Origin of the sequence: Agrobacterium genomosp. 13 str. CFBP 6927 (genome assembly GCA_900012615.1) — a bacterium.
Taxonomy (GTDB): Bacteria; Pseudomonadota; Alphaproteobacteria; order Rhizobiales; family Rhizobiaceae; genus Agrobacterium.
In genome coordinates this window covers 1633398-1691068 of record LT009756.1, presented here as the reverse complement: position 1 = coordinate 1691068, position 57671 = coordinate 1633398, and the positions used below count along the sequence as shown (strand labels likewise).

Annotated in this window: 52 protein-coding genes, 1 tRNA gene and 1 pseudogene (1 of these 54 only partly in view); 33 read left to right on the top strand and 21 right to left on the bottom strand. The window is 59.3% G+C overall.

The window, feature by feature from the left end; translation table 11 throughout:
* Positions 1-277: 277 nt before the first annotated feature.
* Positions 278-895 carry a PilZ domain-containing protein gene (locus tag AGR13A_RS08415; RefSeq protein ID WP_035223003.1) on the bottom strand — a complete coding sequence of 206 codons (618 nt, stop codon included), beginning with the start codon at positions 893-895 and terminating at the stop codon, positions 278-280.
* A 183-nt stretch (positions 896-1078) separates the two neighbouring features.
* Positions 1079-1636, bottom strand: a complete 558-nt coding sequence (locus AGR13A_RS08410; protein ID WP_080834703.1) for a PAS domain-containing protein — start codon at positions 1634-1636, stop codon at positions 1079-1081.
* A gap of 355 nt (positions 1637-1991) precedes the next feature.
* Here AGR13A_RS08410 and AGR13A_RS08405 point away from each other — a divergent pair, with 355 nt between their 5' ends.
* Both AGR13A_RS08405 and AGR13A_RS08400 read left to right on the top strand, forming a co-directional pair.
* Entirely contained in the window at positions 1992-2729 is a 738-nt protein-coding gene (locus AGR13A_RS08405) for a rhomboid family intramembrane serine protease (RefSeq protein ID WP_003495565.1), read from the top strand.
* Between the two features lie 156 nt (positions 2730-2885).
* Entirely contained in the window at positions 2886-3320 is a 435-nt protein-coding gene (locus AGR13A_RS08400; RefSeq protein ID WP_035223011.1) for a CBS domain-containing protein, read from the top strand.
* Between the two features lie 171 nt (positions 3321-3491).
* Here the strand turns inward: AGR13A_RS08400 and AGR13A_RS08395 are convergent, their stop codons facing one another.
* The 3 genes from AGR13A_RS08395 to folE all read right to left on the bottom strand — a co-directional run bounded on the left by AGR13A_RS08395 (position 3492) and on the right by folE (position 5630).
* A complete protein-coding gene (locus tag AGR13A_RS08395) occupies positions 3492-4430 on the bottom strand; it encodes a patatin-like phospholipase family protein (protein ID WP_080834701.1) in 939 nt (312 codons plus the stop codon).
* A 94-nt stretch (positions 4431-4524) separates the two neighbouring features.
* On the bottom strand, positions 4525-4977 hold the full coding sequence (hisI, locus tag AGR13A_RS08390; protein WP_080834699.1) for a phosphoribosyl-AMP cyclohydrolase: 453 nt from the start codon (positions 4975-4977) through the stop codon (positions 4525-4527).
* Between the two features lie 26 nt (positions 4978-5003).
* Positions 5004-5630, bottom strand: a complete 627-nt coding sequence (gene folE / locus AGR13A_RS08385; protein ID WP_003495569.1) for a GTP cyclohydrolase I FolE — start codon at positions 5628-5630, stop codon at positions 5004-5006.
* 286 nt (positions 5631-5916) lie between these two features.
* On the opposite strand from folE, the gene AGR13A_RS08380 reads away from it, so the two are divergent.
* The 4 genes from AGR13A_RS08380 to thrS all read left to right on the top strand — a co-directional run bounded on the left by AGR13A_RS08380 (position 5917) and on the right by thrS (position 9374).
* Positions 5917-6363: an iron-sulfur cluster assembly scaffold protein gene (locus AGR13A_RS08380; protein WP_080836694.1), complete on the top strand. Its 447-nt coding sequence runs from the start codon at positions 5917-5919 to the stop codon at positions 6361-6363.
* A 3-nt stretch (positions 6364-6366) separates the two neighbouring features.
* Complete coding sequence (gene yidD / locus AGR13A_RS08375; RefSeq protein ID WP_080834697.1) at positions 6367-6726, top strand: membrane protein insertion efficiency factor YidD; 360 nt, start codon at positions 6367-6369, stop codon at positions 6724-6726.
* Positions 6723-7244 carry a DUF1697 domain-containing protein gene (locus AGR13A_RS08370; RefSeq protein WP_080834695.1) on the top strand — a complete coding sequence of 174 codons (522 nt, stop codon included), beginning with the start codon at positions 6723-6725 and terminating at the stop codon, positions 7242-7244. Before yidD ends, AGR13A_RS08370 begins: the two co-directional genes overlap by 4 nt.
* 126 nt (positions 7245-7370) lie before the next feature.
* Positions 7371-9374: a threonine--tRNA ligase gene (gene thrS, locus AGR13A_RS08365; protein ID WP_035223022.1), complete on the top strand. Its 2004-nt coding sequence runs from the start codon at positions 7371-7373 to the stop codon at positions 9372-9374.
* A gap of 241 nt (positions 9375-9615) precedes the next feature.
* On the opposite strand, the gene AGR13A_RS08360 is transcribed toward thrS, so the two are convergent.
* The gene (locus tag AGR13A_RS08360) at positions 9616-10608 is read right to left on the bottom strand and encodes a hypothetical protein (RefSeq protein ID WP_035223025.1); all 993 of its coding nucleotides are present in this window, start codon (positions 10606-10608) and stop codon (positions 9616-9618) included.
* 110 nt (positions 10609-10718) lie between these two features.
* On the opposite strand from AGR13A_RS08360, the gene AGR13A_RS08355 reads away from it, so the two are divergent.
* From AGR13A_RS08355 to AGR13A_RS08345, 3 genes are all read left to right on the top strand, one after another.
* Positions 10719-11300: a nitroreductase family protein gene (locus AGR13A_RS08355; protein WP_080834691.1), complete on the top strand. Its 582-nt coding sequence runs from the start codon at positions 10719-10721 to the stop codon at positions 11298-11300.
* A complete protein-coding gene (locus AGR13A_RS08350) occupies positions 11300-11917 on the top strand; it encodes a flavin reductase family protein (RefSeq protein WP_080834689.1) in 618 nt (205 codons plus the stop codon). The genes AGR13A_RS08355 and AGR13A_RS08350 overlap by 1 nt, the downstream gene beginning before the upstream one ends.
* 106 nt (positions 11918-12023) lie before the next feature.
* Complete coding sequence (locus AGR13A_RS08345; RefSeq protein ID WP_080834687.1) at positions 12024-13178, top strand: DUF2336 domain-containing protein; 1155 nt, start codon at positions 12024-12026, stop codon at positions 13176-13178.
* 214 nt (positions 13179-13392) lie between these two features.
* On the opposite strand, the gene AGR13A_RS08335 is transcribed toward AGR13A_RS08345, so the two are convergent.
* A complete protein-coding gene (locus AGR13A_RS08335; RefSeq protein ID WP_035223036.1) occupies positions 13393-13827 on the bottom strand; it encodes a hypothetical protein in 435 nt (144 codons plus the stop codon).
* A gap of 106 nt (positions 13828-13933) precedes the next feature.
* Between AGR13A_RS08335 and AGR13A_RS08330 the strand changes: the two genes are divergently transcribed.
* Positions 13934-14389, top strand: coding sequence for a GNAT family N-acetyltransferase (locus tag AGR13A_RS08330; protein WP_080834683.1), 456 nt, complete (start codon positions 13934-13936; stop codon positions 14387-14389).
* 201 nt (positions 14390-14590) lie between these two features.
* Here AGR13A_RS08330 and AGR13A_RS08325 read toward each other — a convergent pair whose 3' ends face one another.
* Positions 14591-15829, bottom strand: coding sequence for an AI-2E family transporter (locus AGR13A_RS08325; protein WP_080834681.1), 1239 nt, complete (start codon positions 15827-15829; stop codon positions 14591-14593).
* A gap of 229 nt (positions 15830-16058) precedes the next feature.
* On the opposite strand from AGR13A_RS08325, the gene AGR13A_RS08320 reads away from it, so the two are divergent.
* A complete protein-coding gene (locus AGR13A_RS08320) occupies positions 16059-17786 on the top strand; it encodes an ABC transporter ATP-binding protein (protein WP_035223041.1) in 1728 nt (575 codons plus the stop codon).
* A gap of 45 nt (positions 17787-17831) precedes the next feature.
* On the opposite strand, the gene AGR13A_RS08315 is transcribed toward AGR13A_RS08320, so the two are convergent.
* Entirely contained in the window at positions 17832-18059 is a 228-nt protein-coding gene (locus tag AGR13A_RS08315; RefSeq protein WP_080836690.1) for a hypothetical protein, read from the bottom strand.
* Between the two features lie 142 nt (positions 18060-18201).
* The gene (locus AGR13A_RS08310; protein WP_080834680.1) at positions 18202-18567 is read right to left on the bottom strand and encodes a VOC family protein; all 366 of its coding nucleotides are present in this window, start codon (positions 18565-18567) and stop codon (positions 18202-18204) included.
* 314 nt (positions 18568-18881) lie between these two features.
* Between AGR13A_RS08310 and AGR13A_RS08305 the strand changes: the two genes are divergently transcribed.
* On the top strand, positions 18882-20207 hold the full coding sequence (locus AGR13A_RS08305) for an Nramp family divalent metal transporter (RefSeq protein WP_080834675.1): 1326 nt from the start codon (positions 18882-18884) through the stop codon (positions 20205-20207).
* A 7-nt stretch (positions 20208-20214) separates the two neighbouring features.
* On the opposite strand, the pseudogene AGR13A_RS25125 reads toward AGR13A_RS08305, so the two are convergent.
* The 6 genes and pseudogenes from AGR13A_RS25125 to AGR13A_RS08270 all read right to left on the bottom strand — a co-directional run.
* A pseudogene (locus tag AGR13A_RS25125) lies at positions 20215-20313 on the bottom strand (helix-turn-helix domain-containing protein); the annotation flags it as partial.
* 43 nt (positions 20314-20356) lie between these two features.
* Entirely contained in the window at positions 20357-21157 is an 801-nt protein-coding gene (locus AGR13A_RS08295) for a RelA/SpoT domain-containing protein (RefSeq protein WP_308400231.1), read from the bottom strand.
* Positions 21158-21431: 274 nt separating this feature from the next.
* Positions 21432-25250 carry a vitamin B12-dependent ribonucleotide reductase gene (locus tag AGR13A_RS08290; RefSeq protein ID WP_080834669.1) on the bottom strand — a complete coding sequence of 1273 codons (3819 nt, stop codon included), beginning with the start codon at positions 25248-25250 and terminating at the stop codon, positions 21432-21434.
* Positions 25251-26089: 839 nt separating this feature from the next.
* Complete coding sequence (gene gpt / locus AGR13A_RS08280; RefSeq protein WP_045017440.1) at positions 26090-26587, bottom strand: xanthine phosphoribosyltransferase; 498 nt, start codon at positions 26585-26587, stop codon at positions 26090-26092.
* A gap of 298 nt (positions 26588-26885) precedes the next feature.
* On the bottom strand, positions 26886-27731 hold the full coding sequence (locus AGR13A_RS08275; RefSeq protein WP_035223055.1) for a universal stress protein: 846 nt from the start codon (positions 27729-27731) through the stop codon (positions 26886-26888).
* A gap of 207 nt (positions 27732-27938) precedes the next feature.
* A complete protein-coding gene (locus AGR13A_RS08270) occupies positions 27939-28730 on the bottom strand; it encodes a competence/damage-inducible protein A (RefSeq protein ID WP_080836688.1) in 792 nt (263 codons plus the stop codon).
* A gap of 278 nt (positions 28731-29008) precedes the next feature.
* On the opposite strand from AGR13A_RS08270, the gene wrbA reads away from it, so the two are divergent.
* Positions 29009-29608, top strand: a complete 600-nt coding sequence (gene wrbA / locus AGR13A_RS08265) for an NAD(P)H:quinone oxidoreductase type IV (RefSeq protein WP_035223058.1) — start codon at positions 29009-29011, stop codon at positions 29606-29608.
* 513 nt (positions 29609-30121) lie between these two features.
* Here wrbA and AGR13A_RS08260 read toward each other — a convergent pair.
* Both AGR13A_RS08260 and AGR13A_RS08255 read right to left on the bottom strand, forming a co-directional pair.
* Positions 30122-30367, bottom strand: coding sequence for a DUF982 domain-containing protein (locus AGR13A_RS08260; protein ID WP_035223060.1), 246 nt, complete (start codon positions 30365-30367; stop codon positions 30122-30124).
* Between the two features lie 94 nt (positions 30368-30461).
* On the bottom strand, positions 30462-30767 hold the full coding sequence (locus AGR13A_RS08255) for a hypothetical protein (RefSeq protein ID WP_035223063.1): 306 nt from the start codon (positions 30765-30767) through the stop codon (positions 30462-30464).
* A 738-nt stretch (positions 30768-31505) separates the two neighbouring features.
* Between AGR13A_RS08255 and AGR13A_RS08250 the strand changes: the two genes are divergently transcribed.
* Positions 31506-31658 (top strand): DUF3309 family protein, encoded by a 153-nt coding sequence (locus AGR13A_RS08250; RefSeq protein WP_080723131.1) that lies wholly within the window; start codon positions 31506-31508, stop codon positions 31656-31658.
* A 240-nt stretch (positions 31659-31898) separates the two neighbouring features.
* Positions 31899-31972: transfer RNA gene (locus AGR13A_RS08245), tRNA-Cys, on the top strand.
* 1404 nt (positions 31973-33376) lie between these two features.
* On the opposite strand, the gene AGR13A_RS24900 is transcribed toward AGR13A_RS08245, so the two are convergent.
* A complete protein-coding gene (locus AGR13A_RS24900; protein ID WP_167377356.1) occupies positions 33377-33847 on the bottom strand; it encodes a hypothetical protein in 471 nt (156 codons plus the stop codon).
* Between the two features lie 310 nt (positions 33848-34157).
* Between AGR13A_RS24900 and AGR13A_RS08225 the strand changes: the two genes are divergently transcribed.
* The 6 genes from AGR13A_RS08225 (at position 34158) to exoR (ending at position 42529) form a co-directional block, all read left to right on the top strand.
* Positions 34158-34829 carry a protein-L-isoaspartate O-methyltransferase family protein gene (locus AGR13A_RS08225; protein WP_080834663.1) on the top strand — a complete coding sequence of 224 codons (672 nt, stop codon included), beginning with the start codon at positions 34158-34160 and terminating at the stop codon, positions 34827-34829.
* A 414-nt stretch (positions 34830-35243) separates the two neighbouring features.
* A complete protein-coding gene (popZ, locus tag AGR13A_RS08220) occupies positions 35244-36203 on the top strand; it encodes a cell division protein PopZ (RefSeq protein ID WP_080834662.1) in 960 nt (319 codons plus the stop codon).
* Between the two features lie 216 nt (positions 36204-36419).
* On the top strand, positions 36420-39263 hold the full coding sequence (locus AGR13A_RS08215; protein ID WP_080834661.1) for a valine--tRNA ligase: 2844 nt from the start codon (positions 36420-36422) through the stop codon (positions 39261-39263).
* Between the two features lie 618 nt (positions 39264-39881).
* Positions 39882-41171 (top strand): outer membrane protein transport protein, encoded by a 1290-nt coding sequence (locus AGR13A_RS08210; RefSeq protein ID WP_035223077.1) that lies wholly within the window; start codon positions 39882-39884, stop codon positions 41169-41171.
* 268 nt (positions 41172-41439) lie between these two features.
* Positions 41440-41733, top strand: a complete 294-nt coding sequence (locus tag AGR13A_RS08205) for a hypothetical protein (RefSeq protein ID WP_237681216.1) — start codon at positions 41440-41442, stop codon at positions 41731-41733.
* Between the two features lies 1 nt (position 41734).
* Positions 41735-42529 (top strand): exopolysaccharide production regulator ExoR, encoded by a 795-nt coding sequence (exoR, locus tag AGR13A_RS08200; RefSeq protein WP_035223082.1) that lies wholly within the window; start codon positions 41735-41737, stop codon positions 42527-42529.
* 48 nt (positions 42530-42577) lie between these two features.
* Here exoR and xth read toward each other — a convergent pair whose 3' ends face one another.
* Together xth and erpA are read right to left on the bottom strand one after the other, a co-directional pair.
* Positions 42578-43375, bottom strand: coding sequence for an exodeoxyribonuclease III (xth, locus tag AGR13A_RS08195; protein ID WP_080834659.1), 798 nt, complete (start codon positions 43373-43375; stop codon positions 42578-42580).
* A 97-nt stretch (positions 43376-43472) separates the two neighbouring features.
* On the bottom strand, positions 43473-43805 hold the full coding sequence (gene erpA / locus AGR13A_RS08190; RefSeq protein ID WP_080834658.1) for an iron-sulfur cluster insertion protein ErpA: 333 nt from the start codon (positions 43803-43805) through the stop codon (positions 43473-43475).
* A gap of 214 nt (positions 43806-44019) precedes the next feature.
* Here erpA and AGR13A_RS08185 point away from each other — a divergent pair, with 214 nt between their 5' ends.
* The 12 genes from AGR13A_RS08185 to AGR13A_RS08130 form a co-directional block, all read left to right on the top strand.
* Positions 44020-45237 (top strand): deoxyguanosinetriphosphate triphosphohydrolase, encoded by a 1218-nt coding sequence (locus AGR13A_RS08185; RefSeq protein WP_080836686.1) that lies wholly within the window; start codon positions 44020-44022, stop codon positions 45235-45237.
* A 76-nt stretch (positions 45238-45313) separates the two neighbouring features.
* Positions 45314-47071 (top strand): arginine--tRNA ligase, encoded by a 1758-nt coding sequence (gene argS / locus AGR13A_RS08180; protein WP_080836684.1) that lies wholly within the window; start codon positions 45314-45316, stop codon positions 47069-47071.
* Between the two features lie 66 nt (positions 47072-47137).
* Positions 47138-50203, top strand: a complete 3066-nt coding sequence (locus tag AGR13A_RS08175) for an SPOR domain-containing protein (protein WP_080834657.1) — start codon at positions 47138-47140, stop codon at positions 50201-50203.
* A gap of 239 nt (positions 50204-50442) precedes the next feature.
* On the top strand, positions 50443-51459 hold the full coding sequence (gene nagZ / locus AGR13A_RS08170; RefSeq protein WP_080834656.1) for a beta-N-acetylhexosaminidase: 1017 nt from the start codon (positions 50443-50445) through the stop codon (positions 51457-51459).
* 58 nt (positions 51460-51517) lie between these two features.
* Positions 51518-52366 (top strand): segregation and condensation protein A, encoded by an 849-nt coding sequence (locus tag AGR13A_RS08165; protein ID WP_080834655.1) that lies wholly within the window; start codon positions 51518-51520, stop codon positions 52364-52366.
* Entirely contained in the window at positions 52356-53090 is a 735-nt protein-coding gene (scpB, locus tag AGR13A_RS08160; protein WP_139786034.1) for an SMC-Scp complex subunit ScpB, read from the top strand. The genes AGR13A_RS08165 and scpB overlap by 11 nt, the downstream gene beginning before the upstream one ends.
* Positions 53091-53219: 129 nt before the next feature.
* Positions 53220-53426, top strand: coding sequence for a twin-arginine translocase TatA/TatE family subunit (locus AGR13A_RS08155; protein ID WP_080834653.1), 207 nt, complete (start codon positions 53220-53222; stop codon positions 53424-53426).
* A gap of 53 nt (positions 53427-53479) precedes the next feature.
* Entirely contained in the window at positions 53480-54199 is a 720-nt protein-coding gene (gene tatB / locus AGR13A_RS08150; RefSeq protein ID WP_080834651.1) for a Sec-independent protein translocase protein TatB, read from the top strand.
* The gene (gene tatC, locus AGR13A_RS08145; protein ID WP_080834649.1) at positions 54196-54999 is read left to right on the top strand and encodes a twin-arginine translocase subunit TatC; all 804 of its coding nucleotides are present in this window, start codon (positions 54196-54198) and stop codon (positions 54997-54999) included. The genes tatB and tatC overlap by 4 nt, the downstream gene beginning before the upstream one ends.
* Before the next feature lie 104 nt (positions 55000-55103).
* The gene (serS, locus tag AGR13A_RS08140) at positions 55104-56387 is read left to right on the top strand and encodes a serine--tRNA ligase (RefSeq protein WP_035223103.1); all 1284 of its coding nucleotides are present in this window, start codon (positions 55104-55106) and stop codon (positions 56385-56387) included.
* 206 nt (positions 56388-56593) lie between these two features.
* On the top strand, positions 56594-57364 hold the full coding sequence (gene surE, locus AGR13A_RS08135; protein WP_080834647.1) for a 5'/3'-nucleotidase SurE: 771 nt from the start codon (positions 56594-56596) through the stop codon (positions 57362-57364).
* Positions 57361-57671 carry the beginning of a protein-L-isoaspartate(D-aspartate) O-methyltransferase gene (locus tag AGR13A_RS08130; RefSeq protein ID WP_035223105.1) on the top strand. The gene runs 343 nt beyond the window's last position, so 311 of the gene's 654 nt are visible here — the first part of the coding sequence; it begins with the start codon at positions 57361-57363; its stop codon lies beyond the right edge, outside the window. Before surE ends, AGR13A_RS08130 begins: the two co-directional genes overlap by 4 nt.

Below are 57671 nucleotides of genomic sequence, written 5' to 3'. Positions count from 1 at the left end.
TCTCCGCCGCCGCCATTCCGGTTTTGCGGGAATCGCGTCGATGCGCGTCCGCGCGGTGGCATGTTTGTTCTGAACTAGGGACTTGAGCTTACTGGATCCGGCTCGAGGCCGTCATAACGGCAAGCAGTATTCTTGACCGGTTCTGGCGCGCACCAAAATGCTGCGCCCGCATCAAGCCTGCTTCACGTTCCATGGATTGAATTTGTCGGAGCATTTCTCACCCCCAGCTTTACGCATTCTGTGCGTAAAACTACTCCAAGACTTCCACTGGAAATGTCTAGAGAAACTCGATCAGGGCGTCGGGAGACTGGACGCGGTCGAACTCGACCGCCACGCCTTCCATGAAGTGACGTACGATCTTGCCGCTCATGGCCTTGCCGAGCTGGACGCGGCTGCCGAGCGGCGGCCGGTTTTCGATTTCGATTGCAGCGCCGGACAGGGAAAGGTCGATGAGCCGGCAGGTGACAAGCACGCCGTCTTCCAGAACCAGCTGGGCCTTGGCATTGCGCGGCGTCAGGCGGTCGTGGCGGCGGTCTTCCGGCAGGCCAAGCAATTGGCGCTTGGCGATCCATGCCAGCTGGGCGGCAAGCTTTTCACGCTTGCGCTCTGGCGCATTGATGGCGATGACAAAGCCGGAGGCGGTGAGCGATGTCACCGTTCCTTCGATGCGGCCGATGTGCTGGAGATAGGCGATGACGCGGTCGCCGTTGCGGGCGATGCCGGAGCAGCTGAACTGTGCTTTCTCGGCGGTCATCTCGGTCGCTGTGCAATCATATTCCTGATGGTCGGGCAACATGAGACGGCCGCTGAACGACACGCGAACGGCGTCGTCGAGGGGCGCCTCTTCAACGGGACGCAGAATTTGGGCGGTGTTGGCCGAGCGAGATGAAAACATGGACAGCGCAATTGTGACGGATAATGATCACAAATCTCTACCTTGCCCGGGTTAACAGACTGTATTGTTTGATCTCTACAATTTTTCCAAATGGCAATAATCGTTACACATATGACGTTTTTTACGCGAAATTCCGGGATGGCTGCGTGCCATCTGCCCGCACCGGGGCAGGTGGATCAGTCTTCAACAGTTTCCCGTGCGCGGTGTGACGGCCGCTCCCGCATTCGCCGCATAATTTGCTGAGGCGATGTCCAGGTGCAGCAGGCGGCTGCCCTTCATAACAAGGCAATTGACGGGCGCGTCGAATTCGTGACGCGGCCGTTCCGGAAGCAGCGCTCCGAGCAACCGCGGGGCCGTGCCTTCGTCGGTGCGCAGCGGCAACAGCAGCATCTCGAATGCCAGCGGTGCCGCGCCATGATTATCCTCAACCTCCACGTCGAACACGACGGGTAACCGATGCTGCAGGATGCCACGCGCGACGCGGCAGGGGAAAACGGCTTTTTCCGCCGACCACAGTTCCGAAAACGGACGATCCCGCAATTCCCGGCCGAACAGATCGCAAAGACGTGTACCGGCCAGGCGGAAGAATGGCGAGTGTTCTCCCTTGTCCGTCAGGATGAAGAGATCGCCCAGATGATGTTTGAGCCTTGCGGGATCTATGTCTTCGCGACGGGGCGCGGGCTTGTTGCCGCGTAACTCGTCCCAATAATTGTATATGTCCAGTCCGCCCATGCTTTTCATAGCATCGTTCTCCATGTTCGTTTTTGGGACATCATGTCCTTTCGAACGTCTGTATGGAGAGGTGTAGCGAATTTCGTGCCAGTCGATTTTGTTAAGGTTAACAAATGGTTGAGATTGCGCGATAACAAGAGCCGTGGCATCGGTGCAGCCATGTCGGGGTAACGTCCGTCAGCACAATTGATGGCTCCGCCCGAGACTTTCAGGGCGCTGTCTCAAGCCGGACTGTTCTTGATCCCGGCGCTTGGACCGATAGGGTTTTCGCGTCAGGTGCATCAAAGGCGGGACGGCTTTTTTTTCGTCCGGGCTTCCTATATTGCTCGGAGACGTAAATTTCTAAAAAGACAGGGATGGTATCATGTCCTATGGCGACGGCGAGCAGCCGCCGGTTTCGGAAACGCCGGAACCGAAAGACGACACGAACAATCCCGTCTTCAACCTGCCGCCGTTTCTGGTCGGTCTATTGGCTGCATTGCTCCTGGCCTATGTGCTTCCGGCCTATTTTCTGTCGGAGGATGGCACCGCCTGGTATATTTTCACCTTCGGCTTCATTCCGCTGCGTTATGCCATGTCTTTTTCCCAGCAGGGAATGGAATGGCTCTGGACGCCGGTCACCTATTCTTTTCTGCATGGCGGCATCGAACATATTCTCTTTAACGGATTGTGGCTGATGGCCTTCGGCGCGCCGGTTCTGCGCCGGATCGGCACACTCCGATTCGTGTTGTTGTGGTGCATTTCCGCCGCCGTTTCGGCCTTTGGCCATGCGGCGCTGAACTGGGGCGACGTCACGGTCCTGATCGGCGCGTCAGGTGTGGTCTCGGCGCTGATGGGGGCCGCCTGCCGTTTCGCTTTCCCCGCTCGCGGCGGCTACAGCGCTTCTTTCGGGCATCTGATGCCCCGGCAGAGCATTCTGGCGGCGCTTTCGAACAGAACCGTGCTCGTCTTCACCCTGATGTGGCTTTTCGGCAATGTGCTGATTGCGGTCGGGGTTCCGCTGTTCGGCGATGTCGGCGGTGCAATCGCCTGGGATGCGCATATTTTCGGCTTCCTGCTTGGGTTTCTTTTCTTCGGCCTGTTCGATCGTCCGCTGCGCTAAAGCGATCACGCTCCTTGACGGCCGTGGCGCAAATTTGCTTGCGCGCGTCCCATCCGGGATTGCATTCACGCGGGCCTCAGCGCACCATGTTCCATGATTTGCAACCGTCGGGGGAGACTGCGGCGCGTTGCGGATTGCTGAAAAGAGGAGGAAGGCATGGCAACATTCGTAAAAGATCTTCTCGACCGCAAGGGCCGGGATGTCGTGACTGTCGGTCCGGGCGTGACCATCGGCGAAGCGGCGGGAACGCTGCATGCGCACAAGATCGGCGCTCTCGTCGTGACCGATGCCGACGGTGTCGTTCTCGGCATTTTCACGGAACGCGATCTGGTGAAAGCCGTGGCAGGCCAGGGCGCCGCTTCCCTCCAGCAACTGGTCTCGGCGGCCATGACCAGGAACGTCATCCGCTGTCATCACAACTCCACCACCGACGAGTTGATGGAGATCATGACAGGCGGACGCTTCCGCCATATTCCGGTCGAGGAAAATGGCCGTCTTGCCGGCATCATCTCCATCGGTGACGTGGTGAAGGCGCGGATCGGCGAGATCGAGTTGGAGGCCGAACATATCAAGGCCTATATCGCCGGCTGAGGTTTCGCGCCTTGGCTAGCGGTAGTTCCAGCGGGGCATTCCGTAAGGTTTTGACCGAGTGCCCCGACACGCTCCTTCCTGTGACGAGCACAGGCAGGAGGGCGCGGGAGCGCGCGTTTTCTCTCTAGCTCGAAATGCTCGGCGCTAAAATCTAACCCTACGCGTCCTGCATCAGCGGCGGAACGCCTGTTGCATGCGCTCCAGTTCAGGAATGCGGGCGCGCGTTTCCTCATATCCCCTGTCGATGGCTTCGCTGGCGCGGTGGAATTCCGACAGGCCGATATCGTTGATGCGGGGGTGCAGCATGAGGTCGGGCGGATCGCCCGCCAGACGCGAGCGCGAAATCCGGTCCTGAATGATGTTGAAAGCCTGTACCATCACACCCGGCAGGCCGGGGCGCGGGGGGCTTTCCACGGGGGCAGCGCCGCCGCCGGCTGATGAAGCCGCATGTTTGACCACGGCGGAGCGGCCGAACAGATCATAATTGAGGTTGACGGCGACGACGAGCGCCTGCTCATAGGCCCGGCAGACCGAAACCGGTACGGGATTGACCAGTGCGCCATCGATCAGCGTACGGCCATTGCATTGCACTGGCTCAAAAATTCCCGGCAGTGCATAGGATGAGCGCAGCGCCGTGACGAGATCGCCCTGATGGATCCAGACCTCGTGGCCCGTGCGCAATTCCGTCGCGACGGCGATGAAGGGATGATCGAGGTTTTCGACACGCAGGCCTTCCAGATGCTCCTGCATGCGCTTGGTCAGCCGCATGCCGCCGAAGAGGCCGCCGCCGCCGATTGTGAGGTCGAGAAGGCCGGCAATGCGGCGCATCGTCAGCGAGCGGGCGAATTCCTCCAGCTCATCGAGCTTGCCGGCGAGATAACAACCGCCCACCAGCGCTCCGATCGAGGTTCCGGCAATCATGCCGATCTTCACCCCGGCCTCGTCCAGTGCCCGCAAGACGCCGATATGGGCCCAGCCGCGTGCTGCGCCGCCGCCGAGCGCCAGCGCGATGCGGCGTGTGTCGACAATCTCGGTGACGGGCGGCTCGTTGCCGATGTTTTCGGGATTTCCAACCGCAAGAGGATTGTGACGATTACCCCATCCCAACATGACCGCACTCCCTGCCAGTTCGACGGACTCCGCCCTTATCCCCGGAGCCCGCTATATTGGTAGCAAATTGGTGCGGCCGATGGAAGATCGAGCTTCACTTGTCCGAATAGACGCTGGCCGGGTCGAAATGGCGGGTATCGTCGGTGATTCTGGTGACGGCATTGCCGTCGGCCAACTCGACCGTGCGGTAGAAGCACGAGCGGCGACCGGTATGGCAGGTGGCATCATGACCGGCGACGCAGACCTTCAGCCAGACGGCGTCCTGATCGCAATCGGTGCGGAACTCCTTCACCGTCTGCAGATTGCCTGATGTTTCGCCCTTCTTCCAGATCCTGTCGCGCGAGCGGCTGTAATAGTGGGCAATGCCGGTCTCCAGCGTCAGAGCCAAGGCTTCCGCATTCATATGGGCGACCATCAGCAATTCGCCGTCATGCGCATCCGTGACCACGGCGGTGACGAGGCCGTTGGCATCGAATCGCGGTGAAAAAAGGCCTGCGTTTTCGAGCACTTCCTTGTCCGCAGGCGCGGACGGAAACGATATGGACATTGCTACCCCGGAGGAAAAGCGGAACCTTAGCGGTTCCGCACCATGGTCATGAAGCGCACCTGCTCGGCCGGATCGTTCTTGAACGTGCCGGTGAAGCTGGTGGTGAGGGTCGTGGACCCCTGCTTGTTTACGCCGCGCATGGACATGCACATATGTTCGGCGTCGATCATGACGGCCACGCCGCGCGGTTTCAGCGTTTCCTCGATGGATCTCGCAATCTGCGCGGTCATGTTTTCCTGCGTCTGCAGGCGGCGGCCGAAGATTTCGACGACGCGGGCGATCTTCGACAGGCCGAGCACGCGTCCGGCCGGAAGATAGGCGACATGCGCCTTGCCGACGATCGGCACCATATGGTGTTCGCAATGGGAGAAGAAGGGGATGTCGCGCACCAGCACCACATCATCATAACCGCCGACTTCCTCGAAGGTCGTGCCGAGCACGTCCTGAACGTTCAGCTCATAACCGGCGAAGAGTTCGCGGTAGGCCTTGGCGACGCGCTTGGGCGTATCCAGGAGACCTTCGCGGGCGGGGTTTTCTCCTGCCCAGCGCAGAAGAACGCGTACTGCTTCTTCCGCTTCCGCCTGGCTTGGGCGAGCCTCGGCCACATCGGGTTTTGCGCCAGCGCCGGGGAAATTCTTCACGATCGCATCCATTCCGTCTCTCCCGATGCGGGTCAAGGCCGCACCTGAACTTCGTTTTTTTAAAAGCGGACTTCTGTCCGCTGTTGCTGCTATCTGGTTGTTTTACAGCATTTTGGCAAGACCGATGCTGATATTTCGGTATCAGAGCCGTTAATTTCATCGCAGCTTGATGTCCAGAAAGCTCGTTAGCATATAATGAGAATGAAGGGCAGGAAAGCTTCACCGCGAGAAACGCTGTGTTTGAAAAATTTGACCTGTCCTGTTTTTGGGCATTCTTGAGCGCGCCGGACACCTGACGATGGACGATATCTACAATAATCGCATTCTGGAATTTGCCGGGAATATTCCGCTGATCGGTGTTCTTGAGGATGCCGATGCCAGCGCCGAGAAACACTCGCGGCTGTGCGGCTCGAAACTCAAGGTCTATCTGAAGCTCGAAGGCGGCATCGTCACGGCATTTTCGCATGAGGTTCGCGCCTGCGCATTGGGGCAGGCCTCCGCCTCCATCATGGCGCATCATATCGTCGGTGCTTCCAGTGCAGAGCTTCGGCAGGCGCGCGAAGACATGCTTGCCATGCTGAAACAGGACGGCGAGGGGCCGACGGGGCGTTTTGTGGATATGCGCGTGCTTTCACCGGTACGGGACTTCAAGGCCCGCCACGCCTCGACCATGCTGACTTTCGAAGCGGTGATCGATGCGCTCGACCAGATCGAGAGCCGGCCGGTTCTGAACGCTGCGGGTTAGGCGATGTGCGGCGAACCGGGCTGCCGGCATAATGAGACGGCGGTAAAGGCCGGGCGATCCCGCAACTGGGGCGGCGCCTTTGCCAAAACGCCGGGGCGGCTTCTGGGCGTCGGTTTCATCCGGCTTTATCAGCTGACGCTTTCCGGCTTCATCGGAAACTCCTGCCGCCACATCCCCACCTGTTCCGAATATGGTTATGAGGCCATTGCCCGTCACGGGCTTTGGGCGGGGGGATGGATGACGCTGTTTCGCGTCGCGCGCTGCGGACCGGGCGGCACCAGCGGGCTTGACCCGGTGCCGGAAACGCTCGGCGGCAACAGGCGCTGGTGGGCGCCCTGGCGTTACTGGAAGCTGCGCCGATGACCTATGTGGCTCTGCTGCACAGTATCGTGCTTGGTGCGGGCAGGCGGCTCCTCATGGCCGATCTGCGTGAAATGGCGCAGGAGCTCGGCTTTGGCGATTGCAGAACGCTGGTCGCGACTGGAAATCTTGTCTTTCACGCGCAGGCTGCTCCTGTTTACGACATCGAGGACAGGCTTGAACGCGCCTTCGAGAAACGGTTCGGCAAACACGTCGATATTCTCGTTCGTTCAGCCCCTGACTGGCTGAGATTGACCGCCGAGAACCCGTTTACTGACGGTCATCCACCGGACGTCTGCGTGCGGGTGATGCGGGAACCACTCGGCAGCGACGTTCTCGGATTTCTGGAGACATATCGCCGGGATGAAAAGATCACCCTTGTCGGCGGCGACCTCTGGATCGATTTTGGCGGCAAGCCAAGCGAAAGCCGGCTTTTATCGGTATTGACCACCAAGAGGCTTGGGGTCGGGACGACCCGCAACGTCAATACCGTCAACGGACTCGCTGAAATGCTCCGGTGAAACGCCGTTCACCTTTGACTGGAACGGCAAAATTCTTTATCAGCCTGCCTGCCCATTACTAGTCGGGCGATTATTATTCCAACACCACCCGCATTCGTTGGCGGGACTGGACAGGAGAGTTAGACAATGTCTGAAGCTGTTTCCCTTACATTTCCCGATGGATCCGTGCGCAGCTACCCCGCCGGTACGACCGGCCGCGAGGTCGCCGAATCCATTTCCAAATCGCTTGCCAAGAAGGCTGTCGCCATTGCGCTTGACGGCACCGTGCGCGATTTGTCCGAGACCATCACCGATGGCAAAATCGAGATCGTCACGCGTGAAGACGGGCGTGCGCTGGAGCTCATCCGCCACGATGCCGCCCACGTCATGGCCGAAGCCGTGCAGGAACTGTGGCCCGGCACGCAGGTGACGATTGGCCCTGTGATCGAGAACGGCTTTTATTACGACTTTGCCAAGAACGAACCTTTCACGCCGGAAGATCTGCCGAAGATCGAAAAGCGCATGAAGGAAATCATTCTGCGCAACAAGCCGTTCACCCGCGAGGTCTGGTCGCGCGAAAAGGCCAAGGAAGTGTTCGCCGCCAAGGGCGAGAACTACAAGGTCGAGCTGGTCGACGCCATTCCGGCAGGTCAGGACCTGAAGATCTATTACCAGGGCGACTGGTTCGATCTTTGCCGTGGCCCGCATATGGCCTCCACGGGGCAGATCGGTACGGCCTTCAAGCTGATGAAGGTGGCCGGCGCCTATTGGCGCGGTGACAGCAACAATGCGATGCTGTCGCGCATCTACGGCACCGCCTGGGCGACGCAGGAAGAGCTGGACAATTATCTGCACGTGCTGGCCGAAGCCGAAAAGCGCGACCACCGCCGCCTCGGCCGCGAAATGGACCTGTTCCATTTCCAGGAAGAAGGCCCGGGCGTCGTGTTCTGGCACGGCAAGGGCTGGCGGATGTTCCAGACGCTGACGGCCTATATGCGCCGCCGGCTCGCCAATACCTATCAGGAAGTCAATGCACCGCAGGTGCTGGACAAGTCGCTGTGGGAAACCTCCGGTCACTGGGGCTGGTATCAGGAAAACATGTTCGCGGTGAAATCCGCCCATGCCTTCACCCATCCCGATGACGAGGAAGCTGATCAGCGCGTCTTCGCATTGAAGCCGATGAACTGCCCGGGTCACGTGCAGATCTTCAAGCATGGCTTGAAGTCTTACCGCGAAATGCCCGTCCGCCTTGCGGAATTCGGCACCGTGCATCGTTACGAGGCTTCCGGCGCGCTGCACGGCCTGATGCGCGTTCGCGGTTTCACGCAGGACGATGCGCATGTCTTCTGCACCGAAGAGCAGATGGCGGCGGAATGCCTGCGCATCAACGATCTCATCCTGTCCGTATATGAGGATTTCGGTTTCAGCGAAGTCGTCGTCAAGCTCTCCACGCGTCCGGAAAAGCGCGTCGGTTCCGACGATCTCTGGGATCGCGCCGAAAGCGTGATGATGGATGTTCTGAAGACCATCGAGGAGCAGTCCGAAGGTCGCATCAAGACCGGCATCCTGCCGGGCGAGGGTGCGTTCTACGGGCCGAAGTTCGAATATACGCTGAAGGACGCCATCGGCCGTGAATGGCAATGCGGCACGACGCAGGTGGACTTCAACCTGCCGGAACGTTTCGGCGCCTTCTATATCGACCAGAACTCCGAAAAGACGCAGCCGGTGATGATCCATCGCGCCATCTGCGGCTCCATGGAGCGCTTCCTCGGCATTCTCATCGAGAACTTTGCCGGCCATATGCCGCTGTGGTTTGCGCCGCTTCAGGTCGTGGTCGCGACGATCACCTCGGATGCGGATGATTACGGACGCGAGGTTGCCGAAGCGCTGCGCGAGGCCGGCATGGCGGTCGAGACCGATTTCCGCAACGAGAAGATCAACTACAAGATCCGCGAGCATTCGGTGACCAAGGTTCCGGTCATCATCGTCTGCGGCCGCAAGGAAGCGGAAGAGCGCACCGTCAACATCCGCCGCCTCGGTTCGCAGAACCAGACGCCGATGTCGCTCGAAGATGCGATTACGAGCCTTGTGGACGAGGCGACGCCGCCGGATGTGAAGCGCAAGCTTGCGGCGAAGAAGCAGGTTGCTTGAGAAATGACGACGGCCCCTTCGGGGGCCGTTTTGTTTGTGGGGATGTGCTGGCAGAAGGCGGGGCATCCGCACTCCGTCACCCCGGACTAGATCCGGGGTCCAGTGCGATCAAGTCCTTGATCGCGAAAGACTCGTTTCTCACCGCGCAGACGCGCCGTGGCTGGATGCCGGATCAAGTCCGGCATGACGGAGGAAAGGTTTTTGGGGCATACCGCTGGCCTCGAGATTAGTTCAATCGAACCTACTCGAAATCCCCGGTCATATCTTCCGGCGCCTGGTCCTTCATCAGCACTTCCACATCCGAATCCCGGCCGGACGTGACCTTGAAGTTGCGCTGGAAAACCTTGTCCTTGTTGCGGGCGATGGCGGTATATTCACCTTCCGCCAGAACCATGGTCGAAAAGGCGCTGACGCTTTCGTTGACCACGTCGCCGCCGCCGTTCAGCACCGACCAGGCCGTATCGGCAATGGCCTCGCCGCCTTCTTCGGAGACGAGCTTGAGGGTGATCTGGGCGGCCTGATGCTGGAGCGTTGCTTCCGTCAGCTTGCCGGCTTCCACCTGGATATCGGCGCGCACCACCGCATTGACGTTGCCATATTCGGAAACCACGTGGTACGTGCCGGCATTGAGGCGGACGATGGTGTTGGGCTTGATATCGGACATGACGAGGCCGCGCTCGCCATCCGGGCGGGCGTCCGACGAATAGACGGAGAATTTCAGCTGGGTGCCGGAGATCTGCTTGTCGGAACCTGCGACCGCGTTCAGCACGAAACCGCCGGCATCGAGAATCAGCACCTGTTTCTGAACGTTGCCTGATGTTGGAATATTGAGTTTCTTGGTAACGCCGGCGCGGCCGAAGGCGACGTTGACGAAATATTCTCCGGGCACCAGATTAAAATGTGCCGAGCCGCCCTCGGAGCTTGCCAGCATCGGCAATTTGCCGTCAGCACCCGGGATGGGGCTGAAAACGCGCCAGGACAGGCCTTCCTTCACCGCTTCGCCTTCGCTCGTCAGCTTGGCTTCCATGGCGATGTCGCGGGCGGTGCTTGTCGGGGCATTGGGCGCAGTCGGGGCGGTGAAAGCATTGAGTTTCGGCATTTTCGGCGTGCCGCCAAGCTGCTTGAAGTCTTTAAACGCGTCCTGCGAAAAAGCTGCCTGTGATAAAATGCCGATCGCGGCGAACGCAATGGCCAGACGTGTCGCGAATTTGGCCACGAATTTGATTGCCGACATTTTCGATACCGATTGACTTCTTGATTTTCCCGGATCACTTCAAAACCAATGCCGTGGCTATTTCAAGGCCCATAATTTCGCGATGACAGCAGAATGGAAGATTTTTGATCATGACAAGCGATATCAAGCTCCTCGACTATCTCAAGGTGCGCCGTTCCACGCCCGCTTTGCAACTTTCCGAGCCGGGTCCTTCGAAAGCCGACATCGAGGAAATCCTGCGCCTTGCCGTGCGCGTTCCGGATCACGGCAAGCTGGCGCCCTGGCGTTTCGTCGTTTACCGCGGTGAAGATCGTGTGCGTCTTGGTGAAGCCGCGCTCCGGATCGCGCTCGAGAAGAACCCGGAGCTGGACCTCCAGCAGCAGGATGCAGAGCGCACCCGCTTCACCCGCGCGCCTGTCGTCATCGCCGTCATCAGCACCGCCAAGCCACATTTCAAAATCCCGGAGTGGGAGCAGGTCATGTCCGCCGGCGCCGTCTGCCTCAATCTCATCTTCTCGGCCAATGCCAATGGTTATGCGGCAAACTGGCTGACGGAATGGCTTGCCTTCGACCAGGCCTTCCTCTCGGAACTGGGCGTTGCCGCGGACGAGAAGGTGGCGGGCTATATCCATATCGGCTCGACGACATTCCCGCCGGTGGAACGGCCACGGCCGGAGCTTGCCGACGTGGTGACCTGGGTTGGGGACGTCTGATGTTCTACACCACCGATACCAACCAGCACGGTCTGCCGCACGATCCTTTCAAGGCGATCGTTGCGCCGCGGCCGATCGGCTGGATCGGCTCGAAGGGGAGGGACGGTTCTCTCAACCTCTCGCCCTATTCCTTCTTCAATGCGATTTCCGACCGGCCGAAGCTCGTTATGTTTTCCTCCAGCGGGCGTAAGGACAGTCTGCGCAATGTGGAGGAGACCGGCGTTTTCACCGCCAACCTCGTCAGCCGCCACCTGGTCGACGGGATGAATGCGTCTTCAGCGCCCGTCGCCTATGATGTCGATGAATTCGCCCTTGCGGGTCTGACCGCCGTTGACGGTCGGGTCGTGGATGCACCTTTCGTGGGCGAGGCGCTGGCCGTGCTGGAATGCCGGGTGACGCAGATACAGCAGCTCATGGACATCGATGGCAATCCGGCGGATTCGTGGATGGTCATCGGACAGGTCATGGCGATCCATATCGATGAGACGATCATTCGCGACGGCCGTATCGATATGGGGCTGGCACGTCCCGTGGCGCGCATGGGCTATATGGATTATTGCGACGGCGGCAGCGATGTATTCCAGCTGCGGCGGCCTTCTACTGCGCCATCAATATAGTTCTTCGCCGGCAACGGTTAAATTTTATGGTGAACCAAACGTAAACCATTTGCGCCTAGAGTTTTATACATGGTGGCGGCGATGATGCCGTTACTCATTGTTGCGAATGTGTTTCGAGGCTCAGGTGATCGTACAGGCATTTCTTCGCTGGTCTGAAAAGGCTGGATCGACCGAGCGGGCGAAAGCCGCCAATGCTCTCGGTCGCGCCTATCTGCATTCCGACATGGCGCGGGAGAACCGCGATGCCGCCTATATGGCGATGACCTATCTTCTCGACGATCCTTCGCCGCGTGTCAGGCTGGCGCTTGCCGAGGCGCTGGCGGATGACCTTGATGCTCCCCGCGCCATTCTCGTTTCGCTTGCCGAAGACCAGCCGGAAATCGCCTGCACGGTGATTGCCCGTTCGCCCGTTCTCGGAGAGGCCGATCTGGTCGATCTTGCCGGGCGCGGCGAAAGTGTTACCCGTGCCCTCATCGCGGCAAGGCCGGCCCTGCCGCGCGGGGTCTGCGCAGCACTTGCCGAAGTCGGCGATTTGCCGGAAACGATCATTCTTCTCGAGAACGACGATGCCTTCATCACGCCGTTTTCCCTGCGGCGCATTGCCGAGCGCCATGGTTCGGATGCCGATATTCGCGATCTTCTGCTTCGCCGCGAGGCGCTGCCGGCCGATGCGCGTCACCTTCTGATGGGCCGCGTCAGCGAGGCTCTGGCGGGTTCAGCACTGGTTCATGGCCTGATTGCGCAAAGTCGCGCCGACAGCATTTTCCGCGAAGCGGAGGATTGCGCCACCATCCTTATTGCCGGCAGCGTTTCGTCGCCTGAATTGCCCGCGCTGGTGGAGCATCTGCGGCAGAGGCTGGAATTGACGCCGGCGCTTCTCATCCACGCTGTCTGTTCGGGCAAGCTGGAATTCTTCACGGCGGCGATGGTCAATCTCTCGGGCCTCGACGACCGTAAGGTACGCGCCATTCTTGCCACCGGACGGCCACATGCGCTGAAGGCGCTGTTCAAATCCGTCGGTCTTCTTGGTGATGTCATCGATGTCTTCACGGAAGCGACGCTGATGTGGCGCCGCGCCGCGCGCTCGCATCTTTCAGAGGCGGCGGCCTCCGTATCGGCCGAGTTGCTGGCGCATTTCCGTAACGCCAATGGTTCCGAAACGCTTTTCGAACTGCTGCACGCCGTGCGCAAGCTCGCCATTGCCGAGGAGCGGCAGAAGGCGCGGTATTATGCGGAAGCGCTGACGGTCGAGGCGGCCTGAGGTCTGGTCATTTCCGGCGAGATCGGAATCCACTGAACGCCGCGATGTTTTCGAACCAGCGCATCCACACCTACCTCATTCCTGTGCCTGTCACAGGAATCCAGCCAGCCCAAGTCCTTGGGCTGAAAAGGCTCTTCCCGCCGCACAGACGTGCGTCGACTGGATTCCTGTGACAGGCACAGGAATGAGGGAGGGTTCATTTCCCGGAATTACTTCACTTCTCGAACCGCTTGGCGATCCAAGAATAGCTGTCTTCCACCATTCTGACCGGCGTTCCGAGCAGGTGCTTCACGCCTTCGGTGGAGGGCAGGATGCGGCTGACGCGACTGATCGCCTGCTTTGTCAGGCTCTCTTCTTCCTTCTGCGTCACCTGTTCCGTCGCGTGCTGCGTCCCGGCCGGTGCTGCGGCGGCCGGAGGCTGGGTGCCAGGGGTGTTGCCCGCCGTCTGGGGCGTCTCTTCGCCGGGTGTCTGGCACACCGCCACGACGACCGGATATGACGCATTGGCGTAACGCTCCAGCTCCTTCTCGGAAACGGCGTCGCAGAGTTCGATGCTCGTCCAGCGCTGCTGCGATGTGGCGATGTAATGGCAATCGGTGGCGCTATCGTCGCAGCCTAGAAAGGTCATGAGGACGAGGGCTGTTTTCATGATGTGTGTTGCCTCTGTCAGGAATTATGCTCTAGAAACTCATCTATCGGGATTGCAGTGACATTACGACGAAATACGCATTTTTATAGAGAAAGCAGGCATCGCATTGGCCACGGAAATCAAGCTTGAAACGCCCCGGCAGGAAGCGGTTCTGCGCCTCATCGATCTTTCTAACGCCTATATGGCATCGCTTTATCCCGCCGAGAGCAATCACCTTGTCGATATCGGCCAGCTGGAAAAGGACAATGTCTCCTTTTTCGTCGTGCGGCATGATGGCAGCGTGGTCGGCTGCGGTGCGCTGGTGGAAGCCGGCGACGGCACGGCGGAGGTCAAGCGCATGTTCGTCGATCCCGAAGCGCGGGGATTGCGGATCGGCAAGCTGATCATGGATACGCTTGTTGCGCGTGGCGTCGAACTAGGGCTTTCCGTCATCCGGCTCGAAACCGGCATCAGCCAGCCGGAAGCGATCGGTCTTTATCGCAAGGCGGGGTTTGTGGAGATCGAAGCCTTCGCGCCCTACAGGCCTGATCCGCTCAGCCTGTTCATGGAGAAGGCGCTTTAAGCCTGCTGCGCGCGTTTGCCGGCAGGCCGCGCCGCACACTCGACGTCATCCTCGGCCTGGTGCCGAGGATCCAACCACCTAGCGTGAAATCAATCGGTCGCAGATGCTCGGGGCAGGCCCGAGCATGACGGAGGCGGGGTTCGGGGATTTTTCCCTAGCTGAGCCGCGTTAGAGCAAGCCCTTCACTGCAGGCATCAGCAATCAGAAAGCGGCTTTCCGAAATGCCGTTGTTTCCTCGTTATCGTCTTCTAGCGCAGTGACCTCATCAACGGGATCGTCCTGCGTGGGCGGTGAGGGCGGAAGCTCGGCGCTGACGGCGCCCGAGAGTTCCACTTCGCGCACCCATTCGCGCCAGATCGCTACCAGAAGCGCCATCAGCACAGGGCCGATAAAGAGACCGAGGAAGCCCATGGTCTTGACGCCGCCAACGAGGCCGAAAAAGGTCGGCAGGAAGGGCAGTTTGATCGGGCCGCCGACCAGCTTGGGGCGGATAGTCTTGTCGACGATGAAAAGCTCGACCGAGCCCCAGACGAACAGCGCCAGCCCGTAGGCCGGGGAACCGCTGGCGACCAGATAGATCGAGACCAGCGTAAAGGAGAGCGGCGCGCCGCCCGGAATGAGGGCCATGACGCCGGTGAGAACACCGAGCGTGACGGGCGAGGGCACGCCGGCGATCCAGTAGGCGATGCCGAGGATGATGCCTTCACCGATGGCGATCAGCGTCATGCCCGTAACGGTGGAGCTGATGGTGGCGGGCACGACGCGGGAGATGCGTTCCCACCGTGTCGGCAGGATGCGTTCGCCCACAAGGTCGACCTGGCGGGTGAAGCCGGCGCCGTTGCGGTAGACGAAGAACAGCGCGATCAGCATGAACAGCAGCGTCAGCACGAGGTGGAAAGCGCCATTGCCGGCGGCAAGGATCGCCCGGTAGATATTGCCGATATTGGCGCCGCTGACGAGCTGGATGACTTCGCCGATGGCGCCCGGCGTGCCGATATATTTCACCCATTGCTCGCCGAACCAGGGGCCGACGCCGGGAAGTGCGGCGATCCAGTCCGGTACGGGAGCGCCCGTCTTGTTGACATGAACGGCCCAGCCGAACCATTCGCGAATTTCGCTGGCCGTGTAGGAGGCGGCGATGAAAATCGGCACGACGAGGAAGGCGAGGATGAGGATGATGGCGATGGTGGCGCCAAGTGTGGTGTTGCCGCCCACCTGCCGCAACAGCCGTGTATAGACCGGCCAGCTGGCAAAACCGATGACGAGGGCGGCGAGAACGGGGACGAGAAAGCCGTGGAAGAAATAAATGCCGGCAAGGGCGACGAGAACGAGCAGCCAGCGCGCAGCCGAGATGGGCGGGATCAGGGCGATCCGCGTCGGGCTGGCGGGACCAAGCCATCTCGGTTCGCCACTGGGCTTACGGCTGTCAATATTACTCACGGCAGGCTCTTTCTCGCATTCTCCCCGAAGGGTGCATTCACTCTGTCACACCGATACATATAAGTGCAATATAATCGGATCACATTACCGTTGTGTGTTTATTGCCTAGCCTATTGAACGATTTTGGTAAAAATAGAACATCGGTCTTGGCTCGCGCATTGAAATATGACAATTGAACTCCGTTTTTCTTGCGGCGTAAGGTTGCCGCGTCCGATCTCCAGGTCATGCCATGCTCCGCCGTTTCTTTTCCTATTACCGTCCCTATCGCGGTCTGTTCATTCTCGATTTCTCCTGCGCGGTTTTGTCGGGCGTGCTCGAACTCGGCTTTCCCATGGCGGTGAAGGCCTTTGTCGACGTGCTGCTGCCGGGCGGTGAATGGGCGATCATCCTTGCAGCGTCGGTGGGTCTTCTCGTCATTTACGTGCTGAATACCGGGCTGATGGCGACCGTCACCTATTGGGGACATATGCTCGGCATCAATATCGAGACCGACATGCGGCGTCTGGCCTTCGATCATCTGCAGAAGCTTTCCTTCCGTTATTTCGACAATCAGAAGACCGGCCATCTTGTCGGGCGGCTGACGAAGGATCTGGAGGAGATCGGCGAGGTGGCCCATCACGGCCCTGAGGATCTGTTCATCGCCATCATGACCTTCATCGGCGCTTTCCTTTTGATGCTGTCGGTCAATGTCCAGCTGGCGTTCATCACTGCCGCCGTCGTACCCGTCACCGCCTGGGTGACCAGTCGTTACGGCGGCCGAATGACGCAGAATTTTCGCGCACTCTACGGTCGTGTCGGCGACTTCAACGCCCGTATCGAGGAAAATGTCGGCGGCATGCGGGTGGTGCAGGCCTTCGCCAATGAGGACCACGAGCGCGCGCTGTTCGAGAAGGACAACCAGAAATACCGCCGCACCAAGCTCGACGCCTACAAGATCATGGCCGCCAGCACCTCGCTCAGCTATATGAGCATGCGCCTGACGCAGATGATCGTGATGATCTGCGGCGCCTGGTTTGTGCTGACGGGCAGCCTGACCGAAGGCGGCTTTGTCGGCTTCCTGCTGCTGGTGGGCGTGTTTTTCCGGCCGGTGGAAAAGATCAATTCGGTCATCGAGACCTATCCCAAGGGCATTGCCGGTTTCCGCCGCTTCACCGAGCTGCTGGACACGGCGCCTGATATCGTTGATGCGCCGGATGCGGTGGAAGCGCCGCTGCTGCGCGGCGATATTGAATATCGTCATGTCGGTTTCGGTTATGCCGAGGGCAAGACCGTTCTTACCAATATCGACCTGAAGATCAGCGCCGGCGAGACGGTGGCCTTCGTTGGCCCTTCGGGGGCGGGCAAGACAACGCTCTGTTCGCTTCTGCCGCGCTTTTACGACGTCACCAGCGGCGCTATCACCATTGACGGCGTCGATATCCGCAGGATGAAGCTTACGTCGCTGCGTAACCAGATCGGCATCGTGCAGCAGGATGTCTTCCTGTTCGGCGGCACGATTCGCGAGAATATCGAATATGGCCGGCTCGGTGCATCGGATGAGGAAATCATGGATGCGGCACGGCGCGCGCGTCTCGATGGCGTCATCGAGGCGATGCCGCTCGGGCTCGACACCGTTATCGGCGAGCGCGGCGTCAAGCTGTCCGGCGGCCAGAAACAGCGTCTTGCCATTGCCCGCATGTTCCTCAAGAACCCGCCGATCCTCATTCTCGATGAGGCGACGTCGGCGCTCGATACCGAGACCGAACGGGCCATCCAGCAATCGCTGACGGAGCTTGCCAAAGGCCGCACCACGCTCGTCATCGCCCACCGGCTGGCGACGATCCGCGATGCCTCGCGCATCGTGGTGGTGGACCAGACCGGCATTGCCGAAACCGGCGCCCATGCCGAGCTTCTGGCCGCGAAGGGCCATTACAGCCGCCTGCATGAGGCGCAGTTCAGCGCGCATCTTCCTGCCTGAGTCCACGGCGCCTGCTGCCGGAGGCTTTGTGCCGCTAGCGCTGCTTTAGGCCCCGTTTTCCGTAGCCTGCTCCTCGACGATGCCGGGGTTCGGCTCCGGTTTGCCGGGATGGCTGGTTACGAGATAACCCATGGCGACCGTGGCGGCGACGATGAACAGCAGTACCATGCCGCTGATCGTCATCAGCCAGTCACGCGGTCTTCGATGCGCCATGATATATTTCGGCCATTGGCTCGGATGATGCACCACACTGAATTTATCGCCGTATCGCATGAGCTTCCCCGGAATATCGTTGCTTCGTGAAAGATCAACGCAGGCGCGCAAGCCGCTGTTCCGCAATGACGGGGCAGGGGCGATGACAAGGCCGTGAGGGACGCCCGGCCATCGCCAACGTTATTTTGCCGCGGAATCCGCCTCAGGCGGATTGGATGGCGATGCGATTTCCCTCGCTGTCAGCGATTTCGGCGACGAAGAGATTCTCGTTGACCGGCGTTTTCGGAAACAGGATTTCGCTGCCATGCTGAACGGCTCTGGCAAGAACATCATCGATATTCTGGACGCCAAGATAGATAATCGCCCCGTCTTTCGTCGGAACATAGGTGTCGCCCTCGGCGAGCGCGCCGCTCGCTCCGTCCTTTCCCTCCTCAAAGGGGAAATAGGCCATCCGGTTATCGTGGATCGTGACGATCTCTTCGAAGTTCACATCAAAAACGGCGGTGTAGAAACGCATTGCCCTTTCAAGATCAAGGACCGGAATTTCGACGTGGGCAATCAGGTTCACTTCGCTGTTCCTTCTGAAATAGTGCCGTAAATGTATCGACCGTCTGTGTACACGGAACGACATCCCGGCTGTCAATCGCCAAACAAAATAGTCCCCCATGCGGTGACAAAAAGCCGCTGCTCCGGGCGCATTTAACGGCCCTGATGTCACGCGGCGATGCCGGAGCAGAGGCTTCCCGTGCCGGGATAACCGCCGGCAAAATGACCGACAATCTCCCGCATCAAAAAGAGGTCAAAAGCCCGCTTGCCAGTCAATCCCGTTTATGCGAATGATTTGCAATTGCATTAATAAAATTCCATTTGAAAGTTCGCAAGATGGACAAGCCTGTCTTTGGATGGCGGCGGAATGGCGACGACCTTTCGCTCTCCGACGTTCACAGCACGATCAGGGTCAAGCCGAATGCCGGCACGTTTCGCCGGGCCATGGCCTTTTTCGGACCCGGATATCTCGTCGCGGTTGGTTATATGGATCCCGGAAACTGGGCGACCTCGCTCGCCGGTGGTTCCAGATTCGGCTACACGCTGCTGACAGTCGCGCTGGTGTCGAACATCATGGCCATTGTCCTGCAATCGCTCTGCGCGCGTCTGGCGATTGCTTCCGGGCGCGATCTCGCCCAGGCCTGCCGCGATGCCTATCCGAAACCGGTGGCGATGGTGCTGTGGCTGCTCGCCGAAATCGCCATCATTGCGACTGACATCGCCGAGGTCATCGGCACGGCCATCGGCCTCAACCTGATCTTCGGCATTCCGCTTGAGCTTGGCGTCCTCATCACCGCGCTTGATGTGTTCCTGATCCTTTATCTGCAAAAGCTCGGCTTCCGCTGGGTGGAGGCGCTGGTCATCACGCTGCTTGGCGTCATCGCCGTGTGTTTCGCCATTCAGGTGGCGCTTGCCGATCCAGACTGGGGGCAGGTGATCCTTGGGTTCGCGCCGACGACTGATATCGTCACCAATCCGGACATGCTTTATCTGGCGCTCGGCATTCTGGGGGCGACGGTGATGCCGCATAATCTCTACCTGCATTCGGGCATCATACAGACCCGTGCCATCGGTGAGACGCTGCCCGAGAAGCGTGAGGCGCTCAAATTCGCGACGCTCGATTCCACCATCGCCCTGATGTTCGCGCTGCTCATCAACGCCTCGATCCTCATTCTGGCGGCGGCGACTTTCAATAAAACCGGGCAGACGAATGTCTCGGAACTGGGGGAGGCGCATAATCTGCTCGCGCCGCTGCTCGGCCTTGCCATTGCGCCGACGCTGTTCGGCGTGGCGCTCCTGTGCTGCGGCATCAACTCCACCGTCACGGCGACGCTTGCGGGCCAGATCGTGATGGAGGGTTTCCTGAAGATGCAGCTCGCCCCCTGGCTGCGCCGCCTCATCACCCGCGCTATCGCCATCGTCCCGGCCGCCGGCGTCACCATCTTCTATGGCGACAGTGGCACGGCCGAGCTGCTGATTCTGACGCAGGTGGTGCTCAGCCTGCAACTCTCCTTCGCCGTCTTCCCGCTCGTCATGTTCACCTCCGACAAGGCCAAGATGGGCGCACTGAAAGCGCCGCTCTGGCTCTCGGCTTTTGCGTGGCTGATAGCGGTGGTGATTGCGGCGCTGAATGTGAAGCTGCTGGTGGATTTTATGGGGTGAGGGAAGGTCAGGCCGCGCCTTTACGGAGCGCGGCCGCTGTTCCCTCGGGATCGACAGCGATGGCCTTCAGATAGGCGCGGGCAGGCTGGTCCGGTTCGCTGCGGCCCTATTCCCAATGATTTCGCAAGGCGCCGATTACCGTTGTGTTGTTAACGCAAGGCCGTATGAATTAATGATGTGAAATCTCTAGCATCAGAGAAATAATTTCGGAAAGCACTACGAATTCCGTCATTGGTGTCCCCTCTGACAAATACGATGTCGTCTTCACCCTCCTCCTCTTCAAGCTCAAAATATCTTTCGAGAGCCGTCTTGGTCTTTGTAAAACCATAGACAGTCAGAACTCCCTTGGGACCCATGCGTAGGATAAGATTTCTCGCGTCTTTTAGTTGTTCGGCAGAAACGTGAATTCCTTCTAGTAGCCTTATGACGCCAATTTTTCTCTCTATCTCTATGATTTTACTGACGATTTCTCGGTCTGTTAAATCAGGGAGGCAGGATTTTTTGTCTTCATGACGTCTCGCTAGCAACTCGCTACTAAGGCGAAAGAATTGTTGATGATCTTTGTCTCCCCGATCAAACTTTGACTCGTTACCTGTGAGTGAGCCAACAATTTCGACGGCAGTAGCCCAAGCATGCTGCGTTTTAGTTCTGTATTGCAATTCTATTTGCAATCCGTTCCATTTTTCTGCGCTTCCAGAATAGGAGACATATTCATATACGTCGTGAACACCCCGATATCCCGTGTTTTTAGGTGTAGCTATGTAGTCGTAATCTCCAAGAGAGTTTCGTAGTTTATGTTTAAATTTTGATCCAATTATTTGCCGCCGTGTCTCGTTCAGCGAAAAAATATCCTCAAATATTAACCTACATCCAGCGATATCATGCATTCTAGCGAGTTGCATGTCTGGCTGCCGTTTCAGCTTATCGTAGATTGTGAGACGTCGTTTCAGCCGCTGCGCTACTGTTATTTCTTTTCCGCGCGCGTGACGTCGGAGTGTCGCTTGAAATGTATTTAGGACATAGTTATGTGCAGCGCGCCAGTTTTCAATTACGTCAATATCCTCTTGTTTTTCTATGCCTTCTCGTACGGCGTTACCTGCCTTTGAAACTCTTTTTTTGAGTAGTCGGGATAGATAGTGAACATCTTTGGTCTCACATGAAAAACGCCGAGTTCGTGTTCGAACTCGGCGCTGGGAATTTTCTAAATTTGTTTATCAGTAAGCATCAAGAGCAACCGCTCGTCGCACCACAAGTATCGCACTTCTCGCAGGTGCCGTTCCGCACCATCGTGAAGTTCTGGCATTCCGAGCACATGTTGCCCGTATAGCCCTGTGCAATCGAGCGCATGCGGCGTTCGTTTTCCACCTTCTTGGCTTCCGCCTTGGCCGATGCGGCGTCTGCGGCGGCCTTGTCGGAGAAGAGGGCGGTGGCGGTCTGCTGGGATTCCTGAACCACCTCGTCGATCACTTCTTCGGCGATCTCTTCGGCCAGTTCCTTGGCGCGCTCTTCATAGTCCCGCTTGAAGGAGACGATTTCGGAGGTTGCGATGGCGACCGTCGGTTCCAGCTTGCGGGCGGCGGAGCCGGCAAAGGAGGTGACGTTGGCGGAGCCGCGGGCAGGGGCTGCCGTTGCCGAGCCCTTCGGCTCGGAAGACGACCGTTCGCCGCCATTGCTGGAAACCAGCGTCGGCTTGTAACCGCGGGTCCAGCCGGTGGAAACGAGGTTGGTCTTGCCTTCCTGGATACCCTTGCCGAGTGCGGTGTTGGAGAAGTCGGACGTATCGACATGGGCCAGATCGTGGCGGCCAAGATAGGAGACGGCGAGTTCGCGGAACACGTAGTCGAGGATCGACGTGGCGTTCTTGATCGCGTCGTTGCCCTGCACCATGCCGGCCGGTTCGAACTTGGTGAAGGTGAAGGCCTCCACATATTCTTCCAGCGGCACGCCATATTGCAGGCCGAGCGAAATGGCGATGGCGAAGTTGTTCATCATCGCACGGAAGGCGGCGCCTTCCTTGTGCATGTCGATGAAGATTTCGCCGATGCGGCCATCGCCGAATTCGCCGGTGCGCAGATAGACCTTGTGACCCCCGACGGTTGCCTTCTGGGTGTAACCCTGACGGCGGTTCGGCAGCTTTTCACGCTCGCGCGAGACACGCTCGATGACGCGTTCGACGATCTTTTCGGTGATCGTCACGGCCTGCTGGGCGAGCGGCTGCTGGACCAGTTCTTCGACGAAATCTTCTTCGTCCTCGTCTTCCACCAGCGAGGCGTTGAGCGGCTGGGAAAGCTTGGAGCCATCGCGGTAAAGGGCGTTGGCCTTCAGCGCCAGCTTCCAGGAGAGCATGTAAGCTGCGCCGCAATCCTCAACCGTCGCATCGTTCGGCATGTTGATCGTCTTGGAGATCGCACCCGAGATGAAGGGCTGTGCCGCCGCCATCATGCGGATATGGGATTCGACCGAGAGGTAACGCTTGCCGATCTTGCCGCAGGGGTTGGCGCAATCGAAGACGGCCAGGTGCTCGTTTTTCAGGAACGGTGCGCCTTCCAGCGTCATCGCGCCGCAGACGTGAACATTGGCCGCTTCGATGTCCTTCTTGCCGAAGCCGAGGTGCTCGAGCAGGTTGAAGCTCATGTCGGAGAGCTGCTCGTCGGAAACTTTCAGCGTTTCCTTGAGGAAGTCGGCGCCGAGCGTCCACTGGTTGAAGACGAACTTGATGTCGAAGGCGCTCTTCAGCGCGCCATTGACGGCTTCGATCTTCTCATCGGTGAAGCCCTTGGCCTTCAGCGTGGAAGGGTTGATGGCCGGCGCCTGGTTGAGATTGCCATGGCCGACGGCATAGGCCTCGATCTCGGCGATCTGGCTTTCGGAATAACCGAGCGAACGCAGCGCATCTGGAACCGCGCGGTTGATGATCTTGAAGTAACCGCCGCCGGCGAGCTTCTTGAATTTCACCAGCGCGAAGTCGGGCTCGATGCCGGTCGTGTCGCAATCCATCACGAGGCCGATCGTGCCGGTCGGCGCGATAACGGTGGTCTGGGCGTTGCGGTAGCCGTGCTTTTCGCCAAGCTCCAGCGCCTTGTCCCAGGCGGCGGTGGCGTGGGTGATAAGGTCCTGATCCGTGCAATCGGCATGGATGAGCGCAACCGGGTTGACCGACAGGCCCTCATAACCATCCGACAGGCCATGAGCGGCGCGGCGGTGGTTGCGAATGACGCGCAGCATGTTGTCGCGGTTCGGCGCAAAGCTCGGGAAGGGGCCAAGCTCGCCGGCCATTTCAGCCGAGGTGGCGTAGGAAATGCCCGTCATGATCGCGGTCAACGCACCGGCAATGGCGCGGCCTTCGTCGCTGTCATAGGGAATGCCGGAGGACATCAGCAGGCCGCCAATATTGGCGTAACCGAGGCCGAGCGTGCGGTATTCGTAGGAGCGTTCGGCAATCTGGCGCGAGGGGAACTGCGCCATCATCACGGAGACTTCGAGCACGACGGTCCACAGGCGCACGGCATGTTCGTAATCGGCGATGTCGATGCGCTTCGTTGCCTGATCCTTGAACTGCAGAAGGTTCAGCGAGGCGAGATTGCAGGCCGTGTCATCAAGGAACATATATTCCGAGCACGGGTTCGAGGCGCGGATCGGGCCTTCGGCCGGCGAGGTGTGCCAGTCGTTCATGGTGGTGTTGAAGTGCAGGCCCGGATCGGCCGATGCCCAGGCGGCGTGGGAAATCTTTTCCCAGAGGTCACGGGCCTTCAGCGTCTTCATGACCTTGCCGTCCTTGCGGGCGGTGAGGTTCCAGTCGCCGTCATTTTCGACAGCGCGCAGGAAGTCGTCCTTCAGCGAGACGGAGTTGTTGGAGTTCTGCCCGGAAACCGTGAGATAGGCTTCGGAATCCCAGTCCGTGTCATAAGTCTTGAACTGGATGTCCTTGTAACCCTGTTCGGCGAACTGGATGACGCGCTTGATGTAGTTTTCCGGCACCATGTCCTTCTTGGCAGCGCGGATTTCGCGCTTCAGGGCGGGGTTCTTGGCCGGGTCGAAGCAATCGCCATTGTCAGCCTCGCAATTGACGCAGGCCTTCATGATCGCCTTCAGGTGCTTGGCGACGATCTTGGAGCCGGTAACCAGCGCGGCAACCTTCTGCTCCTCGTTCACCTTCCAGTCGATATAGGCTTCGATATCAGGGTGATCGGCATCAACGACGACCATCTTCGCTGCACGGCGGGTGGTGCCGCCGGACTTGATGGCGCCCGCTGCACGGTCACCGATCTTGAGGAAGCTCATCAGGCCGGAGGACTTGCCGCCGCCCGAAAGCTTTTCGCCTTCGCCACGCAGGTAGGAGAAGTTGGAGCCGGTGCCGGAGCCGTATTTGAACAGGCGCGCTTCACGCACCCACAGGTCCATGATGCCGCCTTCATTGACCAGATCGTCTTCGACGGACTGGATGAAGCAGGCATGCGGCTGCGGATGTTCGTAAGCGGATTTGGACTTGGTCAGCTTGCCGGTGAAGGGGTCGACATAGAAATGGCCCTGGCCCGGACCATCAATGCCATAGGCCCAGTGCAGGCCGGTGTTGAACCATTGCGGGCTGTTCGGCGCAACGCGCTGGGTGGCGAGCATATAGGCAAGCTCGTCGCGGAAGGCGAGCGCATCTTCTTCGGTGGAGAAATATTTGCCCTTCCAACCCCAATAGGCCCAGGTGCCGGCCAGACGGTCGAAAACCTGGCGCGCATCGGTCTCGGAGCCAAAACGTTCGGCCTCGGGCACGTCCTTCAGGGCTTTCTCATCGGCAACCGAGCGCCACAGGAAGGAAGGAACGTCGTTTTCCTCAACCTTTTTCAGGAACTTCGGCACGCCGGCCTTGCGGAAATATTTCTGCGCCAGAACGTCGGTGGCAACCTGGCTGAACTGCGCGGGAACGTCGATATCCGCCAGACGGAACACGATGGAACCATCAGGGTTCTTGATCTCACTGACGGCCTTGCGGAAGTCGATTTCCGCGTAAGGCGATTGGCCGGGCTTCGTGAAGCGGCGTTCAATGCGCATGGTTTCCTGTCCTCGTCCATTGGGCGCCCGGTCAAGGGCGCAAAAATCCGGTCCAGCCGTGCGGTCTTTGCGCGCAGCCGGTTGTTGCCGTTCTGAAAGGGATGTTCATCCTTGGATGTGATCCCTGTATCTCGTGGCTTATTCGGCTGCAAGCATCGTGTGTAATACTAAATATAGTATCAACAGCTTCCTGCCGCCAGTCCCCGCGTCATGTTTTTGGCGGTTCCCGAAGGCGCGCAGAAACCCACCGGCAAACCGCCCCCTGATGGCCGGGACGCCGCGTCTGGATTAGCGAGCTGAGATTGAAAGGAGCCGGCCTCGTTACTTTCCGGTCCGTTGCCGCCGCAACATAATTGTCACTTTCCTCTCGCGGCATAGATTCGTCAAGCCATAGATTGAAACGCATTTTTAACCACAAGATATTGTGTGAACTGCCTGTGGAAAACGGGGAAAGCAAAAGCGTTCAAAAAAATCAGTGACTTGGCGAGAGAATTTGAAGCTTGTGCGAGGCTGGTTTCCGCAGCGGAATGCAAAAACCGCGCATTTCCGGGGTGAGGCATAAAGGCGACACTGCGGTTTTTCCGTGTTTTTCTGTCGTCGTCAAAAAGGCATTTCTCCACAAAAAAGCCGCCCCGGCGGGACCGCGAAAGAGTGGATATTGCTGGGGGAAGTTTTGCGCGGTTGGTGCATCCGCACTCCGTCACCCCGGACTTGATCCGGGGTCCAGCGCGATCAAGTCCTTGATCGCAAGAGACTCTTCTCACGGCGCAGACGCGCCGTGGCTGGATTCCGGCTCAGGGCCGGAATGACGGATGAGAAATGGGTTCCTCTGTGGGCAATCAGCCGCGCGATCCCTTGGCGATCGGCTCCTGATAGGTGAAGCCCATGTCCCAGGGAAAATAAATCCAGGTGTCCTGGCTGACTTCGGTGACAAAAGTGTCGATGGTCGGCACGCCCTTCGGCTTGGCGTACACACAGGCGAAATGCGCCTTCGGCAACATTTCGCGCACTTCCAGCGCCGTCTTGCCGGTATCGGTCAAATCGTCCACCACAAGCACGCCTTCGCCGCTATCGGCCATCAGTTCAGGCGCCACGCCCTTCAGGAGAACCGTGTCGCCCTGGTTGACATAGTCGTGACGGGTGGCGATGCAGACCGTATCGATCATGCGGATGTTCAGTTCGCGGGAAATGATCGCCGCCGGCACGAGGCCGCCGCGGGTGATACAGACGATTGCCCGGAACTCTTTGTCGAGACCGGCAAGACGCCAGGCAAGCGCGCGGGCGTCGCGGTGGAACTGATCCCAGGATACGGGAAAGGCTTTATCGGGAAGGGACATGTCGTCTACCATCTGGTCAAAATTGTCGATGGCTTTGGCTAATAGCCGCAAGACCGGCAAAAAGGCAAGCTTTGCGCGTAGAAGACGGGCAATTGTATACGACTAAGAGATTGCGGCTCGTTTCTTCTCCCCGTCGGGGAGAAGGTGGCCCGAAAGGTCGGATGAGGGGAACGTTGCCGTAACTCACGACCCTTGCCCCCTCATCCCGCTGCCGCGGACTTCTCCCCGGCGGGGAGAAGAAATATGCGGGAACCGCTCGCTTCGTGCGTAATGCCGAGAGAGCTTACGGAGCCTGTTTTTAACGCGACAGCAGCGTCAGCGCCGTCATGGAATCCAGCAGGGTGCGGGTCACGCCGCCAAATAGCAGTTCCCACCAGCGGGAATGGCCATAGGCGCCCATGACCAGAAGGTCGATGCTGTGGTCGGACAGGCGGTTTTCGATGGCCGCCTGCGGCGAGACGCCGGCGATCTTTTCCTGCGAGGTGACCGTGACGTTGACGCCGTGGCGGGCAAGCGTGGCGGCCAGTTCCGCGCCGGCAAGGCCGGACGATTGCGTTTCGCTTTCGGCCTGATCGACGGAGAAGATCTCGACGCTTTCGGCCGCAATCAGGAAGGGCAGGGCATCGAAGGTAGCGCGTGTCGCCTCGCGCGAGCCGTTCCAGGCGATGAGCACCCGTTTGATCGGTTTTGCGACGGTCAGCACGTGTGGAACGAGAAGAACGGGGCGGCCGCTTTCATAGAGAAAACCGTCAATGTCCGAGCGGCTGTCGGACAGGGCCGAGGAACTGCTCTGGCGGGCGACGATGAGATCGGCGCAGCGGGCGCTGTCGATCGCCGATGCGGAGGCGTAACCAACCGAGGTGATGAAGCTGCGCCATTCATGCGAGATGCCATTGGCCGAGAGCGTGCGCTCGAAAAGTGTCCCGACATCGGTGGTTTCCTTGTGCGCCACGTCCTGCAGCGCCTGCACGGTGGCGGGGTCGGGAATTTCCATCGGTGCGACCAGCGGAACGGCGGCCAGCGTTTCCATATGCAGGCCGATCACATGCGAGGAAAACTGGTCGGCAAGGCTCACCACGAATTCGCCGAGCTTTTGCGTGTTCGCAACATTGTCGACCACTGTCAGTATCGTTTTGTAACCCATTTCTCTCTCCTCGGTGACATCTCGTTTTCAGATATTTCCGGCCTCTATTCGAATCGCCAGAACGATCTAAGTCTTTGTTTTACGCATTGTCCGGACGGAAAAGCGGCCCCGCTTTTCCTGGAAATGCTCTAGGGGGGAGAGTGGCCGCCTTTGCGGGCCGCCACCTTGATTTTGGTCAAACTCTCTTCGTCTCAAGCCTTTTCTGTCTCAAGCGGTTGCATCACCCTTGCTGGCGGCCAGCCTTTTTTCCTCGCCGATGGTGTCGATCATTGCCGCAACCGCCTCCGCCGCCGCCTTCAGAACGGCGGCGTCGCGGGCGCGCACGACGATTTCCGTCGAGAAACGCTGCCCGTCATATTTGGGATAGGAGCCGATGCTGGTTTCGGGGTACGCCTTCTGGATGGCCGTCAGCGGTGTACCGATATCGCCTTCGCCATAGGGCGAACGGACCGCCTGCGACATGACCTTCGCGCCAGTGCGCAGCGTTGGCATGACATTGTCGAGCATGGCCTGGAATACCTGCGGAACGCCGGCCATGACATGGACATTACCGATGACGAAGCCCGGCGCGACGGAAACCGGATTGGCAATGTGCGCAGCGCCCCTCGGCATGCGCGCCATGCGCTTGCGCGCTTCGGTGAATTCCATTTCGCGGACGCGGTACATTTCGCCGAGGAGGCGAAGCGCTTCGGCATCGTGTTCGCAGGGCAGGCCGAATGCGACTGAGACGGCGTCCGCGGTGATGTCATCATGGGTCGGGCCGATGCCGCCCGACGTGAAGACATAATCATAACGGCTGCGCAGCGCGTTCAGCGCCTCGACGATTGCCTCCTCCTCATCGGCGACGATGCGCACTTCCTTGAGGTCAATTCCCGACATGGTGAGGACATCCGCGAGATGGCCGATATTCTTGTCCTTGGTGCGGCCCGACAGCAATTCGTCGCCAATGGCGAGCATGGCGGCGGTGACGACGGATTGGGAGGAGGAGGGATTGGACATGGTTGCACTCATCATCTGTTTCGCCCGACGTTAACGCCGCGTCAGCGTGAATGCAAAGCGGTTTTGAATAAACGCAAAACGGGAAATGGTTGACGATGCCAGTTTGCGTTCACTCATGGTGAACAGTGCGTATGCCAATCCCCGACTGGTGGGAGAGAGGCCCATCGGCTACCTTTTCTCCACACACATTTGACGGGTCAAAGCCGATGATCATCGAGTTTTTAAAGAAACTTATAGCCGGTACGCCGGAGGCAGTTCCAACAAGGGAAACGAAGAGAATGACGAAGGTTCTGGTACTCTATTATTCTTCTTACGGTCATATCGAGACAATGGCCTATGCTGTCGCGGAAGGCGCGAAATCGACAGGCGCTGACGTCGTCGTCAAGCGCGTTCCGGAACTGGTGCCGGAAGAAGTCGCCAAGTCCTCCCATTTCAAGCTGGATCAGGCAGCCCCGATCGCAACGGTCGACGAGCTGGCCGATTATGATGCCATCATCGTTGGCGCCGGCACGCGTTTCGGCACGGTCGCCTCGCAGATGCGCAATTTCTGGGATCAGACGGGCGGCTTGTGGTTCAGTGGAAAGCTGGTCGGCAAGGTGGGCGCCGCCTTTACCTCGTCCGCCACGCAGCATGGCGGCCAGGAATCCACCATCCTCGGTTTCCTTCCCACCTTCCTGCACCACGGCATGGCCGTTGCCGGTCTGCCCTATGCTTTCCAGGGCCAGATGGGTGTCGATGAAATCAAGGGCGGTTCGCCCTATGGCGCCTCCACCATCACCGATGGTGACGGATCGCGCCAGCCTTCGCAGATCGAACTCGAAGGTGCGCGCTTCCAGGGCGCACATGTCGCCAAGCTCGCCGCCAAGCTTTCGGCCTGAGCCTGACTTGCTGGAAAAAAGAAATGCGGCCCGAAAGGCCGCATTTTCTTGTCCCGGCATTCAAGCCGCCGGTCCTTCAGGGACATGATTGGTAAGCCGTGTCAGATCGGCAGGTTGACCATGAAAAGGCAGGTTGCGACCACGAAGCCGAGCATCGAGATTTCGAGAAAACCATTCAATCCGTCACGCATTTCAATCCTCCTTGTTTGATCGAAAAGAGAACGGAAAAGAGTTATCGCGGTTCCATAACAGAAGAATGAAATTTAGGAATTTTTAACACGCCGTCCTTGCGCGTGGCGACGGGCGCTCATTGGCGGCTTCAGCCGGTGACGACGAAGGCCACGACGAGGTGGCCGAGAAGGCCGATTGCCAGGCAGGACAGAAGAAAGATGAACAGGGCTTTTTTCATGTTTCCGGAAGCTTCCATCTATTTTGACCCATCAAATCCGTTATTTTGAATTTTCGCGTGGCGCGACACGTTTGTCACCTTGCGGTTAAACGATTCTCGCATCGTCACCCCTTGAAATCGAGGCCTGCCTCGATTGCGGCGGCGATGAAGGCCTTGCGCGCATCTTCCGGCTTTTTCTTGCCGGCGTCGACGGCGGCGCAGACCAGCAGCGCCTTGTCCAGCGCATCGCCATCCTCTATCGGCCAATCCTCGATCAGCGCCCAGGAAGCCGCCTGTGTGGTTTCGATGCTCGTATAATCGCCCGGCGTTTCGAACGCGATCAGGACGGGTTTTTGCCAGCGCGTGTTCATCGCTTATCCGTATTGGTTGTTGCGCCCGGCTCTAAACGAAGCGGTCAGGATGTGCAATCCCGTTGCAGGGCGGTTTCTCACCGTTGCGGTGCGGTCAGTCGTCGCGCCCGAACAGCCAGTCGCGAATGATGCGCCGGTCGATGAGTTCCAGCGAGCGATCCGGCGCGATGCGGTAGGTTTCCACCGCCCTTGTGCTGCCGTCGATACGGAATTCATGGCTGAACGTGCTGCCGATCGGCGACTTGGTCAGCTTGGTGCGTGGCTGGCCTCGGTAGATGATGCTGCCGGGGATGGGTTCGACATAGGGCGCGGGGCCGACATAGCCCCCCGGTCCGGCTGTGGTGCATCCGGTAAGTGCCAGTGCGAGCGCGATAGTGGCCGATGATACGAGCGTCTTCATCCTGTCCTCCGAAGTGCGTCTGTGAAAACGATGTGGAGGCGCGGCGGTTCCCGGCGGGCAAGGGGACGGAGATTATTTTTCTCCGATTATTTGCTCTTCGGATCCTGAATGTCGCGCGCGACCCAGCGAAAGAAAAAGTAGACGAGGAGGCCGAAGATGAAAAGCGGGATGAGGTTCGCAAAACCGGACATGTGATTCTCGTTTCTTCCTCCCGGTCCGGGGTCTAGCCGGAGAGAAAGAGCCAAGGCAAGAGCTGCCGGCGGCGCCGTCGGTAAAATGTCCGTGTGCCTGTTGGGGAAACGACCATCGGCAGAGGAGTGAATGCCGGGGGAGTGAAAGTCTGCGGGGGGAGGCCTGGCGCACTGCCAGTGATACCAGGCCTCTCCGTCCTCCCGCCAGTTTCAGGGGTCGGGTGACTTCAACAATTATGACGAGTGATTGCTAATATACATAGACCGAGAAATTACCTCGAATAAATAGCTACCATGGTCGAACGCCGGACCGGCTCCGCGCGTGGCGCGCCGCGCCGCAGCGCCGTGACCCTCGTGTCCGGTCTTCTTATCCGGCAAATCATTTCGCCGCGATGGGATCAGGCGTTCCGCAATAACGCTTTAAGCCGTTGAAACGGAAGGGGATGCCCGTTTTGATCCATGCTGCCGCGGGCAAAGCAAAGGGAACCTTTTGGCCTCCTGCGCCATTAAAGCAGTCAGAACACATGCCAATAGTGGAGGATTATACATGATCGGCACCATCCTCGTTATCCTGCTCATTCTTTTCCTGATCGGCGCTCTGCCAAGCTGGGGTTACCACAATTACGGCTATGGTCCGTCGGGTGGCCTCGGGCTGGTTCTGGTCATCGTCCTGATCCTTGTTTTGCTTGGGCGTATTTGACCGACGGCATTGAAGATGCAGCAAACGCCCGCACCGACGCAAATGCGCCGAATGCGGGCGTTGTTTCTTCCGCAATTTGAGGAAGATACAAAAAAACACGGAATTCGAATGGCTTAGAGCGCAGCGGACGGAGCCTGCTCCATCAGGCCCGAAAAAACACCACATTCGCAGCGAACCCTCTTGCGCCCAAAATGGATTCGTTCTAAATGCCCGCCATCGCTCAGATTAAAGAGCGTGTGAGGCCTCGTGGCGGAGTGGTGACGCAGAGGACTGCAAATCCTTGTACCCCGGTTCAATTCCGGGCGAGGCCTCCAATCAGCTTCTTCACCGGAAGCAAATAATGATTTTCCTTGATTATTTTCTAGGTGTGGCAATATGGGCTTGAACCGTTCCGCCACGCTCAAGCGCGGTGTGGCAGTCTGTGACTATTTCATCCCGGCTTCAAATCATCGGCCGGCAGCAGCTTTGAGCCGATTCCATCCCAATTAATTCTCTCCTCTGTCTGCCTCACGAGTCGCGCCCGTTCAGCATTTCGGTTGTAGATTTTCGACATCTTGCCGTCCTTCCATCCGAACATAGCGTCGAGCATGCAGTCTGTCGCTTCGTTGTGCGCCACGTCGGTGGCTAGCTCGCCGGGTTCCCGACGTGGTTGAGCCCGGCGCTTTTTTTAACGCTCGATGATGACGCAGCGGGATGGGTTCGCGGCGCCTTTTCTACACTGGGCCAGTGCTTCCGTGTCTGCTTGAGCTTGGGTCTTGTGAAATGACGCCCAACCGCATCCCCTCATGCCGGTCTCGGTTAGTGCAGGGCCTTTAGCGAACGCAATGTGACCGTATCCAGTGTATTTTTCTCGGTCATTCCTGAACTTTTGCAGAGCAGAACTGCAGCCATAAAGTGTTTTGGTGTTCGCTTGGAACGGCCTGTAGTTTTCCTCGTATAGCTGGCACGATGTCAGGCCCAAGGTAATCATTGCAAGAATAACTTTTGACAGAACGCGCAATTGATCCCCCTATCGCAACTTGCGGGAGATTAGGTCGGCTGATCTGTGTTGGCAACACGTATGCGGGCTTATCGCCCAACAGAGCAACGCCTCACATCCTGACGACAACGGATTGTGCCGTTCGAAACTGCAGACGCGACGGAGATGGCAACAACGCGCCATTCGTACATTTTTACTTCTCGCGTTGTGGTCGCCCGCGAACATACCCAATAACAAACATAACACTCAAGTATGACATAAATGCCGAAGTGCACACCAGAGCTAGGGAAAGGGGATAGAAGAGGATGGGGTCATCCACACTTGTGATGGGCGAACCGCGTCTGCCGGGTAGCTCTTCATAAAGAAAACACGTGATGGAGAAGGTCAGAAAGACAGGACCGAGGAGGGAAAGGCCCACGATCGCTGCCCATTTTCGAAACCAGTCTCCCAAATCGTATCCCCGATGCAGCGCCGATGATAGGTGCAGTTGAGCTTCATGAATATACACCTGCAAGCTGTTCAGAATCGGTAAAGCCGGTAACTAGATTTGTACAGTCCGCTCCAGAGGGGACCGACAGCAATCTTCGGGGCCACTTGGCGGGTCGATGAGGATCGGATCCGAAGTGGCGCTAGGTGGAGTTACGATATCGCCATCGTGCCATGCAATGATGTGGTCCACCGGATCGGCTTCCGGTTCTCTTGGTAATGGGTGCAGGTTCTCATTCTCCGGTTCAAGAGTTCAAATCGTCCCTGATTTTTCCGATAGGCACACGCCGCTGGTTTTCGGACAGTCTCCTTTGCCCACGACGAAGCCTTGCGACACGGGCTGAGGCGTGCCGCAGCAGAATCGAAGGTATCGGCCGTATTGTTTCCACGACGGCAACAATTCGTCTCGCTGTAGCATGAACACGAGCTCCAGACGAAACGAGCCGATTGGGGCTGCGTCAAAAAGGCACTGCATGAGCGCCTGAATTGAAGTTGTTGAAGCATCCGTTTTGAGGTAGCGCTCATCATATCGGTAGTGTCGCGTAACAGCTTGGAAATATTCGAAATGATGGATTTGGATTGGGTAGACTTGTTCCCCATAGTCGTCTTTCCGCTCAAGGTTATCGTCCTGGGCACGGGCATGTTCTTCGCCATAAAGTGGCATCACGATCAAGCGAAGAAGGACAAAGAAACCGGCGGACGGTAAAATGCCTGCCGAACGCATCTTGGACGCCTCGGATTCGGCAGCTGGTATGAAGGCCGATTTTTCGAATTTCGGGTTTAGCCTCCCAAACTCTCACCAGCAGAACCTGTTGTCTTGACCGTGTCGCATCTTAGTTGCGGCCATTTCCGTTCTTGCTGTCCTAAAAATCCCCGCAACTTCGCTTTTTCCCGCACATCCCGCTCACCGCGCTTGAAAGCGCAGGCTTGGGCAATTATGAGGTTATCCAAAGGCGAGGGGAGACCCGTGCCGTTTTGAGCTTTTGGAGCCGAGGCTTCCCGACCGGCATCCGCGAAATTGAGGCGATAACGATATGATGGATTTCGAAACCGCACGCGCCAATATGGTCGATAGCCAGTTGCGCACGACCGACGTGACGTCACATTCGGTGCTGAAGGCATTTTTGAGCGTGCCGCGCGAGGCTTTCGTGCCGGCAGGCGTACGGCAGATTGCCTATGCGGACGAAGATCTGCAGATCTGTCCCGCCCGGGACGGCCTCCCGGCCCGTTACGTGATGAAGGCTTCGCCGCTGGCAAAGCTTCTTCAGCTTGCTGCCGTGTCCAAGGAAGACGTCGTGCTGGAAGTTGGCGGTGGCGCCGGTTATGCGGCCGCGATCCTTTCGCAGATCGCCGGTTCGGTGGTTTCGCTCGAAAGCGATGAGGCTCTGGCGGCACAGGCCACCGAGACGCTGGCTTCGCTCGGATATGACAATGTTGCTGTTGTCACCGGCGATCTCGAAAAGGGTTATGCGGGCGAAGCGCCCTATGATCTCGTTTTCGTCAACGGTTCCGTCGAGGAAGTGCCGGCGGCGCTGACCGACCAGCTGCGTGACGGCGGACGTCTGGTTGTCGTTGTCGGATATGGCAATGCGGCAAAGGCCACCGTCTATCGCCGCGACGGCAACAGCACATCGGCCGTGACCTCCTTCAACGCTTCGGTCAAGCCCCTGCCGGGTTTCGCCAAGGCGGCCGAATTCGTTTTCTGATCCCAGGAAGCGATCATTCTGTTCCGGACGCCGGGGTGAAGTTTTCACCCCGGCGTTTGTTTTTTGGGGGCAGGGCCGCCATGTGCCCCCGCTCATCCTCGGTATTGCCGAAAAGGCCATTCTCACAAAGCTGTGCATCACCACGAAAGTTGTCGAATCAGTGATTTAGTTCCTGAGTATGCTGCCCTAAACTAAGGGTGATTCGGGGTGTGCGTATTTCTGCCCCGCATGAACCTGCGACAGGGACGGCAAAGACGCTCGGCGGTTTTGACCAAAAATGTTTCAGAGCATCGGCGCGGCGATCGGGCTCGATTGTCGTGAACGCGATGCAGGAATTGAACAGGTGCGAAGCGCCCTGTCCGGCATCCGAAGCGATGCGGCGGGGACGCTCGAGAGTGGAAACCGGGGATTGATATGGCTCAGCCAAGCGTAGCGCGTGAACCGTCCATGGAAGAAATTCTGGCGTCCATACGCCGGATCATCGAAAGCAACGAGACCGGCCCTGCCGGTGCGTTTTCCGGACAGTTGCCGCCTGTCTATGATGATGAAGACGACGCTGCGAGCGAAGCGGCCTTCGTGGCGGAGCCTGCCAGCCCGCCGGCCCGCGTTCCCCCCGCCGCAAACCAGGCCTATGGCGCAAGGCCGGTGCAGGATTTCTCTCCGGTCTCCGAAAAGCCGGCGCCTGAACAGCAGGACAGCGCTGACAAGACCATGTCGCTTGCCGATGTCGCAGCGCGCGTGCGTGCCGCTGCCGACCGCAACGCCGCCATGGGGCCGCAGGCATTCGCCGCACAGGCACAGCGTGAGCCCGCACAAGCGGCTCCCGCTGCCCAGTCTTCAGGCGTAGCTCAGCCTTCGGCCGCACAGCCGGTTGAACGCGCCGCGCCGCAGCGCCCGACCGATGTGCGCCCGTTGCTGGCAGCCGCTGCCGCAAGCATCAGCGAACAGCCGGCGTCTTTTGCCGCAGAGGATCGCGCCGCCGCTGCCGCCGTCGAAAATGCGCCTTTTGCCGGGAACCGCTTCGATCAGCTGACGCTGCGTGGTGCCATCGAGACGCCTGCCGCCGAGGAGCGCTTCGAGATTTCCGTGCAGGAACCTGCCGTCGAGATGCCGACATTCGATCTGGCCGAGCCTCAGGAAGAGGGCGGGCTGTCGCTCAACCTTATTTCCGCCGCCGCCGGTGCGCAGATCGCGCGCTCCTTCAGCGAGCTTGCGGAGGTTTTTGATGGTGTCGAGCGCCGTTCGATCGAGGACATGGCCGCCGACATGCTGCGTCCGATGCTGCAGGACTGGCTGGAGGACAATCTACCGACCCTGGTGGAGCGTCTCGTGCGTGAGGAAATCGAACGCGTGGCGCGCGGTTCGCGCCGCTAAATCCCCCCGGTCGCCTGTTGCAATGCGACGAGCGTGACGAAACAGAGGCCGCTCCGGCACCGGGGCGGCTTTTTTGTTGAAGATGAAGGCGTTATCGGGTCATAGTCGCAGGTGTAACCTCTCAATGGGTCGCTCGCGGGCTGGTTTCTGTTGACTCTCGACCGTCCATCCTTATTTAAAAAATCCACACAAGAACTCTAAAATTCAGGTCAGGAAATGCTCGAAAAGACCTACGATTCCGCAACCGTCGAACCGAAGATCGCCAAAGCCTGGGACGAGGCGAACGCCTTCCGGGCCGGCGCCAATGCCAAGCCGGGTGCGGAAACCTTCACCATCGTCATCCCGCCGCCAAATGTGACGGGCTCCCTGCATATGGGCCATGCGCTCAACAACACGCTGCAGGATATATTGGTCCGCTTCGAGCGCATGCGCGGCAAGGATGTGCTGTGGCAGCCGGGCATGGACCATGCGGGCATCGCCACGCAGATGGTCGTCGAGCGCAAGCTGATGGAAGCCCAGCTTCCGGGCCGCCGCGACATGGGCCGCGAGGCTTTCGTGGAGAAGGTCTGGGAGTGGAAGGCTGAATCGGGTGGTTTGATCTTTAACCAGCTGAAACGCCTCGGTGCGTCCTGTGACTGGTCGCGCGAGCGCTTCACCATGGACGAGGGTCTTTCCGAGGCCGTTCTCGAGGTTTTCGTCACGCTCTACAAGCAGGGCCTGATCTATAAGGACAAGCGCCTCGTCAACTGGGATCCGAAGCTGCTCACCGCCATTTCCGACATGGAAGTCGAGCAAATCGAGATGAAGGGCAATCTGTGGCACCTGCGCTATCCGCTGGAAAAGGGCGTCACCTATCAATACCCCGTTGCTTTCGACGAAGAAGGCAAACCCACGGAATTCGAGACGCGCGATTACATCGTCGTTGCCACGACGCGCCCGGAAACCATGCTGGGTGATACGGGCGTTGCGGTGAACCCGGAGGACGAGCGCTATAAGGGCATCGTCGGCAAGCACGTCATTCTGCCGATCGTCGGCCGCAAGATCCCGATCGTCGCCGACGATTATGCCGATCCGACGGCAGGAACGGGCGCGGTCAAGATCACGCCTGCGCATGACTTCAACGATTTCGAAGTCGGCAAGCGTTGCGGCCTGCGCGCCATCAACGTCATGAATATCGACGGAACGATTTCGATCAAGGAGAACGAGGATTTCCTCGAAGGCCTCAGTCATCCCGCCGCGCTGCATGGCGCATGGGATCGTCTGGAAGGACAGGATCGTTTCTTCGCCCGCAAGGTTATCGTCGAAATCTTCGAGGAAGCCGGGCTGCTCGACAAGATCGAGCCGCACAAGCACGTGGTGCCGCATGGTGACCGCGGCGGCGTGCCGATCGAGCCGCGCTTGACCGACCAGTGGTGGGTGGACAACAAGACGCTGGCCCAGCCGGCCATTGCCTCGGTGCGCGAAGGCCGCACCAATTTCGTGCCGAAGAACTGGGAAAACACCTACTTCCAGTGGATGGAAAATATCCAGCCCTGGTGCATTTCGCGGCAATTGTGGTGGGGACACCAGATCCCCGCATGGTACGGTCCGGACGGGCAGGTCTTCGTTGAGAAGACCGAGGAAGAGGCGCTTCAGGCGGCCATCCAGCATTACATTGCCCATGAAGGCCCGTGGAAGGCCTGGGTCGAGGAGAAGCTTGAGAACTTCAAGCCGGGCGAAATCCTGACCCGCGACGAAGACGTTCTCGATACCTGGTTCTCGTCGGCGCTCTGGCCGTTCTCGACGCTCGGCTGGCCCGAGCAGACGCCGGAACTGGCGCGTTATTATCCGACCAACGTGCTGGTCACCGGCTTCGATATCATCCCGTTCTGGGTGGTGCGGATGATGCAGATGGGCCTGCATTTCATGAAGGACGACGCCGGCAATCCGGTCGAGCCCTTCAGCACGGTCTATATCCACGCGCTGGTTCGTGACAAGAACGGCCAGAAGATGTCGAAGTCCAAGGGCAACGTCATCGATCCGCTGGAGCTGATCGACGAATATGGTGCGGATGCGCTGCGTTTCACGCTTGCCATCATGGCGGCGCAGGGCCGTGACGTGAAGCTCGATCCGGCGCGTATTGCCGGTTATCGCAACTTCGGAACCAAGCTCTGGAATGCGACCCGTTTTGCCGAGATGAACGGCGTGAAGCGCGATCCGCATTTCCTTGCAGAAACCGCTTCGCTGACCATCAACCGCTGGATCCTGACCGAACTTGCCAATACGGCGCGTGATGTGACGGCGGCGCTTGAAAACTTCCGCTTCAACGATGCCTCCGGCATTCTCTACCGCTTCGTCTGGAACCAGTTCTGCGACTGGTATCTGGAACTGCTGAAGCCCGTCTTCAGCGGCGAAGACGAAAAGGCAAAGTCGGAATCGCAGGCCTGCGCGGCCTATGTTCTGGACGAGATCTACAAGCTTCTGCATCCCTTCATGCCGTTCATGACGGAAGAGCTGTGGGCGCACACGGCGGGTGAGGGCGAGGAGCGGAACGATCTGCTCTGCCTGACCGACTGGCCGGTGCCGGAGTTCCGTGACGATGCCTCGGCTGCGGAAATCAACTGGCTGATCGATCTGGTCTCCGGTATCCGCTCGACACGCGCCGAGATGAATGTGCCGCCGGGTGCCACCGCATCGCTGGTGGTTGTCGGCGCCAACACATCGACAGAGGCGCGGCTCGACCGCCATGCCGCCGCGATCCGGCGTCTGGCGCGGGCGGATGAAATCCGTGGCGCCGATGTTGCGCCGAAGGGTTCCGCGCAGATCATCGTCGGCGAAGCCACGGTCTGCCTGCCGCTTGGCAACCTCGTCGATCTTGGGGCTGAAAAGGCCCGTCTCGAAAAGGCGATCGGCAAGGTGGATGCGGAAATGGAGCGCATCGACAAGAAGCTCTCGAATGAAAAATTCGTGGCCAATGCCGATCCTGAGGTCGTGGCCGCCGAGCGCGAGCGCAAGGCGGAGCTGGACGTTCAGCTGGCAAGCCTCAGAACCGCCCTGCAACGCGTCAGCGAGGCGGGATAAGGCGTGCAGCGTGCCGCCGCATATTGAAAGCGGGCCATGAGGAGGGCAGGCCCATCGTGGATGTCCTCCCCTTGAACACAAGCATATCCCCGGGTTTGGCCCGGGGATAAGGGCCCTCGATCGAAGATGTTCCTCGCCTCACGGGCGAGGACGACAGCGCCAGTATTTTCGACCTTTCATCGACCGTCGGAAACGCCCGCAAGGCCGGGCGTTTTTTGCCGGTTGTGACAATTCATTTCTTTTCATTGCTGCGTTGCACTGGCGAATCGCACTTGCCTGACAGTGCGATTATTTCACCCGGATTGTCGCCGAAAACGCCTGGAAAAGCTGAAAAAAACCAATGAAAACGGCCTGATAAGCGGGTTTGTTCGGGAAACCGCCAACTGTGGTTATTTGGCGACATTTCCCGTTCCGGTTGGGAATTTGTTTCGTTTTGTATCAGTTTTTCCAGCCGGGTTAGAAAAATAGCCTAAAATGATTATATAAGAGGGCATACATAAAAAACTTACGTAAAAAAATGGCTGTGCGGGCAGGATCGCGCCGCGCTGCGGCACATTGTCATTTGCCCGTCAGCACTTCACTCTATCCTCGATCACATTGCCTTGATTGGGGAGAGAGATGGCAAAAACTGCAATTTTTCGCGGCGCGGTATGTTTCGCAGTCAGCATCGCGGCGGTCACGCCTTCACTGGCGGGTGGCCTTGAGCGCGGTGGTTATAATATCGACCTGCTGTTCGACCCGTCCGACTATGTTCTGGATAGTTCCGCTACTTTCGTAGCACCGCAGCGCAAGGTCGAGAATGCGCGTGACAATCCGCTGAAGAGCGGTCCCTTACCTGCCTCGTGGTCTACCAGCGCGGACGATTCGGAGAACTTCTGGTCTACCCGTATCGGCGCCAAAGCAGCGATCGGCGATTTCGGCGACTGCATGTTCGATTATTCGCAGCCCTGGGGTGCGCATCTCAATCCCGGCATCTGGCAGGGATCGAGCTACAATATCGAAACCAAGGTCAAGTCGCACAATTATGCCACCACCTGCCGCGTGAAGTTCGATCTTGGCAAGGGTGACTTCTCGATCATTGGCGGTGGATTCTATCAGGAAATCAGCGGTTATAAATACCGTCAAGTGCTTGGACCGGCCGTTCTTGGCTTGAACCCCGCATGGTCCAGCTTCAGCGGTGTCGGCAAACTGGAGATGGAAGGTGATGGCTGGGGCTGGCGTGCTGGCGTGGCCTATGAAATTCCTGAAATCGCTTTCCGCACAAGCCTTGTTTACAACAGCGCTGTCGATCACGACCTGACTGGTTTTGCCGACGTTAGATCGATCCCGCAGACACCGCCGTCCATATCTCCAACGTTGGCGAAGTATGGCGGCAAGCTCGTACCGGTCTATGGATCTATTTCTATGCCCGACAGCATCGAGCTCAAATTCCAATCAGGCATTGCACCTGACTGGCTTGCCTTTGGCTCGGTAAAATGGACTGATTGGAGTCAGATTCAGGTTATTCCCTTCTGCGCCGTCGGCACATCGCCGTGTGTTCCGAGCGGGACAGACACGTTGAACACGCTTGACCTGTATTATCGCGATGGCTGGACTATCTCTGGCGGTGTCGGCCATAAGTTTAACGAACAATGGAGCGGCGCTGTCAGCGTGACTTGGGATCGCGGGACGTCCACGATTATCGGCACGCAGACCGACACCTGGACTCTCGGCACGCAGATCGTTTATTCGCCTAACAAGAATATCGAATTCAAGATTGCCGGTGCTCTTGGCCTGTTGACCTCGGGAAGCTCCTCGATCAACGGCGGACCCTGCGGGGCAGGCTTCACGTGCGGCAACGAGGCTGGCTATGACTTCGGCAACGATCTTGTGGCCGCCATTTCGACGGGTGTGAAGGTCAAGTTCTGACGCCATACTTCCATTGATGCTAAAATAAAGGTCCGGTTTACCAACCGGGCCTTTTTTCATGCCCGACTATGATTCCTTCTCGATAAAATCTTCCAGGCCGAAAGTTTTGTGACGATTTGGCAACACTTTTCTGCAAGCGTGGAGCCGCGTTGGAATGTGGGCATATCTGTCCATTTCCCGCCACAAACAGGGTGCTTGGCTTATGTTTATGGGCGCGGGAATGGAAGAACATGCAGGCGTTTGATGTGGGCCTGCGGAATTGCAGAAAGTGAAAACGGATTTGGATTCAGGGTTTAAGCAAGTAATACGGGAATTTGGTCCGGCTTTCTTGTTTGACGTTGACCGGCAGGCGGTGAAACGCCGTTATATTGCCGGAAATTATGCCTATATCTGTCTCACTGAAAATTTTGAGCAATTGCCGCATGAAACCACCGGCGGTGCGCTGGAAAGTGCTGCCGGAAAGACGCAGTGTGTTCGAAAAATCGCGACCCGGCGGGGTTCGGCTTTGCAGTATTCCGCAAGTATTGGCTATATGCCGGGAAGAGTGAGAGAAGTTCGCTGAAATGCTGAAATGTGAAGCCAACGTTTTAAAGCCGCTCCTTATGGGCATGTTGCTTGCGTCGCTCGCAATGCCTGCCGCGGCTTTTGACATCAATGCGGGCGTGACCAAGGAATCCGGCCCCTTCGATCTGTTCAAGTTCGGTTTCAAGGCCTACAAGAACGGCAACAAGGGTGAAGCTGTCGAGGCCTATCGCTACGCGGCTGAAAAGGGCCATACAGGCTCGCGCTGGGCGCTTGCCAATATGTACGCCTTCGGCGACGGCGTCGCCAAGAACGACTTCGAAGCTTTCAAGATTTACAGCGAAATCGCCAATCAGGGCGTCGAGCCGGGTTCGGAAGATACCGGTTTCTTCGTCAACGCGCTTCTTTCCCTTGCCGATTATTACCGCCACGGTATTCCCGGAAGCCCGGTGAAGATGGACCTGTCGCAGGCCCGCCAGCTTTATTTCCAGGTGGCTTCCACCTTTGGTGTGGCCGAAGCGCAGTTCCGGCTGGCGGAGATGATCCTTGCCGGCGAGGGTGGCCGGGCCGACGTGCAGCAGGCCAAGAAGTGGCTTAACCAGGCGCGCAAGCACGGTCATGCCGGCGCCATGTCGATTTTCGGCAATCTGCTCTTCCAGGAAGGCCAGACGACGCAAGGACTGGCCTTCATGACGGCCGCGCTGGACAAATGCACGGCGGTGGATTGCACCTGGATCCAGAGCCTTCAGGAACAGGCGTTTTCGCTCTCTGGTGAAAACGATCGCCGCGCGGCCATCGCAATGGCGCAGAACATGCGGATCGACGATCCGGATTGAATTGATGTCGCCCGCGGCTGAGGCTTCAGCCGCCTTGGTGAGAGCCGGTCAGCCGACCGGTCTGAAATCGAAGTAACCGCAGACCGGTACGTGGTCGGACGGTTTTTCCCAAGCCCGCACATGTTTTTCGATGTTGACCGATTGCAGTCGGTCCGCCGCTTCCGACGAAAGCATCAGGTGATCGATGCGGATGCCGTTGTTTTTCGGCCATGCGCCGGCCTGATAATCCCAGAAGGAATAAAGTCCGGGCTCATCCGTCGTTGCGCGCGCGGCATCGGTAAAGCCGAGATTTTCCAGCTTGCGGAAGGCCGAACGGGTCTGCGGCAGGAACAGGGCGTCACCTTCCCACACGCGTGGGTCGTGGCAATCGAAGGGTTCGGGGATGACGTTGTAGTCACCGGCCAGAATGAGCGGCTCCTCCAGCGCGAGGCGGTCTTCGGCAAAGCGGCGCAGCCGTTCCATCCAGGCAAGCTTGTAGGGATATTTGACCGGATCATCCGGCGGATTGCCGTTCGGCAGGTAAAGCGAGCAGACCCGGATCGCGCCGCCATCGACGGAAAACACGCCCTCGATGAAACGCGCCTGTTCGTCGGCATCGTCTCCCGGCAGGCCGCGATTGATCTCGTCCGGCTTCATCTTCGAGAGCAGGGCGACGCCGTTGAAGCCCTTCTGACCATGTGTCTCGACATGATAGCCGAGAGCCTCGATCTCAAGGCGGGGAAAGCCCTCATCGACGGATTTGATTTCCTGAAGGCAGACAATGTCAGGCGATGAATCCTTCAGCCACTGGCAGAGGTTTTCGATACGCGCCTTGACGCCATTGATGTTCCAGGTGGCAATCTTCATCGGAGTTTCCCTTTTGTGGGGGTACTTTTACCCGATGCAAAAGCGATTGCCACCGTTTTTGGAAACGGCTGGTGAGGATGTGGTGGATAGAATGGCGTCAGATCGAGAAGCTGGTGCCGCAGCCGCAGCTTGCGACCGCATTCGGGTTCTTGATCTGGAAGGACTGGCCGAGCAGGTTGTCGACGAAGTCGATTTCGGAGCCGGCCATGTAGATGACCGACATGCTGTCGATCAGCACTCTGGCGTCGCCGCGCGCAATCACGATGTCGTCATCGGCGGGGTCTTCCGCCAGATCGAACTTGTAGGAGAAGCCCGAGCAGCCGCCGCCTTCCACCGAAACGCGCAGTGCCTGTTTGCCTGCATCCGCTGCGACGATCTGGGCGATTCGCTTCGCTGCGGCTTCCGAAAGTGTAATGTCGCTGTTTTCCATGTCGTTCCTCGTGCCGGGGTCAAGAACCGGAGAGCAATAATCTCATTGTCACTATTATAAACCGGTCAAATTAACGGTCTATAGCCTGTGTGAAGGCGCCTGCGCCGCGATGATGCTTTGCGCTGACCTCTTCGATAGGTATGAAGGGTGAATGAAAAGGTCAATGGCCAAGGCGAAAAGGACGTCGCGGCCAGAGAAGACAACAGGTGGATATATGATCATAGACCAGCGCGCATTGGGTTTCGGAAGTGGCGAGAGAGCGGTTTTCGCCTCCGATCCGTGGACCACGCGCGGGCGTCTTTTTGCCGAAGAGGGTAGCCTGACACGGTCGGAATTCCAGCGCGACCGGGACCGCATCGTCCACACGACAGCCTTCCGCCGCCTGAAGCACAAGACGCAGGTGTTCATCAGCCCCGACGGTGACCATTATCGCACGCGCCTCACCCACACCATCGAGGTGGCGCAGATCGCCCGGGCGCTCGCCCGCGCGCTTAAGCTCGACGAGGACCTGGCCGAGGGCGTGGCGCTGGTGCATGATTTCGGCCACACGCCTTTCGGCCATACCGGCGAGGATGCACTGGACGCGGTGCTGTTGCCCTATGGCGGCTTCGATCACAATGCCCAGTCGCTGCGCATCGTCACCAAGCTGGAGCGCCGCTACGCCGAGTATGACGGCATCAACCTGACCTGGGAGACGCTCGAAGGGCTGGTCAAGCACAATGGCCCGCTGGTGAATGCCAGGGGCGAGGGGATCAAGGGGCCGGTTCCGCTGCCGATCCTCGAATATTGCGAGCTGCAGGATCTGGAAATCGGCAGCTATGCCAGCCTCGAGGCGCAGGTGGCGGCGATTGCCGATGACATCGCCTATAATACCCATGACATCGATGACGGTTTGCGCGCCGGTTATCTCACCTTCGAGATGCTCGAGGAGGTGCCGTTCCTCAGCGGCCTGATGGCGCAGGTACGGGCGAAATATCCCGTACTCGACAAGGAGCGTTTCGCCAATGAGATCATGCGCCGGCAGATCACCCATATGGTGGAGGATGTGATCGGGGTTGCGCAGCAGAATCTGGTCCGTCTGAAGCCGAAGAGTGCGGCGGATATCCGTGCTGCCGATTTCACCGTTGCGACCTTCTCGCCGGAAATGGCCGAGACCGACCGGCAGATCAAGAAGCTGCTGTTCGGCCATATCTACCGCCACCCGGAGATCATGCGCATCCGCGCCGGCGCGACACAGATCGTCACCGATCTTTTCCACCGTTATATGGAAACGCCGGCGGAGATGCAGAGCCACTACTGGGTGGACAGCATTTCCGGCATGAGCGTGGCCGCAAAGGCCCGGCACGTGGGCGATTATCTGGCGGGTATGACGGATAGTTATGCACTGCGCGCCCACCAGCGGCTGTTTGACCGCACCCCCGATTTGCGATAGGGCAGCGGGCGATCGCGAAGCCAACCCGGTTATGATGGCCGGACATAAACAGAAGCCCTTCGCGCAGGTTGGAACGATGAACATTTTTGCCGATTTCGATACCAGGATCAAAAACGCGCTCGAAACCCTCGATCTCGTGAAAGAGAACCGCGAAAAGGTCGATTTCAGTCGAATTACCGTCGAATCCCCGCGCGATCTCAGCCATGGCGATGTCGCAACCAATGCGGCGATGGTGCTGGCGAAGCCGCTCGGCACCAATCCGCGCGCGCTTGCCGAACTCATCGTGCCCGCCCTTCAGGCGGATGGCGATGTCGACAGCGTCAATGTTGCCGGTCCCGGTTTCATCAATCTCAAGGTCTCCGTCGGTTACTGGCAGCGTCTTCTCGCCGACATGATCGGGCAGGGCGTCGATTTCGGCCGCTCGACCATCGGTGCGGGCCAGAAGATCAACGTCGAATATGTCTCCGCCAATCCGACCGGCCCGATGCATGTCGGCCATTGCCGTGGCGCCGTGGTGGGCGACACGCTGGCGAACCTGCTTGCTTTTGCGGGTTATGGCGTCACCAAGGAATATTACATCAACGATGCCGGTTCGCAGATCGACGTGCTGGCCCGTTCGGTGTTCCTGCGTTACCGCGAGGCGCTTGGCGAAGACATCGGCGCCATTCCATCGGGCTTCTACCCCGGCGATTACCTCGTTCCCGTTGGCCAGGCGCTGGCGGATGAATATGGCATCAAGCTGCGCGCCATGCCCGAGGAAAAGTGGATGCCGATCGTCAAGGACAAGGCGATCGCTGCGATGATGGCGATGATACGCGAGGATCTTGAGACGCTGAACGTCAAGCATGACGTGTTCTTCTCGGAGCGCACGCTGCATGAGGGCAATGGCGGGCCGATCCTTTCGGCCATCAATGATCTGACCTTCAAGGGCCATGTCTACAAGGGCACCCTGCCGCCGCCGAAGGGCGAATTGCCGGAAGACTGGGAAGACCGCGAGCAGACGCTGTTCCGCTCCACGGAAGTGGGCGACGACATGGACCGCGCGCTGATGAAGTCGGACGGTTCCTACACCTACTTCGCCGCCGATGTCGCTTATTTCAAGAACAAGTTCGACCGTGGTTTCTCCGAGATGATCTATGTGCTCGGCGCTGACCATGGCGGCTACGTGAAGCGGCTGGAAGCGGTTGCGCGCGCTGTCTCCGAAGGCAAGTCGAAACTGACGGTGCTCCTGTGCCAGCTCGTCAAGCTCTACCGCGACGGCGAGCCGGTGAAGATGTCGAAGCGCTCCGGCGACTTCGTGACACTGCGCGATGTTGTGGACGAAGTGGGTCGCGATCCGGTGCGATTCATGATGCTTTATCGGAAGAATTCCGAGCCGCTGGACTTCGATTTCGCAAAAGTGACCGAACAATCGAAGGATAATCCGGTCTTTTACGTGCAATATGCCCATGCCCGGTCGATGTCGATCTTCCGGCAGGCGCAGGAGGCGTTTCCGGGGCTTTCTCCTTCGGCTGAGGAGATGGCGGCATCTGTCTCTTTGATTAGCGATATCAATGAGTTGCAACTGGTTGCAAAGCTTGCTGAATATCCGCGCCTGATCGAATCTGCGGCCCTTTCGCATGAGCCGCACCGGCTTGCTTTTTACCTCTATGATCTCGCCAGTTCCTTCCATGGACACTGGAACAAGGGTAAAGACCATCAGGAATTACGTTTTATTAACGATAAAAACCGAGAATTGAGCATTGCCAGACTTGGGCTGGTGAATGCTGTCGCGAATGTTTTGAAGTCTGGCCTGGCTCTTTTAGGAGCGGACGCGCCTGACGAGATGCGATAACATATCACCATTATTTGCTCACAATACGCTGGCAAGAGCTGCAATGCGTAGATGGTGGAACACGTAATGGTCGAAAAAAATGTCGCGTATAACCGGGACGCCCGGTCCGAAGGGTTCGCTGACAACGATCCTCTGGCAGAACTGGCGCGTATCGTCGGCTTCGAAGATCGTCCTTCGCATGCGAGTTCCGAGGCTGCGCCATCGGTGACCCGCCGCGAACCCGAATTCAATCTCGAAGATGAGCTTCTGAGGGAATTCGAGGTTTACGACGCACCGCACGCCGATCCGGTCGTTCTTGATCCGGCAAACGATGTCCGTGCGGGCATCCACCCCAACGACTTCATGCAGCGTGTCGAGCAGGTTTTCGCCCGCCGCGAGCCGGAACTCTCCCCCGTGGCCGAGCCGCAGGTCGAGGCCCGGTATGCGCCGGAGCCGACGCCGGCCTATGAGGTGGCGCCCGAGTTCACGGAAGAGCCGCTTCCGGAAGTCGACAACGCCTATATTCACAATTACGTGGAAACGTCGACACAGGACATTCGCGCGGATTTCCGCGACGATGCCGGTGCGGTCGCCGAAGTTTTCGACGTGCATTCGCGCCAGCCGCGTGCTGCCGAGCCGGTGGTTTACCAGCAGGCCGCCCAACAACTGGCATGGGAAGAGCCGCAGGCCATCGAGCCCGCCCAGCCCGAATGGCACGCCATGCCGGAACTTCCGGCCGATGTTTCCAGCAACATTCCGTCTTCGCATGGTTACACGCCGGAGCCGCAGGCCTTCGATCTTGCCGATGAGGTGGAGATCGCGGTTGCCGAGGAAGCGCCTGCACCCGTTTCCGTGCGCCCGCCTTCGCATGGCGGCCGTTCTTCGCTGGAATTTTCCAGCCTGCGCCTGCCGCTTGCCAATTTCGGGGCGCGTCGCGATGTTTCGGCGGTCGATCCGCGACGGGTCGAGCCGAGGTCCGAACAGCAGCCGGCAGCCCGGATCGCGCCGCAGATCGAACCTGCACCGGCGCCCGTCGTCATTCAGGCGGAAGAGACTGCGCCTGCCTTTACGCCTCTGCCTGCTGAAACCTTCACGCCTGCTGCGCAGCCGGTCACATCTCCTGTTGTTCAGACGTCCGTTGCGGCCGATCTGTCGCCGATGGACGAGCTGATCTACGACGTTGCGAAATATTCCATTCCCGGCCGTGGTGAAGAACCCGTCGTCCAGTCTGCGCCCGTCGTTCAGGCCGCACCTGTCGCTCAGGTTGCGAAGGTGGAGCCGCCAGTTGCCGCGATACCGGTACGGGCAGCCCCGGTTGCCCCTGCAACATCTGCGGCTCCCGTTCAGGAACCGGATTTCAGCGATTTTGCGGGCTTCAACGACGATGATTTTGAGCTTGCGCTCGACGATCTCGATCTTGATCTCGACCTTTCCGAAATTGCCGAAGCCGAGGTCGCACCTGCGCCCGTGCCGCAACCCGTTCGCCAGCAGCCGGTTGCGCCTGTGGTCGCTGCCGCTGCACCCCAGCCGGTAAGGGAGCAGCCCACGCCCCAGCCGCGCGTCGCGCCGGTATCCGCGCCGATTGCCGCAGCCGCGCCCGTTCAGCCGCGTCCCGCCGCCGCTGCGCCGCAGCCGGTTGCGCCGCAGACACTGGAGAGCCTGCCTTTCGATCCTTCGCAGATCGGCGAGACGGAAGAACATCCGGAAACCATTGTGGAGATGGATGTGCCGGAATTGCCGGTCGGGGTTTTCGAACCCAAGCCGGTTGCCCGCCGTCACGAAGAAGATCTCGACATCGACACCGAACTTGCGACGCTGTTTGCGCCTGCGGTCGCCGGCGGTCTTGATCGTCACAAACATGCGGAAAACCGCGCAGCCGCCCCGCAGGCGCGTGCCGCCGTTCAGGCTCCGGAAGAAGCCGACGAATTCGAACGGGCGCTGGAAGAGGACTTCCGTCGCTCCATGCAGGAGGCTGCAGCTTCCCGCGGCAACGCACGGGATGCCGAGAACACCTATGTCGATCATCAGGCCGCTTATCGCGATGAGGATGAGCGCGGCGGTCGCCGCTGGATCATGCCGGTTGCAGCCGCAATCGGTCTGGTGCTTGTCGGCGGCGGTGTCTACGCGCTGATATCAGGCGGTTCGTCCAGCACCGGCTCCAATGGCGCGCCGGTCATCATTTCCGCCGATAATGATCCGATGAAGGTCGTGCCGGAAAATCCGGGCGGTCGCGTCGTGCCCAACCAGGACAAGGCGGTGTATGACCGCGTGGCCGGCGGCAGTGCTGCCGATCCGAAGCAGCCCGCCCTGATTTCCAGCAGCGAGCAGCCGGTCGATGTGGTTCAGCGCACGCTGATCCCCGAACAATTGCCGCTGGAAGGTGAAAACGACGGGGATATGGAAACCGCAACCGGTACGCCGGTTGGTGAAACTGAAGACCCGCGCCTGCTTTCGCCGGAAGAAAAGGCCGCGCACAACGAAGGTGCCGGTGCAACCGGTGTTTCGCCGCGCAAGGTCCGCACGATGATCGTCAAGCCGGATGGCACGCTGGTCGCCCAGGAAGTCGATGCACCGGCAGCCCAGCCGCCGAAGGCCGACAAGGTCGCGGAGCTTGCCGCGCCCCAGACCGCCAAGCCGGGTGAGGGCGCTCCTGCCGTCATCGCCGCTTCGCGTGTTCCGGTCGCGCCGGAGCAGGCTGCGCAGCCTCAGGCCAATACGCCTGCCGCACCGGCCTCGCAGACGGCGGCGCCGCTTCCTGCAGCGCGTCCGTCCTCGCAGCCTTCCAATGTCGTGGCAACCGTCACCAATCAGGGTAATGTCCGTCCCGCCGCTACCGCTCCGGCTCAGCCGCCGGCTGCGCAGCAGCAGACAGCCGCCGCGACGCCGGCCGCGACAAACACCCCTTCGGCCGGTGGTTATTACATCCAGATCGCGTCCCTGCCGAGCCAGGCGGAGGCCCAGAAGTCCTACCAGAGCATGTCGGCCAAGTTCGGCTCGGTCATCGGTGGGCGTGGCGTCGACATCAAGGCCGCCGAAATCGCCGGCAAGGGCACGTTCTACCGCGTCCGCATCCCGGCCGGTGACAAGAACGAAGCCGTGGCGCTGTGCGAAAAGTTCCGCTCGGCCGGCGGCAGCTGCCTGGTGGCACGCTGATAGCGGCTGATCCGGCGTAGAAGATTGGGGCTGCCGCGTGGGCAGCCCTTGGCATATTCGGACCTTCCGGCAAACTCTACGTCATCCTCGGGCTTGACCCGAGGATTCACGGCCGCCGAAATGGATCCTCGGGTCAAGCCCGAGGATGACGCGGAGAAATTAACCGCACCTCTCCGCAGTCTCGATGGCTAAAGGCCATTCTTCCCTTACCCCTTTTGTTCTCAGACAGGCGTGACACCATGACCGATTGCAAAGCTATGATCCTCGGATGCAGCGGGCTTTCGCTGACTGCCGACGAGATTGCCCTTTACCGCGATGAGCAGCCTTGGGGCTTCATCCTGTTCGGGCGCAATATCGGCGAGCCGCAGCAGATCACCGATCTCGTCGCCGCCATGCGCGATGCCGTCGGGCGGCCGGACGCTCCGGTTCTGATCGATCAGGAGGGCGGTCGCGTACAGCGCATCAAGCCGCCGATCCTGCAGGCCTATCCGAATGCGCGCATTCTCGGTGAGATTTACGAGCGCGATCGTGAACAGGGTCTGCGCGCCGCCTGGCTGATGTCGCGCCTGCATGCCTTCGACCTCATGAAATTCGGCATCAATGTCGACTGCCTGCCGGTACTCGATGTGCCGGTGGAAGGTGCAAGCAACGTCATCGGCAACCGCGCCTATGGCTACTCGCCGACCATGGTGGCCGAGATGGGGCAGGCGGCGGCCGACGGGCTGAAGGCGGGCGGCATGCTGCCTGTCATGAAACATATGCCGGGCCATGGCCGTGGCATGGTGGATTCGCACCATGAACTGCCTGTTGTCGATGTGCCGCTCGATGAACTGGATGCCCATGATTTCGTACCGTTCCGGGCGCTGAACCGCGAGCTGATGGCGATGAGCGCCCATCTGGTCTTCAACGCCGTCGACCGCGAGAGACCGGCAACGACCTCGCCGAAGGTGATCGAAGAGATCATTCGCGGTCGCATCGGCTTTGACGGGTTGCTGATGTCCGACGACAGTTCCATGAATGCGCTGAAGGGCACGCTTGGCGAACGGGCTGCGAATATTGTTGCTGGTGGCTGCGATATAGTCTTGCATTGCAACGGCGTGATGGGTGAAATGCTTGAGGTCGTGAAGGAGGTTCCCGTTCTTTCCGGCCGTTCGCTGCAGCGGGTGCGGGCCGTGGAAGCGGGTTTCCCCGTTGCGGACGCTTCCGACGAAGCGGAACTGAGAGCCGAATTCAACGCCATGTGGGCCGTTTCCTGACAGTTGGGCGGCGGCCCGTTAATCGGGACGACAGGCCGGACGCCCGGCGGATGGAACAATGGCAGCAGACAAGTCTCGCAATTCAACACCGATGGACAAGCTCTGGCAGGATGTGACGCCGGAGCGGCTGACGGGTGAGGCCGGGCTGGTCATCGATGTCGCGGGTTTCGAAGGCCCGCTCGATCTGCTACTGCATCTTGCCCGCACGCAGAAGGTCGATCTGTCGCGCATTTCGGTGCTGGCGCTTGCCGAACAATATCTGCAATTCGTGGAAAGCGCGCGCCGCGTGCGCATCGAGCTTGCGGCCGATTATCTCGTCATGGCGGCTTGGCTCGCCTTTCTCAAATCCAAGCTGCTCATTCCGCAGCAATCCAAGGATGACGGCCCCTCGGGCGAGGAAATGGCCGCGACGCTGGCCTTCCGGCTGAAACGTCTGGAAGCGATGCGCGAGGCGGCGGAACGCCTCGTCAACCGCGCCCAGCTCGGCCGTGATGTTTTCGCCCGCGGCGCGCCGGAGCATATTCCGCATATCAACCGCTCCGCTTACGAGGCAAATCTCTACGATCTCCTGAGCGCCTACGCCAATCTGCGGCAAAGGCAGGCCATCACCCAGGTCACGATTGAAAAACGGCAGGTCTGGTCGCTGGTGGAGGCGCGGGAGCTCTTGACCAATCTGCTCGGCGATGTCGGTGAATGGACCGTGCTCGATCACTATCTGCTGCAATATGTGCCCGACCCCGCCATGCGGGTGACCGCGATTGCCAGCGCGTTTGCCGCCTCGCTGGAACTGGTGCGCGAGGGGTCGCTGCAAATTCGTCAGGAGGGCGCCTTCCAGCCCATCTATATGCGCAGGAGCGAGAGAGACGATCGCGCCGTGAATGCCGAAAGGACTGATAATGACGAATGACGACGAGACCGGCGAAGCGGCGATCGTGACAGATGGGGTGGGATTCGAACCCACGGTATTTTCCGAACGGCAGCTGAAGGAAGCGGAGCGGATCACCGAGGCCTTGGTCTTTGCCTCGGCCGAGCCGGTTTCGGTGGGGTTCATTGCCGAGCGCCTGCCACGCGGCATGGATGTCGCAGCCATTCTGCACCGGCTCAAGGCCGCTTATGGTGAGCGGGGCGTCAATCTCGTGCAGGTCGGCGGGCAATGGGCTTTTCGCACGGCGGGCGATCTTTCCTTCGTCATCCGCACGGAGGAGAAGGAGCCGAAGAAGCTGTCGCGCGCGGCGCTGGAAGTTCTGGCGATTATCGCCTATCATCAACCGGTGACACGCGCCGAAATCGAGGAAATTCGCGGCGTGCAGACCTCGCGCGGCACGCTTGATGTGCTGATGGAAGCGGGCTGGGTGCGTTTCAGGGGCCGCAGGCGTACGCCTGGCAGGCCGGTGACGATCGGCACCACGGTGGAGTTTCTCGATCATTTCGGCCTTGAGGAATTGCGCGACCTGCCGGGGCTTGAAGAGCTGAAGGGGGCAGGGCTGCTTTCTGGCCGAATTCCATCCAATTTCGGCGTGCCCCTGCCGATGATGAGCGATGAATTGCGTGAGGACGAAGACCCGATCACGCAGCTTGATCTGGAAGAACTGGGCCTGCTTGCGCCCGGCGGCGGCGATGGCGATGAATGATTGACCGTCTCGCTGGCGACAAGACGCAAAAACTTTATGTTCACTCCCCGTTGAAGCGACAATTTGTTGTTTGAAAAAGCCTTTCAAACATCTTACATCGTCTGAAAGCGAAATTCAGGAGTTTCAGTTATGGGTTCTTTTAGTGTGTGGCATTGGCTCATCGTTCTGGTGATCGTTCTCGTCCTTTTCGGACGTGGCAAGATTCCGGAATTGATGGGTGATGTTGCGAAGGGCATCAAGAGCTTCAAGAAGGGCATGTCCGACGAAGACCAGACGCCGCCGCCGGCCGATGCCAATGCGAAGACTGTCGACCACAAGGCTGACGAGATCAAGTAAGCGGCCTGTGCCGCTTGTTTTGAGACCGGCGCTAGGGTCTCGGGAGCGTATTGATGTTTGATATCGGCTGGAGCGAGCTTCTGGTGATTGCGGTCGTGCTGATCGTGGTCGTCGGACCGAAAGACTTGCCGCCCATGATCCGCGCCTTCGGTAAAACGATGGCCGGCCTTCGCAAGATGGCGGGGGAATTCCGCACGCAGTTCGATGAGGCCTTGAAAGAGGCGGATATGGACGATGTGCGGCAGACGATCTCGGATGTCCGCAATCTTAATCCGACCAATTCGCTGCGCGACGCGATGAACCCACTTCGCCAGCTCGGAAACGAGATCAAGTCCGATCTCCAGAAGGCGACGGCTGCACCTGATTCCCTGTCTTCGACAGCAGCACCGGCGACGAGCGAGCCGGTTGCGCCGCTGGTCAGCGTGCCCGAGCCCGAGATGAAGCTTCCGGATGCGCCGCCTGTCGTCGCCTCTGCACCTACGGCATCCGCGCCGGTTGCCGCAGTTGCGGCAGCGGAAGAAAAGCCGAAACGCACGCGTGCGAAATCGGTTGCGACCGTTGAAGCCGAGGCGGTGGCCGCCAAGCCGAAACGCACCGTGCGCAGCAAGGCTGTCGAAGCGCCTGAAGAATCTGCTGTTTCGAAGCCTGCCGTGAAGGCCGTCGTCAAGAAGGCTGCCGTCAAGAAAACGGCGGCGGAGAAGGCGGTGGCGGAAGCCAAGCCGGCCAAACCGGCAAGAACAAAGGCTGCAAAGCCCAAAAAGGATGAAGCATGAGCGGGGACATCGAGGATAAGCCGCAGCCGCTGATCGAGCATCTCATGGAGTTGCGCACGCGGCTGATCTGGGCGCTCGGCGCATTCTTCATCGCCTTCATCGGCTGTTTCGCCGTTGCCAAACATCTCTTCAACCTGCTCGTCATTCCTTATAAGTGGGCGGTTATCTGGGCCGGGCTGGATGTGACGAAATCGTCGCTGATCTATACAGCGCCGCAGGAATTCTTCTTCACGCAGATCAAGGTCGCGATGTTCGGCGCGATGGTGATCTCCTTTCCGGTAATCGCCTCGCAGCTCTACAAGTTTGTGGCGCCCGGTCTCTACAAGAATGAGCGCGCCGCCTTCCTGCCGTTTCTGATCGCGTCGCCGATCCTTTTCCTCATCGGTGCGGCGCTCGTCTATTTCTTCTTCACGCCCATGGTCATGTGGTTCTTCCTCGCCATGCAGCAATTGCCTGAGGATGGCGAGGTGGCGATTTCGCTGATGCCGAAGGTGTCGGAATATCTCAGCCTCATCATGACGCTGGTTCTGTCCTTCGGTCTGGTGTTCCAGCTGCCGGTGGTTACCACACTTCTGGCCCGCGTCGGGCTTCTGACCAGCGACTGGCTGCGCGAGAAGCGCAAGTTCGCCATCGTCATGGCCTTCGTGGTCGCGGCCGTGCTGACGCCGCCCGATCCGATGTCCCAGATCGGTCTTGCGCTGCCTGCGATCATTCTCTACGAGATTTCCATCTACATGGCTCGACTCGTGGAGAGGAAACGTGCGGCGGAATCCAAAAGCACGGAGCTGGAAGAGACCTGACGCTTCGCCACGGTCTTCCCGCTCATTTAATTTCCTCGCGCCGGGCCCTTCGCCCGGCGTTTTGCTGATAAAACACGGGCGGCCAACAACAGTCTGGAACGACGATGCACGACATTAAATGGATACGCGAAAACCCCGAAGCCTTTGATGCGGCTCTTGCACGGCGCGGCGCCGAACCTGCCGCCAGCGGCCTGATCGCTCTCGATGAAAAGCGCCGTTCCGTCATCCAGTCCCTGCAGGACATGCAGTCCCGCCGCAATGCCGCCTCCAAGGAAATCGGCGCCGCCATGGCGCAGAAGAACATGGAGCTTGCGGAAAAGCTCAAGGCCGAAGTCGCCGACATCAAGGAAAACATGCCGCGCGCCGAGGAGGAGGACCGAAAGGTCACCGCCGAGCTGAACGACGCCCTGTCGCGCCTGCCGAACATGCCCTTCGACGATGTGCCTGATGGCAAGGACGAACACGATAATGTGGTGGCCCGCGTGGTCGGCCAGAAGCCCGGCTGGAACCATGAGGCCAAGGAGCATTTCGAGATTGGCGAGGCGCTCGGCTACATGGATTTCGAGCGTGCGGCCAAGCTTTCCGGCTCGCGCTTCACCGTTTTGACCAGCCAGCTGGCGCGTCTGGAACGGGCGCTCGGCCAGTTCATGATCGATCTGCACACCTCGGAACATGGCTATACGGAAGTCTCCTCGCCGCTGATGGTGCGTGACGAGGCGATGTTCGGGACGGGGCAATTGCCGAAATTCTCCGAGGACCTGTTCAAGACTACCGATGGCCGCTGGCTGATTCCGACGGCGGAAGTGACGCTGACCAACCTCGTGTCAGGTGAAATCCTCGAGCAGGAGAAACTGCCGCTGCGCTTCACCGCGCTTACCCCGTCCTTCCGTTCGGAAGCGGGCTCCGCCGGCCGCGATACGCGCGGCATGCTGCGCCAGCACCAGTTCTGGAAGTGCGAGCTTGTCTCCATTACCGATGCGGAAAGTGCTGTCGCCGAGCATGAGCGCATGACGGCCTGCGCCGAAGAGGTGCTGAAGCGTCTCGGCCTGCATTTCCGCACCATGACGCTGTGCACGGGTGACATGGGCTTTGGCGCGCGCAAGACGTATGATCTGGAAGTCTGGCTGCCCGGCCAGAACACCTATCGCGAAATCTCGTCCTGCTCGGTCTGCGGCGATTTCCAGGCGCGGCGCATGAATGCCCGTTATCGCGGCAAGGACGACAAGGCCACGAAGTTCGTGCACACGCTGAACGGCTCCGGCACGGCTGTCGGCCGCTGCCTGATAGCGGTTCTCGAAAATTATCTCAATGAGGACGGTTCCGTCACAATTCCAGAGGTGCTGCTGCCCTATATGGGCGGTCTGACGCGCATCGAGAAGGCAGCCTGATTGTCAGGCTCCTGAAGACGCCTCTGTCATTCCGGCCTTGAGCCGGAATCCAGCCAGCCCAAGTCCTTGGGCTGAAGAGGTTTTTCCCGCCGCGCAGACGCGCGTCGGCTGGATGCCGGATCAAGTCCGGCATGACGGTCATGGGAATGCGTCCATGAGAGACAATATCAGTCCTTTCCCAAGGGCGTAGCAGTGGAGAGATGAACATGCGGATTTTGCTGACGAATGACGACGGTATTCACGCCGAGGGTCTGGCCGTGCTGGAGCGTATCGCCCGCACGCTGTCCGACGATGTCTGGATCGTCGCGCCCGAGACCGATCAGAGCGGTCTTGCTCATTCGCTGACGCTTTCCGAACCGCTGCGCCTGCGAAAAGTTTCCGACAAGCATTATGCGCTGCGCGGCACACCGACCGATTGCGTCATCATGGGCATTCGCGAAGTTCTGCCTGAGAAGCCCGACCTGGTGCTGTCAGGCGTCAATGCCGGCGCCAACATGGCCGATGACGTGACCTATTCCGGCACGATTGCGGGCGCCATCGAAGGCACGCTGCAGGGCGTGCGGTCCTTTGCGCTCAGCCAGGCCTTCAGCCATGCCGAAGGCCGTGTCGTGCCGTGGGAAGTCGCGGAGACCTATGCCCCGGACCTGCTGCGCAAGCTGATGAATGTCGATCTGCCTGATGGCACCTTCCTCAATCTCAATTTCCCCAATTGTGCGCCCAAGGATGTGCAGGGCGTGTCCGTGACCGGGCAGGGCAAGCTCGATTTCGGCCTGACGGTGGAAGAACGCCAGGACGGCCGTGGTTTTCCCTATTACTGGCTGCGTTTCGGCGAGCGGCTCGGCACGTTCCGCGAAGGCACCGATATCCACGCCCTGAAGCACGGCAAAATTTCGGTCACGCCGCTAAAGCTTGACCTGACGGATTACACGGTCAAGGATCGGGTTGCGCAAGCGCTTGGATTCGGAGTCGCCGATTGAAATCTGCCATGGTCGAAAAGGAAGGTTTTGCCGCTCTCGTTCTCCGGCTGAGAGGCGAGGGAATTTCCGACCTCGACCTTTTGACGGCTGTGGAGCAGACGCCGCGCTCCAAATTCGTGCCGCCGCAATTTGCGGCCGATGCCTATTCCAGCCGGACGATCCCGATCGACTGCGGCGCCTTCATGGAAGGCGCCGACATGGCTGTGAAAATCCTTGCTCGCCTGCAATTGAAGCCGGGCCAGCGCGTGCTGGAAATCGGCACCGGCAGCGGTTTCATGACGGCGATCATCGCGCGTCGGGTGGAGCG

Coding starts and splice junctions, on each gene's coding strand:
- AGR13A_RS08415 (WP_035223003.1), bottom strand. CDS start 895: ATGTTTTCATCTCGCTCGGCCAACACCGCCCAAATTCTGCGTCCCGTT.
- AGR13A_RS08410 (WP_080834703.1), bottom strand. CDS start 1,636: ATGAAAAGCATGGGCGGACTGGACATATACAATTATTGGGACGAGTTA.
- AGR13A_RS08405 (WP_003495565.1), top strand. CDS start 1,992: ATGTCCTATGGCGACGGCGAGCAGCCGCCGGTTTCGGAAACGCCGGAA.
- AGR13A_RS08400 (WP_035223011.1), top strand. CDS start 2,886: ATGGCAACATTCGTAAAAGATCTTCTCGACCGCAAGGGCCGGGATGTC.
- AGR13A_RS08395 (WP_080834701.1), bottom strand. CDS start 4,430: ATGTTGGGATGGGGTAATCGTCACAATCCTCTTGCGGTTGGAAATCCC.
- hisI (WP_080834699.1), bottom strand. CDS start 4,977: ATGTCCATATCGTTTCCGTCCGCGCCTGCGGACAAGGAAGTGCTCGAA.
- folE (WP_003495569.1), bottom strand. CDS start 5,630: ATGGATGCGATCGTGAAGAATTTCCCCGGCGCTGGCGCAAAACCCGAT.
- AGR13A_RS08380 (WP_080836694.1), top strand. CDS start 5,917: ATGGACGATATCTACAATAATCGCATTCTGGAATTTGCCGGGAATATT.
- yidD (WP_080834697.1), top strand. CDS start 6,367: ATGTGCGGCGAACCGGGCTGCCGGCATAATGAGACGGCGGTAAAGGCC.
- AGR13A_RS08370 (WP_080834695.1), top strand. CDS start 6,723: ATGACCTATGTGGCTCTGCTGCACAGTATCGTGCTTGGTGCGGGCAGG.
- thrS (WP_035223022.1), top strand. CDS start 7,371: ATGTCTGAAGCTGTTTCCCTTACATTTCCCGATGGATCCGTGCGCAGC.
- AGR13A_RS08360 (WP_035223025.1), bottom strand. CDS start 10,608: ATGTCGGCAATCAAATTCGTGGCCAAATTCGCGACACGTCTGGCCATT.
- AGR13A_RS08355 (WP_080834691.1), top strand. CDS start 10,719: ATGACAAGCGATATCAAGCTCCTCGACTATCTCAAGGTGCGCCGTTCC.
- AGR13A_RS08350 (WP_080834689.1), top strand. CDS start 11,300: ATGTTCTACACCACCGATACCAACCAGCACGGTCTGCCGCACGATCCT.
- AGR13A_RS08345 (WP_080834687.1), top strand. CDS start 12,024: ATGTGTTTCGAGGCTCAGGTGATCGTACAGGCATTTCTTCGCTGGTCT.
- AGR13A_RS08335 (WP_035223036.1), bottom strand. CDS start 13,827: ATGAAAACAGCCCTCGTCCTCATGACCTTTCTAGGCTGCGACGATAGC.
- AGR13A_RS08320 (WP_035223041.1), top strand. CDS start 16,059: ATGCTCCGCCGTTTCTTTTCCTATTACCGTCCCTATCGCGGTCTGTTC.
- AGR13A_RS08315 (WP_080836690.1), bottom strand. CDS start 18,059: ATGCGATACGGCGATAAATTCAGTGTGGTGCATCATCCGAGCCAATGG.
- AGR13A_RS08305 (WP_080834675.1), top strand. CDS start 18,882: ATGGACAAGCCTGTCTTTGGATGGCGGCGGAATGGCGACGACCTTTCG.
- AGR13A_RS08290 (WP_080834669.1), bottom strand. CDS start 25,250: ATGCGCATTGAACGCCGCTTCACGAAGCCCGGCCAATCGCCTTACGCG.
- gpt (WP_045017440.1), bottom strand. CDS start 26,587: ATGTCCCTTCCCGATAAAGCCTTTCCCGTATCCTGGGATCAGTTCCAC.
- AGR13A_RS08275 (WP_035223055.1), bottom strand. CDS start 27,731: ATGGGTTACAAAACGATACTGACAGTGGTCGACAATGTTGCGAACACG.
- AGR13A_RS08270 (WP_080836688.1), bottom strand. CDS start 28,730: ATGTCCAATCCCTCCTCCTCCCAATCCGTCGTCACCGCCGCCATGCTC.
- wrbA (WP_035223058.1), top strand. CDS start 29,009: ATGACGAAGGTTCTGGTACTCTATTATTCTTCTTACGGTCATATCGAG.
- AGR13A_RS08260 (WP_035223060.1), bottom strand. CDS start 30,367: ATGAACACGCGCTGGCAAAAACCCGTCCTGATCGCGTTCGAAACGCCG.
- AGR13A_RS08255 (WP_035223063.1), bottom strand. CDS start 30,767: ATGAAGACGCTCGTATCATCGGCCACTATCGCGCTCGCACTGGCACTT.
- AGR13A_RS08250 (WP_080723131.1), top strand. CDS start 31,506: ATGATCGGCACCATCCTCGTTATCCTGCTCATTCTTTTCCTGATCGGC.
- AGR13A_RS24900 (WP_167377356.1), bottom strand. CDS start 33,847: ATGCGTTCGGCAGGCATTTTACCGTCCGCCGGTTTCTTTGTCCTTCTT.
- AGR13A_RS08225 (WP_080834663.1), top strand. CDS start 34,158: ATGATGGATTTCGAAACCGCACGCGCCAATATGGTCGATAGCCAGTTG.
- popZ (WP_080834662.1), top strand. CDS start 35,244: ATGGCTCAGCCAAGCGTAGCGCGTGAACCGTCCATGGAAGAAATTCTG.
- AGR13A_RS08215 (WP_080834661.1), top strand. CDS start 36,420: ATGCTCGAAAAGACCTACGATTCCGCAACCGTCGAACCGAAGATCGCC.
- AGR13A_RS08210 (WP_035223077.1), top strand. CDS start 39,882: ATGGCAAAAACTGCAATTTTTCGCGGCGCGGTATGTTTCGCAGTCAGC.
- exoR (WP_035223082.1), top strand. CDS start 41,735: ATGCTGAAATGTGAAGCCAACGTTTTAAAGCCGCTCCTTATGGGCATG.
- xth (WP_080834659.1), bottom strand. CDS start 43,375: ATGAAGATTGCCACCTGGAACATCAATGGCGTCAAGGCGCGTATCGAA.
- erpA (WP_080834658.1), bottom strand. CDS start 43,805: ATGGAAAACAGCGACATTACACTTTCGGAAGCCGCAGCGAAGCGAATC.
- AGR13A_RS08185 (WP_080836686.1), top strand. CDS start 44,020: ATGATCATAGACCAGCGCGCATTGGGTTTCGGAAGTGGCGAGAGAGCG.
- argS (WP_080836684.1), top strand. CDS start 45,314: ATGAACATTTTTGCCGATTTCGATACCAGGATCAAAAACGCGCTCGAA.
- AGR13A_RS08175 (WP_080834657.1), top strand. CDS start 47,138: ATGGTCGAAAAAAATGTCGCGTATAACCGGGACGCCCGGTCCGAAGGG.
- nagZ (WP_080834656.1), top strand. CDS start 50,443: ATGACCGATTGCAAAGCTATGATCCTCGGATGCAGCGGGCTTTCGCTG.
- AGR13A_RS08165 (WP_080834655.1), top strand. CDS start 51,518: ATGGCAGCAGACAAGTCTCGCAATTCAACACCGATGGACAAGCTCTGG.
- scpB (WP_139786034.1), top strand. CDS start 52,356: ATGACGAATGACGACGAGACCGGCGAAGCGGCGATCGTGACAGATGGG.
- AGR13A_RS08155 (WP_080834653.1), top strand. CDS start 53,220: ATGGGTTCTTTTAGTGTGTGGCATTGGCTCATCGTTCTGGTGATCGTT.
- tatB (WP_080834651.1), top strand. CDS start 53,480: ATGTTTGATATCGGCTGGAGCGAGCTTCTGGTGATTGCGGTCGTGCTG.
- tatC (WP_080834649.1), top strand. CDS start 54,196: ATGAGCGGGGACATCGAGGATAAGCCGCAGCCGCTGATCGAGCATCTC.
- serS (WP_035223103.1), top strand. CDS start 55,104: ATGCACGACATTAAATGGATACGCGAAAACCCCGAAGCCTTTGATGCG.
- surE (WP_080834647.1), top strand. CDS start 56,594: ATGCGGATTTTGCTGACGAATGACGACGGTATTCACGCCGAGGGTCTG.